The organism is Nostoc sp. DedQUE07 (assembly GCF_034530975.2).
Taxonomy (GTDB): domain Bacteria; phylum Cyanobacteriota; class Cyanobacteriia; order Cyanobacteriales; family Nostocaceae; genus Nostoc.
Genome location: NZ_JAVRCC020000020.1, coordinates 57,672 through 115,342, shown reverse-complemented (window position 1 = coordinate 115,342; position 57,671 = coordinate 57,672). Strand labels below are relative to the sequence as shown.

The following is a 57,671-nucleotide window of genomic DNA, read 5'->3' as shown; positions in this document are numbered from 1 at the left end:
GTTTACCACCAGAACCAGCTAAATGAATACTTTGGGTTGGGTTTTTACTTCTACCCAATCCCGCAATGCAACTTTCCGCAAACTTTTTTTACATCATTAATTTGACTAAAAGTCGTTGTTTTGCGGTCTTGTTTGCGTCTATGGGCAAAACAAAAAGATTTATTTGTCAGAGTCAGTAACGATCGGAGATTGCTTTGCTGGCAATGAGTTTTTATAATTAGGCGATCGCACCAAACAAAGACGAACCCTGCATCTAGTCTGAAAAAATGGTGTTCAAGAGCGATGCCTGGGTTGGGCTACGCCTACGCTTGACTCTGAAATTCATTGCTAAGATGTCTTGATACAATTAGTTTGTGGTAAAAAGCTTCATTAAATTTTGATGTCATCCCCAATATAGTTACTATGACAGCGATCGCCATCAACTTAAACCCCATCATCCAACTCACCGACAATCAATTTTATCAGTTGTGTCGTGAAAACCCTGAAATCAAATTTGAACGCAATGTAAGGGGAGAACTTCTAATCATGCCACCCACAGGCGGAGAGACTGGAAATCGTAATATTGAAATTGCGGCAGATTTTGTGATTTGGAATCGTCAAACTCAACTAGGAATTTGCTTCGATTCTTCCACTTGCTTTAAATTGCCTAATAGTGCAAACCGTTCTCCTGATGTCGCTTGGATTAGAAAAGAACGATGGGATACACTTACACCTGAAGAGCAAGAAAAGTTTCCACCTATTGCACCAGACTTCGTTTTAGAGTTAATGTCACCCAGCGATTCTTTGAAAGAAACCCAAGAGAAAATGCAGGAATATATCGATAACGGGGTTAAATTAGGTTGGTTAATTAATTCAAAATTACGTCAGGTAGAAATCTACCGTCTTGGTCAACCAGTGGAAATATTAGAACATCCAAAAGAATTATTAGGTGAAGATATTTTACCAGGATTTACTTTAAATTTAGCAATAATCTGGAGATAAATATTAATTGATGACAGCATCAAAAAGCGATCGCACTTTTCAGAGATTGCTTTGCTGGCAATGAGTTTTTATAATTAAGCGATCGCACCAAACAAAGACAAACCCTGCATTAGTCTGAAAAAATGGTGTTCAAGAGCGATCGCACTTTTCGAGATTGCTTTGCTGGTAATGAGTTTTTATAATTAGGCGATCGCACCAAACAAAGACGAACCCTGCATCTAGTCTGAAAAAATGGTATCAAAGAGCGATCGCACTTTTCAGAGATTGCTTTGCTGGCAATGAGTTTTTATAATTAAGCGATCGCAGCAAACAAAAACCAACCCTGTAGTCACTCCCATCAACCCTGTAGTCACTCCCGTCAACTCTGTAGTCACTCCCGCCAACCCTGTAGTCACTCCCGCCAACCCTATAGTCACTCCCGCCAACCCTATAGTCACTCCCGCCAACCCTGTAGTCACTCCCGTCAACCCTGTAGTCACTCCCGTCAACTCTGTAGTCACTCCCGCCAACCCTGTAGTCACTCCCGTCAACTCTGTAGTCACTCCCGTCAACTCTAGAGCCACTTCCCAGAACTCTGCATCTAATCTGAAAAAATGGTGTTAAAGAGCGATGCCTGCGGCGAGCTACGCCAACGCTTGACTCTGAAATTTGACAGTCGCTACTAGCGCGGCTGAAAGCACCCAAGAATTAGTAATAACTTGCGAGACCAAATTGAAAATAATGATAATTGCTTAAGTATTGCCAGTGTTTGGGAAATGGTAATCAAACACAGTATTGGCATCAGCTTTAATTTAAATTTTTCTGAGTTTGTCGAACAACTTTGTCGAACAACAAATAATTATGAAATAGCTTATTCTCACTCATGATTCCTAAGTTTTGCGTTGGTTTACCCAGCGTGCCGCCTCAATAGCAGATATGAACCGCATAGACACTCTAAAAACCTGCACTTCTCCCGTATGCGGATTTATTACTTTGAGGAACTGCTTAGGCTGGACATTAATTCCTTCAACGACACGTAACAACTTGTATTCTTCCCAAGAGTCAATTTCAACTGCGTTCATTTTCTCAAATAACTTTACCCAAGCGATATCATCGAGTTTACGCTTGCGTTGTAGGGTTATTTTACCGTGATGTGCATTCAGGCTATACCCATCTGTAAAGGCTACGGCAGGTGTATTTTCACCGTGGAGATGATTGTTGCTATCAATATTAATTGTGGTGCAATGGTTGGAAATAATCGCGATATTTTGAAAGAAGAAAGTCCAGCCGCAATTTTTAAGAAAATCTTCTAAAATGAATAGTTGGTTTTCAAATTGCTGGTAGTTGAAACTCTGAATACAAAAGTCAAAATAACTGCATCCTGCAATTAAAGTTTCCGGTTTGCGACAAGAAGAGAATATATTTTTAATCAACTGGCTATTGCGTTTACCAACATGTTCCTCCAAAACATCTCCCCATTGTATTTCTAACTGTTCTTGGAGTAATTTGGCATATTCTTTTGCTAAATGATTGTCAAACAAAGAATGTAAATTTGTTTGTAAATCAACGGGTAATCGCGTGAGCAAATATGATTGCAACTTACTGTAGATTTTACTCCAGTGGGAACTATCTATAGCATCACCCAAAATTGTCTGAGAATCAACTTTGAGCAAATTCCAGATGTACTCGAACCCAGCGTTAGGGCTATCAACGATAATTATTTCAGGTTCAGTGAGTTCGAGTGCAGTATATATTGCTCGAACTGCATCCGTAGCCTGTTGTTGGTTGATGGGTTCGGTAGATAGTCCAATGTGTTGCCATTTTTCTCGACATCGGGATATGAATGCACGTTGTTCTGGTGTCAGGTAGTCGGCGGACATAGCAGGTATGCGAAATAGTGGCTATCTTGTATTAAAGCAGATTATTTGATTTGGTTAATGAATCGAAAAGTGCTGTATGTATAATTACAATCCCTTAGACTGCCTACCTTCATCGGCGGAATTACGAGATTCTGATGATATCCCTGTGGATAACGAACTACAAATATTAATTCCTAATTTATTGTTAGCCATCTTAGCCTCGATTTGGCAAACCCGTGATGACTGGTTTTTTTGGTATCAACATGGGAATTTACTATACACCATTACAACCTGCTATAGTCCCCGATGGGTTTTTGAGTTTAGGTGTTGAACGTTTTGTTGGAGAAAACTTATTGATCCCCCCTAGCCCCCCTTAAAAAGGGGGGAAAACTTCTTAAAGTCCCCCAATTCATCGGGGGATTTAGGGGGATCTAAAACTTTTTGCTACCAACAACAGGACTTTTTAAACATCCTCTTAGCCCAAGTGTATTTGTAGATAATTAACTGCGATTATCTATCTGAGCGCGTTGCAAACTTCCAGAGAAGTCAACATAGACACTTTTCCATTCTGTGAAAACATCCATTGCAGTAGTTCCCGCTTCGCGGTGTCCGTTACCGGTTTGTTTCACACCACCAAAGGGCAAGTGTACCTCTGCGCCAATAGTCGGGCCGTTAATATAAGTGATACCTGCTTCGATGTCGCGCATAGCAGTAAAAGCCCGATTGATATCGCGGGTGTAAACTGAAGAAGAAAGACCATAATTGCTATCGTTGAGAATTGCGATCGCATCCTCAAAGGAGCTAACCTCAATTAATGCCACTACTGGCCCAAATATCTCCTCACGGGCGACGCGCATATCAGGAGTTACATCATCCAAAATAGTTGGTTGAAAGAAGTAACCGTTTTTCAATGAGCCTTCACGAGCGATTTCCCCACCAATTAAAATCTTTGCTCCTTCTTCACGGGCGATATCCAAATACTTGCTCACCTGTTTGAGTTGCTTTTCATTGATTATCGGCCCAATATCTGTATCAGAGTCATTGCCAGCACCCAAGCGTAACTTACTGGTACGCTCATAGAGCATCGCCGTAAATTTTTCCTTGATATCACGATGCAAAATCAGCCGACTAGTAGCCGTACACCGTTGTCCAGTTGTCCCAAACGCTCCCCACACTGCGCCATCGAGAGCAAGTTCTAAATCGGCATCTTCCATCACTATTTGAGCATTTTTCCCACCCATTTCCAAACAAACACGCTTGTGAGTGCGTCCACAAGTCGCGCCGACAAAAGCACCCGTTTCTGAGGAACCAGTAAACGATACCAAATCTACATTGGGATGCTCAACTAAAGCTTTCCCCGCCTCCTCTCCCACACCATGAACCAAGTTAATTACTCCTGGTGGTAAACCTGCTTGTTGAAAAATTTCAATCAATTTAGTTGCACAGGCGGAAGTATCTTCGGCAGGTTTGAGAATAACTGTATTGCCACAAACCAAGGCTGGCATAGCTTTCCAGCAAGGAATTGCTACCGGAAAATTCCAGGGAGTAATTAAAGCACAAACTCCGATGGGCATCCGTACAGTCATGGCAAATTTATTGGACATTTCCGAGGGTGTGGTTTGCCCAAATAGTCGCCTTCCTTCGCCAGCACTGTAAAAGGCGCAGTCAATACCTTCTTGGACATCTCCCCTAGCTTCTGTTAAGGGTTTACCCATTTCCCGACTGATTAATTGGGCAAGTTCTTCTTTATGCTGGAGTAATATTTCCCCAACGCGAAAAATGTATTCTGCCCTCGCTGGGGCCGGGACTTTGCGCCAACTCTGGTAGGCTTGACGGGCGGCGGCTACTGCTGTATCTACATCTTTAACTTGAGAACGGGGAAATGTGGCCACGACTTCGGTTTTGTCGGCAGGGTTGCGACTTTCTAGGGTTGCTTCTCCTACAGCATTCAACCATTGGCCATCTATATAATTACGGCAAGATAGCGGAGTTGTCATTTTGAAAATCTCCGATGATCCACTGAAAACTTGTGTATTAAGTTTGCTTGCTTTCTAGGTTATCCTCAAGTTTAGGAAATTGGCGTGATAAGCAAATATCGATATAAAAATTAAGGCACTAATGCCAATACTCCCACAGGCGAACCAGAACCACCACGTAATCTTAGAGGTGCGATCGCTAGAGTAGTCCCTTTCGGTGGCAGTTGATCCAAATTTGTGAGATTTTCCAACACAATGCGCGGTTTTTCCAATACCAAGCGGTTAATCGCAAAACTGTTATCTTGTCCGGGGTCTACACCATGAGTATCAATTCCTACCCCAACTATTTGCCGTACATCAAGTAAAAATTGAGTTGCATCGCTGCCAAATCCGGGAAAGTGGGGAATCCCTTGAGCATCATGATTGAGGAATGCACTTTTATCTAACCACTTTTTTTGCCAACCAGTATTCAGTATAACTACGCAGCCAGCAGAAATTTCACCATATTCTGCTTCCCAAGCCAAAACATCAGCAACAGTCAGGGCATAATCAGGATTAACTGCTGTAACTTGGCAAACATTTATAACCACCGCAGGTACAACTAAAGACTGGGCTGGATATTGGTCAATTCCTACAGCAGAACTATGAAAACTATTAGGGGCATTGATATGGGTAGCGCTATGTTCTCCCAAGGAGAAACGCCGCAAGTAATAACCATCATTATTTAGTTCAGCCACAGTCTCAAATTCTACTGTGGGATCTCCAGACCATTGGGGAATGTCTATGTCAATTACATGACTTAGGTGGATAATGCGTGTGTAGGTGATACTATTTTGACTTTGGGGTTGTATCATCCCAGCCTTCTATTTTATTTGTACTCAGATATTTTTTGTTCGGTGCGTAGGTGCAGTTCATTATGTACATTGTCTGGATTGCCTATGCCTACGCAAAGATAGTACTACCATTACAACGTTTTTCAAACCTAATTCCCTATATTAGAAGAAATAATCCCCTCAATTCCTGTAAATTTTAGGTTATTGAGGGGGTTAAAATGTTGCAGCAAAAAGTGAGTTGATCTTAGTTAACAACTATTAGGTTAATTTTTGATTAAGTTTAGATTAAGATTAGACATCTCTAGAATTAAATATGCGTTATCTAGAACCCTTCTAGAGACGTAACAGTGCTACGTCTCTACATTTTTTCACTTTTATCTCTATTGCGTGATATCTAGGTTGAGGGTTCTTGCTTTAGTGGAATCATTACAACAAACTCGGCTCCTTCTCCTGGTGCTGAAATACAATGGATCTTTCCACCGTGTTTTTGGACTACAATTTGGTAGCTAATTGATAATCCCATACCTGTACCTTTACCCACAGGTTTTGTCGTGAAGAAGGGATCAAATAGGCGTTTGCGTACTTCCTCACTCATCCCTGGGCCATTGTCAGCAACTCTAATAATTACATAGTCTTCTTGAATGAGGCTGCGAATGTGAATTTGTAAAGAAGTCATTTGTCCTTGGTCATGTGTCCTTTGTTCAGTGTTGTTTACTAATGACATAAGCGCAACTCTTGGAGACGCTACGCGAACGCCTTTTTGCAGGGTATGACTATTGACATAGGCGCTTCGGCTTCCCGCAGAGTATGACTCTTCTAAAGCATCGATCGCATTCGTCAACACATTCATAAACACCTGATTCATCTGTCCGGCGTGACAGACTACTGGTGGTAGATTGCCGTAGTCTCGAATTACTTGGATTTCGGGATGTCCTGGTTTGGCTTTTAGGCGATTTTGCAATAGCAGCAAAGTGCTATCCATCCCTTCATGAATATCCACTGCTTTTGTACCGTCTTCATCAAGGCGAGAAAAATTACGTAAAGATAGGACAATCTGCCGAATGCGTTCAGATCCCATCTTCATCGACTCCAGAATTTTGGGTAAATCTTGCTTGAGAAATTCCAAATCAATGCTATTGATTTGTCGATCGATCTCTGGTGTTGGTGGATAGTAGCTCTGTTGATAAAGTTCTACTAAGTGCAGCAAATCCTTAGTATATTCACTGGCGTGGCTAATATTACCGTAGATGAAATTGACGGGATTATTGATTTCGTGGGCAATACCTGCAACCAATTGTCCTAAACTGGACATTTTTTCAGTTTGAATCAGTTGCGCTTGGGTTTGTTGAAGTTCTAGCAGTGCTGCTTCTAGTTGCTGGGCTTTGTCTTGGGCAGTTTGGGCGGTGATGCGACTTTGGGTGTAAAGTTTAGCTTGGTCAATGGCGATCGCTAGTTGAACTGTAACTGCTTGTAGTAATTCTACTTCGTTGTTCTGCCAAGGACGAAAGCCACTACAATAACCACAGCTAAATGCACCAATTTCACCAGATTGAGTGTGTACAGGCAGCGCCATAAAAGCAGTAAAACCAAAATCCTGCAAAAATTGCTGTGCTATGGAATCGCCCACAGTCTCAGTATCATCAATGCGGATGATTTCTCCGTTCAAGGTTTTGGCTGCGATTAGTTTGATTTCGGCATGAGTTGCTTCTTGTTGATTAAGTAGACATGGTAAAAAGGAACTTTTCGCCTCATGTACTCTTTCCCAGTAGGGTACATCAGCGTCTTGCCGATACCAAAAGAAGGCGCAGCGATCGATCTGGAATAAGTTGCGAATCTCCTGTACTGCGGTTTCTACAATGTAATTGAGATCCAAAGAAGCTCGAATCTGATTAGAAAGACGATTGAGGAGTGCTTCTCGCTGGGCGCTTTCTCTGAGTGCAATTTCTGCTTCTTTACGATCGGTGGTGTCATAGCAAATACCAACGAAGTACAGAATATTGCCATTAGCGTCTTTAATCGCAGATGAGTTGCTTGTATGCCATCGCCAACTACCATTTTTGTGTTGGACTCGATATTCAATTGCTTTTTGTTTTTCGCTTGTTGTCAAAATTCTTTGAAAATAATCGACACAAATATGCACATCGTCAGGATGTATAAAGGGAACAAAAGATTTGCCTTCAACCTCTGCAATCTCATGCCCAAAAATCTCAGTCCAGTTAGGAGAAACGTAGGAAAATATCCCTTCAAGTGTCAGCGCAAAAATAACGTTGTTGGCATTTTCTACAATGCTGCGGAACTTGGCATCACTTTCTATTAAAGCTGCTTGGTTGTTGTCGCTGGTGTCGCGGACAAGAACTATAATTTGCTGGTCTGGTAATGGTAATAACCTAGCTGCAAAATTATTGTTTTTTCCTGGTTGCGGTAAGGTATATTCAAAACTGACTTCATATTGAGTTTCAAGTACTTGATTTATTGCTTGATGGAAGCGATCGCTTACAGCAATCGGTAAGCATTCTCGCAAACTCTTGCCCTGACAATCTTCTGGTAAAATATACACACTCTCCATCAACCCTTGCTTGTAATCCAGAATACTTCCAGCAGCATCAAGACGAAAGTAGGAATCAGGAAGTACTTGCAAAATCGCGGCAAATTCTGATGTTTTTTGGCGTAACTCTGCTTCAATTGCTTGGCGTTTGCTAATTTCTGCTTGCAGTTGCTCCAATGCTTTTGCTAATTCTGTTGCCCGTTCTCTATCTGTAATTTTACGTAAGCGGCGAGAGGAATTTGTTAATAGCGAGCAGCTTTCTGTTAGGGAAGATTGACCGATCCCGATCGGCACTTCTGTTAGATCGATACAATAACCGATGTAACCGACAAAGCTACCATCTGCCGCAAATCGTGGCGCGGCTGTATCTAAAATCCAGCGATATTCACCATCAGATCGACGTAGGCGATATTGCCTCTGGAAGGAATCATACGTCGCAAATGCTCTCAGGTATATATCTTCACATCGCTGTCTATCTTCTGGATGGACGCTGCCAGTCCAAATATTGCCTATTTCCTCTTCTCGCGCAGATGCAGCTTTTGTTAGATGTATTCCAGTAAATTTCAGCCAATTAGAATTGAAGTAACAGTAAAGTGCATTACATCTAGACATCCAAATCATCAGAGGAGCAATATCCGCCTGCTGGTAGAATACTTTTTCATCCTCTTCAACTATGATTTGTTTAACGTAGCTCTGCACCTTTTTAGAAAACACTTTTGCCTGCCTGCTCTGCCTAAATTATTAAGGTAATATGCTGAAAATACAATTTCTTAATATATGGATATAATCTTGTTTATGCCAACCTGCTAACGATCTTAATACTTTATTTATTTTTATATATGCAGCAATTCCTCTTTTAGTGTAAATAAATTGAAAAAATGCTGAAGTTATCATTAAGATTAACTTCAGCGTTTTGCGTGAAATTTAAACTATATATATCACAGAGCTTGTTTGACTTTGTTTATTTTTAAAATCACTGAGAAATTCATCTTAGCTATGTAATTGCATTGCTGAAAAACCTGATTTAGCTTCACTAAAAATATATGATTCTCTGTGAGGCGTTTACGCTTCCAAATCGAGTTTGATTTTCGAGATGCCAAGCAGTTCTGGGGATTAGAAAACTTTATGAACCTCAGTCAAACTGCGGTGACTAATGCTGCTAAAACACGCATTTTTTATGGTCAGCTTATCCCATCATCAACTCTTAGATTTTCGTCAACACAATCCCGACTCCGGCATTATCGTAAATTCCAGGGTTTAAGACCCCAACCATTACACATAGTATCAGTTGAGTTGGGGTTTAAATCCCCGACTCCAACTGTCTTGAATTTTGAAGTAATGAGTAATAAGTAATAGGTATTACTCATTACTCATTTAAGGTATTGTATCTAATAACAGCATTTTGGCTGAAAGGATCGCCCACACAAAATTTATAAAAACTTTTTTTACCAATTGACACAAACAAAAAGCTATGGGATAGTTCTACTAAACTACGGTAAATCGACCAAGATTTAGTAGTAAAGAATCATAAATCTGATTAAAGACTTTCAAAAACTGAAGGGTTAATTGTCCGAAGTGTAAAAAAGTCTGATAATTCGCTCTTTGCAGAAGCGGGGGTGAGGTTGCACACATTTGAGACTGTGCGACTAATTTGTTCTGTCTAGTAACCTATCTGATTCACTCAGGTAAGTTTTTTGGTGTCTACCAAGGTGAAAATACAAATGACAAATATCTTTGCAAAGACAATAGCGATCGCAACAAGTGCTGCTTCTATATCAGTGGCTTCCCTAATACTAACAGTACCTGCTCATGCTCAGGCAGCACCATTCACCCAATTTTCGTTTAAAACTAATGTCACAGCTACTCCGACTAACGACCCTACATCTAGTTTACTCAACGATCCCACAAGGGATATCCGGTTGGATTCAGTAGAATTTAGTGGAAGAACGATTAGTAGCTTTGAAGTTGTCACCAAAGCAAAGATTCTCCGAAATGATACATACACTCTCCCAGATGGAAATGTATTCGGTGTACTGAATTCAGGAAGAGGCCCTAATACTCCTGATGACGCCCTGCTTCCAGAAGGCCCCTCAAAACCAAACCCAACTGCTCAAGACATTGTTGACAGTTTGGGAAACTTAAATCTAAATAGCATTCTGGTGACGCGAGAAAATGCAGATACAGACAGCATTGAAGTCTCCTTCGCCAATCCCGTGAATACCTTCCTCTTTTGGGAGCGTGGTGGAACAGCAGGTGGTTCAGTTGCAGGCGATAGCGATTTATTGGTGGAAGCTTTGGGTGAAAATAATGAAGTTATAGCGACTTACAAAATTTTGAGGCAAAACTACACCAAAGCCGACTATAACATCAGTACTCAAGTCTTCCCCATCCTTAACAATGGGCCTTTCAATATTGGCTCCATAGGCATTAGTTTAGATGGAATCACTACTCAAACACTGCGATTAACTAGCTCTAACAATAATGGGCTTATTCCTGGTATTCCTAACGACAATGGCCCAGATTTCAAAGTTATAGCAGCAACGGTTAAAGTTGTTCCCGAATCCTCTACTATTATGGGCGCACTGTTAGTGGGTGGTTTAGGGATCATCTTCAAGCGTAAAAGAACAGTTATGGGCTGATATAACAAGCAGTTTTTAAACTGTTAGCCAAAATAACATAACTCCAAAGACCTCTATCACTTAGTACAACTAAGGAGAGGTCTTCTTATTTGGTAGAAATCTATACCTGTTAGTCTCCCAATGAGTGTCTGCTAAACATTAGTTTTGGATCTGAGCAAGAGTCAGAATAACCACTTGATTGAATCCCCAGATGATTTTATTTTTGCCAAATTGGGATGCTTTCAAGTCTTGGCGACTAAAAATCGCGGCTACAGGAAACTTTACCCACCTCCATTGGTTTAAAAATTTTTGCTTAGGCGGATTTGGCTTGTGTAGTAGTGAATTATATTCTAATACCCTTGGGTTAGCACCAAAAACCTTGCATATAAAGGACTTACGTAAAAATTGTCTAAAACTCTTATTCCTTAAATCATGTGTATAAAAGGGTTGAATACCCACATATTTACTAAGCAGTCTTCAATAATTTAGTGGTATAAAAGCTAACTTCTCTCATTCGTAAACCTTGATTTTGAAGAACGTATTCTTTTTTATTTTTCCTAACAAAATCCAATGTTTCAAAATTGTCTTGACTATGCAAAATACTTCATCCCAAAATCACAAATTAAATGAGAGAAATGCTAAATGTGATATCAACTGGTTGTAACAATGCCTGGTAATCGCATTTTATATGTTATAAAGCTCACAGAAATTAATGTTAGGCGGAAACTACTTTATGGAACCAGATAAACTGGGCCGTTTTAAGGAGTACGGCGAATTCATCCTCCGAAAGATAGATTCTGTGCCCCAGTACCCTTCTAAACAAGAAGATTGGGTTCCAGCTAGTCTTGATGACTGTCTTCTGCGTTTGCGATCGGCTGCCCAGAAAACTGTAGACCTGGCAACTTCGCCTGTCAAAATTGGTGTGATGGGAGAATTTAGTAGTGGAAAAACCTTACTTTTAGGCAGTCTAATTGGATATGCAGATGCTTTACCAGTCAGTGAAAACCCCACTACAGGTAATGTTACCGCCATACATATTATTCCGCAAGACGATTTTGCAACGACGCAATTAAGTAACTTTACGGTAGAGTATCTTTCCCATGAGGGAGTACACGAGTGTCTACGCTTCATGCTAGGGGAAGCCAATAAACGAACAACAGCAGCAGGGCTTCCTCCGATACCAGTATCGAAACTCAACTCTGGGACAGATATTATTGGCTGGTGTGAAGAAGCATGGAATAGCAGTAACAATTTAGAACTCCGTTATTTACTCCGGGAGTTGGTATTATTCCTGCGGGCTTATCAAGCTTATGGGGAGGTTATGTGTGGTGGGCACTACCAAATTGATGCGGTGACTGCCCGCGAGGGGCTACAGCTAGTCGAGCAGCCAATGGCAATCCAAACTCTGAAATTTGAGGATCTACCCCCAGCGCACATCAGATTACCGAGTCCACCCCAGAGGCTACCAACAAAGTTATTGCAAAACAGTTTCCCACTGATCCGCCGCGTCGATATTGATGTGAAAATCTCACGGGAAATTTGGGATTTTACAGATGCAGGTAAATTTATTCTCATCGACTTTCCGGGATTGGGGGCTGCTAATTCTGGGGCTAGAGATACCTTTTTGTCATTGCGGGAATTGGCAGAAGTACAGACAATTTTGGTATTGCTAAATGGTAAATCTCCTGGGAGCGATCGCGCCAATAAAATCTTCACGATGATGCAGCAGCAGCGACCGGGACAAGACCTGAAAGATTTAATTCTTGTCGGTGTGGGTCGCTTCGATCAACTCCCTCTAGACAGCGAGGGTGGCGAAAGAGAACTCGATCATCTGATTGAAGATAGTCATTTAGAAGAGGAAACGGTTCTCCAAAAACTCAAAGTTCTGCAAACTACCATTGACGGTGCAGCAGCATTTACAACCCAAAAAGACCGCATCGTTTTACTGTCGCCACTGTTGGGACTGGCTGAATTAGCAAAACGTTCTAGTAAAGTCAAAGCTGGTTCACCAGAATTTTTAGCTAACCTAGACTATCCTGATTACCTAGACAGGTCTAAACGGCTACAAGAGAAATGGGAGCTATTAAGTAAAAATCTGATAGAATCTAACACCCGTAGCTATTTGGGCAGACAGTTGGGTTACTTTAGTCAAGATGGCGGACTTAGTAAGCTGCGGGAATTGATTCAAACTCACGTAGCTACTCATGGTTTGAAGCAACTGTATGAAGATACCAAAAGAGCTGCTGATGTGGTGAGTCAGCAACAAGATCACTTAAAAGACATCATAGATGAAATTCACGAGCAAGGTATCCCCACAGGCGATAGTCCGGCTTTTATCGAATTGCGCTTTGTGGTCGAAAGCTTAGATAAAATCTACAGAAATTTCCAAAAAGATATCGGCAAAGAACCACTTAAAGACCGACGCGGTGTTGTTGTCAGCGATGTAGTGAAAGACGAACTCACCTTTAGAATTCTTAATTGGAACCAGTGGACTTTACTCTTCAACAAAGCCAATAATGGAGCGATCGCTCTGGCAGAATCTAAAGGTGCAGCTGGGAAATTATTCGATCGGGGAAACCGCGTAAATACTTCCCTTCCAACTAAGAGCGATGATTTTTATCCAGTATTTGAGAAAACCGTTAAAGAAGTAGAAGATTTTGCCCGCGATCGCATCCAGCAAGCCGTGGTAGATTTGTTGAACCAATTATCAAATCATATAGCCCCAGAACGCGAACAATTGCAGGCATTTTTCCATCCAGAAATGGAACAAGAAATCGAAGAAAAATTTGGTTTTGAAGATGCCGATCTTTTTTACAAATTATTACTAGGATGCGATCCTAACGAATGGAAAGAAGCAATTATCTCGGAAATTACTAGTAAAGATAAAACTGTTGCACCTGAAATTATTTTTCCTTTAGCACGTCAAGACGATAAACACAACGTCGGTCAAATCTTTGATTGGGCACCAGAGAAAAGCCAAGGCTTACCCAGATCGAGCAATCACCAACTTTTAGTACTGCGACTGCGAGATGAAATTACAGCTAGCGCCAGCCTCCATCTTGTGCAGTATGTTAGCGAAGTTAATCAGCAAATTAATTCCGAACTAGAAGGTATTTTGGATCAGATTATTCCGAGTCTGCAAAACCTTTCCAAAAAAGAAAGTTTGCTAAGATATTTGGCGGCTGGGGAATTGCCATCTGAGATCCAAATTCCTACTTGGTTGCAGATTATTTCCGAAATTGCGGCTGTTTCTCACTCAGATGATTTAGATTTGAGATGACGCGATCGCGTGAAGATATGAGGATATATTTGTGAGACGTGATGCAATTTTTTATACAATTTTCAAACGTGTCCCAGAATTGTTTTTCGAGTTAGTAGAACAACCACCGCCTGAAGCTGCTAGCTATCGCTTTGAATCAGTTGAAGTTAAAGAACCAACATTTCGGATTGATGGGGTATTTTTACCTCCACCAGATGCAGCATCTCAGACGATCTTTTTTGCTGAAGTACAATTCCAAAAGGATGAGTTACTGTACCATCGCTTTTTCTCAGAATCCATGCTGTATATGTATCGCAACCCGTCGCTTTACGATGACTGGTATGGGGTAATTATTTTACAGTCTCGCAGCTTGGAACCAGAAAAAACCACTATTCATAGATCGTTACTGAACAGTTCTCAAGTACAACGAATTTATTTAGATGAGTTAGGTAGTCCTGATGAGTACAAAGTAGGTATCAGTTTGATGCAGTTGACTATTGCCTCAGAGACTCAAATGGTTCGGGAAGCGAAACGTTTAATTGAGCGGGTGCAACAAGAGCAGATAACTGTCTTGGCTAAGAAGGAGATAATAGATGTAATCACAACAATTGCAGTTTATAAATTCGCAAACTTAAGTCGTGAAGAGGTAGAGGCTATGTTAGGAGTTAAGTTAGAAGAAACTAGGGTTTATCAAGAAGCTAAACAAGAGGGACGAGAAAAAGGACGAGAAGAAGGACGAGAAGAACTAAAACTTGAACTTGTACCTCAGTTATTAGCTCGTGGTATGTCGATGGAAGAGGTTGCCCAATTACTTAATTTAACTATCGAACAAGTAAGACTTACAACTGAGCAAGAGTCTTCAACATCAACTTAGTAACTACCGTAATTTTCATAGCAATGCCTAGTTTGAGCTACGCCTACGTACTTTCATTTAAAAGCGTAGGCGTAGATATCGTGCCAAATAAAAAAGCCAGTGCTAAAGACCAAAATTAAAAGTTTTTACCATAAGAATTCTCTAAGGTGATTTACAAGAATAAATATACCGATGCCGTTGGTTTCGACTTCGCTCAACCAACTGATAGATCGAGAGTTGAGCGTTCGCGTAGCGTCTCGCAGAGAAGTCGAAACTCGCGAACACAGGTATTTTCTTTGTCGGAAATCACCTAAATTTGTAATTTTATGATAGAACATTACAGTTTTTAGCCAGCTATAAAATAAACAACAGAAAGTGAATACTATAATGAACGCTTTTCAATTGAATAACTATAGCGATCGCCAACCAAGCGAGAAACAACAAAAAAGATTTCCGGGATGGTTTGCTTTAGATTTTGGTACGTCGAATTCGACAGTCACACTCTTCGATCCAATTGAAGTACCGATCGCAGAAATTTTACCCAAAGAGCAAGAAATGCGGTTGCGCGATCGCTTATCGCAATGGCTCAGTTCTCCCGCCTCCGTAGCTTTACCGGATGTCAGCACTGATGATTGGGCAAAGTTTATCATAGAAATTAGTAAAAATTTGGAGATAGAACCCAGCCGATTGAGCGAAGTATTTGAAAGTGATAATAAAGAGCGATTTTTAGAAGCAATTCGCCAAATTGAACTTTCTTTAGGGAATAGCGAGAGGTTCCGCCGGGCTGTTAGCAAAAAACTTTACCAAATTTATCATGAAGTGTTCCGCGTCCCTACCCTAGAGTCGCAAAATCTGATCCCAGTTGTGCTGGATATCGATCGCCGCGATACGGAAATTCCCAGCGAGGCGGAAATTTCGCATTTAGAAGACTTAAAACTGCGGATGGGAAGGGAAGCTAGAGATAACCGAAAAAAAGCGATCGCTCAAGGTACAAGCGGTTCTTTAAAGGAAATTATCAGCAGGTTTCACCATTCACCCAAACGCTATTTTGGCCAGGAGCGATCGTTTTCAGTTATTTTGGATGGCGAAGAAGAAACAATTACCGCTAACCAGTTAATACAATCTGCTTGGGCGCATTTAATCGAGTTAACTGAAGACTACCGCCAACACGCACGACGCAGATTTTCAGAAGGAGATTTTTTAACAGCAGTTGTCACCTACCCAACAGTCGCCCCACCAGTTGTTCGTAAGGAAGTTAGAGAACTGGTTGAGCAGTTAGGAATCGATGATGTCCAAACTGCTTATGATGAAGCCGTTTCTGTGGCAATATTCTTTTTATGGCGAGAATTTGGCGGTAATCTCAACATTGGGATCGAGTCATTCAAAACCCGTTGTCGCCAAGTAGGAAACAAATGGTCACAAAATGTTCTCGTCTTGGATATTGGCGGGGGAACCACAGACTTAGCTTTAATTGAACTGACTCTAGAAGATAAAACCCCAGCTTTTGCTGATTATGAAGACCGGGGTTTAGGAGGACGTTACTATAAACTTACCCCCAAATTATTAGGTTCATCTGGTCATTTACAGCTAGGCGGTGAGTTAATTACATTGCGAATTTTCAGATTATTAAAAGTTGCGATCACCGATTATTTATTGACAGCAGTCACAATAGGCGATATTGAAAACGAAAAGCTAGAAGATTTAATTAACTCGGAGTTAAACGAGCGCTTTTTAGAACAAGGCAAATTCAAAACTGGCAGTCTTTTAAAATGTCTAGATAAAGAGAATCCAGAAGGCGATATTGCTTACAAAGATGCTCTAGATACAGCCGAGAAAGTATTACCGACTCGTTGGCAACAAGCACCTCAACGTCTGCAATCCTTTTATATTCTCTGGGATTATGCAGAAGCAGCCAAACTTAAACTTGGGCAAAAGCCACCAATAGAGAATTCTCTATTAACCTTTACACTTTCTGAGCAGCAAATTTCCGAATTGCTTACCCAAAGCGCCATTAAATTGCAAGTCAAAGATCCAAATAACATCTGTGTTACCCTAGACAACCAACAATTTGAACGAGCCGCCGCTTCAGGAATTAAAGAAGCGATCGGAATTGCCAAAGGATTAATGGAAAGTCGTTTGCGTCCCGACGATCTCACCAAAGATTCTTGGAATTCCCAAAAAGTTGATTGGTTAATTTTGTCTGGTAAAACTTGTAATTTAGATATAGTGCAGCGCCAAATCTACCAAGAATTTAGTAAATCTCCATATTTTGTCTGGAATCCAGAACGCATTACCTTTGTGTTGGAATTTACTAAGCTAGCCACCTCCGCCGGTGCTTGCTATGCCGAAAAGCTACGAAGATTGAGATTCGATCCAGAAGAGTCTAAAAGCTTGCTGCGTAAGGGAGCAAACCAGCTAGAAATTGATGTCAAAAACCTGTTTTATTATTTGCCTTGCAACTTCAAACGCAAAACCCAAAGCAACGATTTACTAACTATATTCAAAGCCGGACAAGAACTCTATCAACTCGCACCTTGGGAAACTGTTGCTAAAGTTCGTACTCATTGGCAAGGCATACAATTAACTAACATTATCTACCGTCAAGATTACGAAGAGGGAGATTTACGACTATGGGGAAGCTTTGACGGCAAAAACCTGATGAATCAACTGGAAATGCCAGAAGTAGAATTTCTGAAAAAAATCAAAGTCCAGTTTGAGATTGACCAAACCCTCGAATTTAACGTATTGCTTTGTCAAGGAAATCCCCATTATTTGATTGATATTTCTGGTATTGATTTAGAATCGGTAGTTTCAGAAACTTCAGCGCTATTTGCTGATGGTAAATTGAACTGGAATATCGCTGTGGAAGGCTTCAATAAAAATTTAAATGATGGTGATATTGCCGTTAACGTGATTGAGTCAGCAACTGTCGATCAACCAGATGCCTATCATCTTGTATTTGAAGTCGGAAATGATGGTAGTAAAACGTTTCACAAATTTCATTATTTGCGCGATGGGGTGACGCAACCAGGAATTGGGTTAATTAGTAATCCCTTACCTCCATTCCCACAAACTGGACAGCACACCTTCTATGTTTATCAAACAGATGCCGAAACCAACAGCAAAAAATGGATAAGAATTGGCGCACTCAGCAAACCAGATGTAACCACAGATTATCCTTGCCAATATCGTGTAACTCTCGACGATCGAGGTATTCTAAGAATGCACGCCGGTGAAGTCCCTTACTGGACATCACAAAATCAAGAATGCCTCAAAGAAGAAGGATATGTTTACCGTGCTGAATTAGAATTGCAACCTAATGAAGTTGATAAAGAACGCGATCCCTTTTGCGGCATACATTAAACCTCTGCGTTCCTCTGCGTTAACCTTTGGGTTCCTCTGCGTTAAAAAAAATTAAGATTTTTAAACGCAAAGGGGCGCGGAGTAAACGCAAAGGGGCGCAGAGGTTTGCCAAGTTTTATTCGCTTTGGAGGTGAGATTCATGCAGCACTTGCGTCAATTATTAGAGATAGAAAACTCGGAGTTAGCCCAATTACTGCGGTTTAGTTTGTATGGACTAGAGGCTAGTTTAAATCAGGCTCGCGCCGAATTTCCACTAGATCCAGGATCTAAAATATGTGATGAGGTGCTGCAAGAACTTCATAGTCTGTTACAACCTGCACCGCCACAGCAAAATACTGGTTGGGAAGATGCGCCAGATGAGTTAAAACTAAGTCATCTCCGAGAAGCTTTCGATTCTGACTCAGAACTTAGTTATTATTTGGGTAATTCCCAACTGCAAAGCCAAACAGACTCTGATTTGTGGAATGAGATTCAACGCAAACTGCTGCGAGTCCCAGAGGATTTAGCTGCAACTTGGCGACAGCGCACCTTGGATTTAGCTCAAGAAGTTGGTGCGATCGCAGATAATTCTAATCTCTTTCAGCTTCCCTTTATCCGCGACGAAATTATCTACCCCGGCCTTAGTGGTACTGTTGAAACTCAGGGATTATGCTTATACCAACAAGCACTTTCAAATCATCAAAATACCCAAGGTAATGTATCTGATTTACCAGCAGCATTCCTATTTTTATATATGAATTTTATCGAAATAGATCCAGATTTACATCATGCTTTAAAGAGCGTTTTTAGCTTCGATGTCATTTCCTTGCACTCCAAACCAGAACAGCGCGATCAATATATTGATGCTTTAAGCGATCGCTTCCAACGCACTCAAAAAGCAGAGAAAAATACCGATCCCCTATCAATTCTTCGTGCTTGGATTGATATGGACGAAGCGATACATTCCCTAGTATTTGTACCACCGGCTGAACGCTATTCTTGGTGGGGAAAGCTACAACATGAATCACGGCGCATTTTGAAGAAAGTCGCTGATGAAGCTATTAATGCAGGTAATGAAGTGCGAATTCGCCAATTATCGGGACTTTATGCAGATATCTGCGCTTCATCCAAGGATGACTTACAACTAGACTGTGGTGGTATTCCTGGCGAAGTCTTAACTTGTCTTCGAGTATATGCGCGAATCAATCAAGAAGAATCTCCCGGTCGTGTAATATTTCGCTCATCACGCTAGTTGCTGGCGAGTTTTCTAATTCTTGAGATTACGAGGCAAGGTAGACAATTTTACTAATCCCCGCCTTGCCTCATAATCTAATGAAGCTAAAAACGTTTAAATCTAAAGGATGCCCCAGAAGTGTAAAATCCCTTGACCAGAAAACACTTCAAGCGCAACAGCAGATATAAAACCGATCATTGCAAAACGACCGTTCCAATTTTCGCTCTGAGGAGTGAAGCCCCAGCGCAAAGCATTAGGATCTTCTGAAACCGAAGGCGTAGTCTTCTTAACGTCTGCCATAAATAATACTCCGAGCTTTTATGTTGTAACAGTTATAACTGCCTGTAAAGTAATGTAACAGATTTTTAAGAGATTGCAACATGAAATCAAGATAAAATTCAGTAGCGTATATTACGTGTACGTAGTTTTAGGTTAATAGGTTTGCAATGCTTAATCTCATTTTTCACCAATTTTTTGGAAAGGATGTTAAAAATGCCTATAGTTTCATTTTTTTAAACTTTTAAATAGATAAAAATGGCAATACCTGATTATCAAAAGATAATGCTTCCATTGCTGAAATATGCACTTGATGGTCAAGAACACTCTATGAGAGAAGTCATTGGAGCTTTAGCTGACCAGTTTAGTTTAAGTGAAGACGAACGAAAAGAATTATTACCTAGCGGTCAACAACCGTTATTTGATAATCGGGTAGGATGGGCAAGAACATACTTAAAAAAAGCAGGTTTGTTAGCAACCCCAAAAAGAGGATATTTTGAGATTACAGAAGAAGGTATAAACGTAGCTAGGCAATCTCAAAAAGAGATAAATACTCAGTTCCTTAGCCAATTCCCTGATTTTATTAAGTTCAAAAGTTCAAAAAAGCAAGATGAGAAAATTAGTTCAGAACTTGACGAACTCTCAGAAAGAACTCCGCAAGAGTCTATGGAATTAGGATACCAAAAAATCCGTAAGGAATTGGAAATAGATTTGATTAACCGAATTAAAAATATTTCGCCAGATTTTTTTGAAAGACTTGTCATTGATTTACTTATCAAAATGGGTTATGGAGGTTCAAGGCGCGATGCTGGTAAAGCAATTGGTAAGAGTGGTGATGGTGGAATTGATGGTATAATTAAAGAAGATAAATTAGGATTAGATGTTGTTTATGTTCAAGCTAAAAGATGGGATACTAATGTTATAGGCAGACCAGAAATTCAAAAATTTGTTGGCGCATTATATGGACAAAGAGCAAAAAAAGGAGTATTTATTACAACTTCTAATTTCACTCAAGATGCAAAAAATTATGTATTGGGAATAGATATAAAGGTTGTATTGATAGATGGGCAAGAATTAGCACAATTAATGATTGACAATAATGTAGGGGTATCAACATTATCAGTTTATGAAATAAAAAAGATAGATTCAGATTATTTTACAGATAGTTAAATAGTTTTATTTGTGTAAATTCCAAAATAATTAAATTAATATGTTTTAAATTACAAAAAAGAATTTTTTATACCTATGCTTAAAAGCTCTCTTCGATATGCTTTCGCTAAAGTTTAGACAAAAGTGAATTACCATTAAAAGGTCATGTATTGCCAAAAAAAATATAATTTTATTATTTTATAGCGAATTATTTTTTTAAAAAAGTCTATATATATTTGGCTTTTTTTTGCGTATTTTTACGTCTAAAAAACAATGGAAGTAATAATTTATGCTCAAAAGTCCTCTACGATATCCTGGTGGGAAGTCGAAAGCAATAAATCAAATAGTTGAATATTTACCAGAGAGCTTTTCAGAATTTCGAGAACCTTTTGTGGGTGGTGGTTCTGTATTCATTTATTTAAGGCAAAAGTTTCCTGATATCAAGATTTGGATTAACGATTTAAACCGCGAACTATTCTTATTCTGGAAATTTGCCCAATCTGATATAACTCAGTTAGTGAAAGAAATTCGAGATATTAAAGTTAAATATACAGATGGTAAATTACTCTTTATAGAATTAACTAGTGTAGATGTAAATCATTTATCTGATTTAGAAAGAGCCGTTCGGTTTTTCGTCCTCAATAGAATTACTTTTTCTGGAACCGTAGAATCAGGCGGTTTTTCTGAACAAGCTTTCCATAAAAGATTTACTAATACTTCAATAGAACGACTTGAAAAATTAGAAAATATCTTATCAAAAAATGTTCAAATTACTAATTTGGATTACAGTCATTTATTAAAATCAGATGGAAAAGATGTATTTTTATTTTTAGATCCGCCATATTTTAGTGCTACTAAATCAAAATTATATGGTAAAGACGGTGACTTACACACCTCTTTTGAACATCAGAGATTTTCTGAGCTTTTGCAACAATGTCATCATCGCTGGCTAATTACCTACGACAATTCAACGCAAATTATAGAAAATTTTCAATGGGCTAATATTTCAGAGTGGGAATTACAGTATGGGATGAATAACTATAAGCAGAGTGGTGCAGCTAAAGGAAAAGAGTTATTCATTACTAACTACAAAGTTAAACTTGATTTGAAGAAAAAATCACAAGTTCAGAATCTTGCTAATCCAGCTTTGCAATTAAGCCTTGAGATTTAAGCCTAACTTTGATAGCTTCCAATTTTCCGGTAGTATAACTCCCATAGCTCTCAATATAGCTACAACATACAAATCTTAGCTATGGCAACTTCCCCAATCCCTGCTCAAGAATCCTCTGCTAGCTGGTATCTCCTGCTGCAACAATTAATAGATGGACAATCATTGTCTCGCACTCAATCTGCTGAATTGATGAAGGGTTGGCTCAGTGAAGCGGTTCCCCCAGAATTATCGGGAGCAATTTTAACAGCGCTGAACTTTAGAGGCATTTCTGCCGACGAGTTGACCGGCATGGCTGAAGTATTACAATCTCAATCAAAACTGGGGACTGGGGACTGGGGACTGGGGACTGGGCAAGAATCTACCCAATCCCCAATCCCTAATCCCCAATCCCTAATCCCCTTAATTGATACCTGTGGCACTGGTGGAGATGGGTCATCAACCTTTAATATTTCCACAGCAGTTGCTTTTGTTGCTGCTGCATCTGGCGTACCCGTTGCTAAACACGGCAATCGTTCAGCTTCAAGTCTCACAGGAAGTGCAGATGTATTGGAAGCCTTGGGTGTAAACTTAAGTGCCTCTAGTGAAAAAGTACAAGCCGCACTACAAGAAGTCGGGATCACCTTCTTGTTTGCTGCTGGTTGGCATCCAGCACTCAAGGCGGTTGCGTCATTACGGCGGACTTTGAAAGTGCGAACAATTTTTAATTTGCTCGGGCCATTAGTAAATCCCTTGCGTCCAACTGGGCAAGTAGTAGGCTTATTTACTCCCAAACTGTTGGCAACAGTTGCCGAAGCTTTACAAAATTTGGGTAAGCAAAAGGCGATTGTGCTACACGGGCGAGAAAAACTTGATGAGGCTGGGTTAGGAGATGAAACTGACTTAGCGGTGTTATCAAACGGCGAAGTGCAGTTAACTACTATTAATCCCCTAGATTTGGATTTAACACCTGCTCCTATCGGTATGCTTCGGGGTGGCGATGTCCAAGAGAATGCGGAAATTCTCAAGGCTGTACTCCAAGGTAAGGGAACTCAGGCGCAACAAGACGCAGTTGCCTTAAATGCGTCGTTGGCGCTACAAGTAGCGGGTACGATCGCACTTCTCGATCACGCCGAGGGTATTAAAATCGCTAAGGATATCCTACAAAGTGGGGCTGCTTGGACGAAGTTGGAGCAGTTAGTTGAGTTTCTGGCGGATTGATTTGCGATCGCAATTGCGGACGAAACTCTACCACATTACGCTTAATGGTGACATCATAATTACCAAAAAAGTCATGTCCTAAAAGTCCAGTTTCTAGTTCTGCACCTGCGATCGCTACTGCTACTCTATTCACTACTACCCCGCCAACGGCCATCGAATTAACATAGCCCACAGGAAATTCTACAGCTCTGGAACTGGCGGTATTTGCCTTGGCTTTTCCCACTGTGACGATTCCTAAAGCATTAGCCATCTCTTGGGTAATTACAGTGCCACTTGCTCCCGTATCCACAATCATCTCAAATTGTTGCTGACCATTAAAGGTAACTTCCACAATTGGCGTACCACCAATTCGTCTTTTTATCGGCGCTGTAAATACTGCTTCATCGGGAATCACCACTGCTGATGAAGGCAAAGCTGGCTCTGGTGATAACGGTTTTGTTTCTCGTGGAGGTAAAGTGAACTTTGGTGTGGTTTCTCTTTGAGGAACAACAACGACTATTTTATGAGGTTCTCTAACTGCGACAGGGCGAGGATTAGCTTGCTGTTGGGCATATTTAACTTGGCGGCGATATTCCGTAATTTTGGTTTGAGCGATCGCAAATTCTGGGCTTTGTCGCCGCACTTTTCGCATCAGCGCGATCGCATCCTGATACTGACTCGCCACCAATTTCCAATCATCTGGAGATTGAGCCGATTGGCTGATACTCCAAGCGCCAACAGCTTTATCTCGTCCCATCTCAAAAAGACTTGGTTCACTTTCAAACGGATCTAGCGGCTGCGCTTTTGGGGTAGCTGCTGGTCTTACTGGTTCAACGCTAGGCTGGACTGGTGCTAGATCCCCAATTGGCGTAGGTTGCTCGTCGCCACCAGTAGCGGTGTTCAGTTTGTCTTCACTACAGGCAACGCACAAAACCGCTAGAGCGCTTGAGACAAAAATTAGGGTTGCACGGGATAAAAAAGACTGAAGCATAATTAATTTTAACTGCCCAAGCTTTGCCAAATCCACTCCCGCTACTTTAATTCCCTTTTAATTTTAATTAACTATTTTAAAAACTCCCAATTGCTCAACTTATGGGATAATTAACAATCGCAGTATTGGGGAATAAGGAATAGGGAATAAGAAAGAGTATGCCCAATGACGCCACTTGCTCCACTTGGTGAGCGAGTCCGGTCTTGTTGTTTCAACAAAGAGGAACTCGCGAACCCGAAGGGGGAGACCCCAAGACCGCAGTGGCTCCCCAATGCCCAATGCCCAATGCCCACTGCCCAATCTACTATGCCCCTGACTGACTCAATACCAGCTTTACTTGTCCTAGCAGATGGAACCACTTATCGCGGTTGGTCTTTCGGTGCGACGGGAACCGCGATCGGAGAAGTGGTGTTCAACACTGGTATGACAGGCTATCAAGAAGTTCTGACTGACCCTAGTTACCGGGGTCAAATTGTGATTTTTACCTATCCTGAATTGGGGAATACTGGCGTCAATCTCGAAGATGAAGAATCAGATGGGCCCCAAGTGCGGGGTGCGATCGCCCGGAATATTTGTCACCGTCCGAGTAACTGGCGATCGACACAATCTTTACCTGACTACCTCAAACAAAACCAAATACCAGGGATTTACGGCATCGATACCCGCGCCCTCACCCGCAAAATTCGGATGTTCGGAGCGATGAACGGTGGCATTTCTACAACCATTCTCGATGAAGCGGAATTGCTAGAGCAGGTACTAGCAGCCCCCAACATGGCAGGATTGAATCTGGTTGGTGAAGTCACCACCTCAACGGCTTATGAATGGTCCGATCCCACAATTCCAGCTTGGGAATTTAACTCGGAGGCTGGGGAAAATCTTGGGGAAGCCTTTACCGTTGTTGCTCTTGACTTTGGCGTAAAACGCAATATTTTACGTCGCTTAGTCAGTTATGGTTGCCGGGTAATTGTTGTACCTGCTGATACACCACCAGAGGAAATTCTCAAATACAATCCAGATGGTGTATTTCTTTCTAATGGGCCTGGCGACCCTGCTGCCGTCACTGAAGGGATTGCAACTGCTAAAGCACTCCTGTTAAGTGAAAAACCCATCTTCGGTATTTGTATGGGACACCAAATTTTAGGTCATGCACTAGGGGCAGAAACCTATAAACTCAAATTTGGTCATCGTGGTTTGAATCAGCCTGCCGGTTTACAACAACGAGTAGAAATTACCAGCCAAAACCATAGTTTTGCAATTGACCCAGATTCTTTACCTACGACAGTTGTAGAAATTAGCCACCTAAACTTAAACGATCGCACTATTGCCGGAGTACGGCACAAATCTCTACCTGTATTCTCCGTACAGTATCACCCAGAAGCTAGTCCTGGCCCACACGATGCTGATTACTTGTTTGAGCAATTTGTTCAAGCCATGCGAACAGCACGTCAAGCCGTGGCAGAGGTGAGGTAAAAATAGGGAATGGGGACTGGGGACTGGGTACTGGGTACTGGGTACTGGGTTATAGAGGAAAGAAATTTCCTAATCCCTAATCCCCAATCCCCAATCCCCTATTTCAACAGATTGTAGACAACTTGCTCAAAAACCATTTATACTTGAGCGTTCACTTTAACTCATGAGGAGGGAATTATTGCTGAGCCACTGAATCTAACCGTTAGCCTGAGGGGCACTCGTGAAGTCCGGGATAACTGTCAGCTATTCCGCCTCACAGGTTTGTTAGATGCTTTTTCCGAGCCGACATTTCGCAAGACACTTGGCAGCAAGATAGACGAGGGCCCTAAGCACATTATTTTGGATCTCTCACAAATTGACTTTGTTGATAGCTCTGGCTTGGGCGCTCTGGTGCAGCTAGCCAAGCAGGCTCAAACTGCCGATGGCACTTTGCAAATTGTCACAAATGCCCGCGTAACTCAAACGGTCAAGCTTGTTCGCCTAGAGAAGTTTCTCTCCCTGCAAAAATCAGTTGAAGACGCTCTAGAAAACGTCAAGTAGTCTTGATTGCTCGATCTGAGAGGTAAATTTAGCTATCCAAATTCAAAATCGGATAGCTTAATTTTTAAAACTTCTGGCAGAAAACCTCTCTCCTTGTGGGAGAGGCATAAAGCCAGTTGAGCTATTATATTTAAAGTTGAGTAATAATTAAAGATATAGAGACCCAATTTATTGGGTATGTATTGGGTATGTAATCGTTGGCTAGAATATTGGATAAATAATCAAGTCTGAGATATTTGTTGTAAGAAATACAAAGCCAGCAGATTTGTTTATAGATAGATTTGACTTGATGCTGTATAGTTAAAAGTTGTCGTCTACTCAGTAAGTATGGCAATGCTACCAAGTAGAAGGGTGAAGTTGATGTTAAAATTTTACCCTATCTTAGGCGTAGACCACAACAAGTAGGCGAAATTTGGTTTATAGATGTTGACATCAGGGTGATTTTAAATGCCAACTCTCAATCAAAAAGATGAAATTAGGAAGTAATTTTGATAGTATTGATTATGCTAAGTATACTATCACGGCATACTTCAGAAAAATCAGTCTTTGCCAAGAATGCCTGCCAAATGTAGCCCGTCAAGGAATGATTTATTTGTGAAGTCACAGGAGGAAGAGCTATTAGATGGACAAGATGAAACTCCCAAACAGAGCTTGTCTTGGACTGAAGCACTCTTGGCAACCACAGGGCCATTCCAACAGATTTCCCTCTCACAAGTGCAACAAATTTCTCCTAGTGCTTTAGCATATTTAGGGGATGCAATTTATGAGTTGTATGTTAGAATGTTCTATCTGCTGCCATTGCAGCGGTCAGGAATTTACCATCGTCTGGTAGTGGAGCAGGTAAGAGCAGAAACACAAGCGCTACATTTGCGATCGCTAATTCCTCATCTCAGGGATAACGAATTAGAAATTGTCCGACGGGGTAGAAACGCCGCAACTGGACGCCCTAAGCGACTTAATCCCGAAATTTATCAACAGGCAACTAGTCTAGAAACTTTAATAGGCTACTTATATATCACCGATTACCAACGTCTAACCGAACTGTTGCAAATACTTCATCTAGAAAAAGAGTAAAAACTCAATTTCGCAGTAGCCACAGCACTAGATTAGATTCAAAAAATTGAGGTAATCGGAACGATCGACCATACGCTATATTCATAACTCAAATGCAGGATAAACCCAGAAAAGTCAATACTTCAAACGAACCAAATCGTGGACAACCCGTAAAAATTAAAGGTAAACGTGTTGTTACTAATCCGGCTCGCAATCCCAGGAAAATAGATAGCAACCCCATCTCTGGTGCGAATCCGACTCGCAAGCCCAGAAAAGTAGATAGTAACCCTATCTCTGGTGCGAATCCGACTCGCAAGCCCAGAAAAGTAGATAGTAACCCTATCTCTGGTGCGAATCCAACTCACAACCCCAGAAAAGTAGATGGCAACACCATCTCTGTTGTTAATCCGAATCGCAATCCCAAGAAAATAGATAGCAACCCCAGTTATGGGAACTCGCGACAACGAAATAGCAACTTCTCCCAGCCGTCTGTATCTACACCGACAGAAGAAGATAACGATCTCATCTACGGTCGTCATCCAGTATTGAGTGCATTGCAAAATCAGCGCAATCTCAATCGTCTGTGGATTACTACCCGTCTGCGGTACGATCCCAGCTTTCACCATTTCCTTTTGCAAGCAAAGGAAAATGGCACAGTTATCGATGAGGTTGAACCCAAACGTTTAGACTATCTCACCAACGGCGCTAATCACCAAGGTGTGGCAGCACAAATTGCTCCCTACGCTTACATGGAATTGGCCGATCTAATTGAGCAGTGCAAATCTGTAACTGATGCTGTAATTGTCGTGGCTGACGGAATTACCGATCCCCACAACTTAGGAGCAATTATTCGCACAGCTGAAGCAATAGGCGCTCAAGGATTGGTAATTCCCCAAAGAAGGGCATCTGGGATCACTTCCACGGTCATGAAAGTGGCAGCAGGCGCTTTAGAAAATTTTGCTGTAGCTAGAGTTGTCAACCTCAGCCGCTCCTTAGAAGAATTAAAAGAAGCTGGCTTTTGGATTTACGGCACAGCTGCAAGTGGCAGCGAACCTTTGCATACAGTCAATTTCACTGGCCCCATCGTTTTGGTAATCGGCTCAGAAGGTGAAGGTCTGGGTATGTTGACTCAGCGCTCCTGTGATTTTTTAGTATCGATTCCTCTACAGGGTAAGACTCCCAGCCTGAATGCTTCTGTAGCAGCAGGTATGGCGCTTTATGAGATTTATCGTCAGCGATCGCTAAATACGCTGCACTTAGATAAATTGCAAAAAATCTCTTTGAAAAAATAACAGTAACAGAGTATAAAGAAATGTAAAAGATAATAAAGTACCCTATCGTTTAACACCCTGTAGACGTTTATAAATCAGCGAAAACCATGAAAACCATTTGGCATAACCTCAAGGAAGTGTTAATTAACACATTCGACTACCTCGGCTTGGCTTGGTGGGTAGAGATTGTGACGCAGAATCCCCGTTGCACGTATTACTTCGGGCCATTTCTAAATTCTTCTGATGCAACATTAGCAAGTAAAGGATACATAGAAGATTTAGAGCTTGAAGGAGCGCAGGGAATTATTGTGAATGTCAAGCGTTGCAAACCTAGTAACTTAACAATTGCTGACGACTTGGGGGAAAGATTTGACCGCAAAGTACAGCCTGCCTTTGGCGGTCAAATTTAAGTTAGGCCAGAGAATGAAAAGGAGGCTCTGATGCAAAGACGTAAAGATATAAAGACACAGAAAATTCTTTTACGGGGGTTATTACGTCTTTTTCACTCATTGCGTCACCACATCTTCCTTCTCCATTTCTTCGTCAATAGTCAAAATTTTTTCACTATTTTTGACTATTAATAACTCGTAATTCGTAATTACATTACGGGTGAAGATTTAGACCCCACCTGTAACGGCTAAACCTTTTATAGTCAATTCTTGTGACTCTCAGTTTAATTACGAATTACGAATTACGAATTACCTGCGGATGTTCTTCGAGCCAATGGTCAATATCATTCAGCACCAACTGGGGAACTTCCCACGGAAAAAGATGGGCGGTGTTGGGATAGCAGTGCCACTGAGAATTGTTGAGGTGTTGAGCAGTTTGTAAGCTGGAATCAGATGTGATGTGACGGTCTTGTTCGCCAGCAAGTACTAGACTAGGACATTGTATTTGTTCTAAATCTAGAAGCCGATTGTATCCTGATTGAATTGCACTATAGAGGGCGCGAGTAGCAGCTGGAGAGGTTTGCAAATAAGCTGGTACTGCTTCCTTGGCGATGTAATTGTAACTAGTAGATGTATGTTGTTGAATTAGATAACGGAAAAGCGATCGCTTACCAAAAGTTTCAATATTCCATTGCCAACTCGGTTTTATATAGTTTAATAGCGCAGCAATGCCAGTATATAAATTATCTTGCCAAGTAATCGGAGGATGACTGCCACGGGGTTTTGCAGCTGTCGCCACTAAAATCAGCCCAGTAACGCGCTCTGGCAAACGTAATGCCATCTCCATTGCCAAAATGCCACCAAGTGACCATCCCAATACTAGGCACTTTTCAATCTGCAAACGGTCTAACAGTGCTTCTAAATCAGTCAAATGGTCATTCATGTCAAAATTGCCGTTGTAGCGGCTTTTGCCGTATCCGCGTAAATCAGGGGCAAAAGTTTTGTAGCGTTTTGATAAATGATTGGTAAAGACAGAAAGACTACGACTAGTACCAGGATGACCATGTAAGCCCAAAATAGGGAATCCTTGACCTTGGGTGTAAACATTGAGACGTGCAGCAGTTGTGGTGTGGCGATCGCTCATTACTAGTCGTTCTCCTGTCTAGCGAACAAATCTTCTAAAATACGTTGGCATTTATTTATGGGGTTTCCCTTCTGCCCTCTGCCTCCTGCCTCCTGCCTCCTGCCTTCTCAATAACCATTACTGCCAACTGCATCGATCGCAGCTTCTAGGGCGATCGCTACATGAGTCCAATGAGTCCCACCCTGGCAATAAACTACATACGGCGATCGCAAAGGCCCATCTGCTGATAATTCCAAAGTACTCCCTTCAATAAATGTCCCCCCAGCCATAACCACCTGGCTCTCATACCCCGGCATATCATCTGGAACAGGGTCTAAGTAGGAACCGATAGGAGAATGCTGTTGTATGGCTTTACAAAAAGCAATTAGCTTTTCGGCAGAACCAAGTTTAATTGCCTGAATTACATCTCCACGGGGAGCCAGGGGAGCGGGATTCACTGGATAACCGAGTTTATCAAATACATAACCAGTAAGATAAGTCCCTTTCATCGCCTCTCCTACCATTTGCGGCGCGAGAAATAAACCTTGGAACAGCAGACGATTTTGGTCAAAAGTAGCACCGCCATAACTACCAATACCGGGAGCAGTGAGGCGACAGGCGGATGCTTCCACTAAGTCGGCGCGACCAGCGACATAACCGCCAGCGCTGACAATGGTGCCACCAGGATTTTTAATCAATGACCCCGCCATTAAATCAGCACCTACATCTGTGGGTTCCCTGGTTTCAATGAATTCGCCATAGCAGTTATCCACAAAACAAACGGTATTCGGGTTTTGCTGTTTAACTAAATGAACGATTTTTTCAATGTCGGCAATTGATAAACTAGGTCGCCAAGAATAGCCACAAGAACGCTGAATTAACACTAAACGAGTGTTTTCATCCACACTAGTACTTAAAGCTTGCCAATCTATAGTTCCTTCGGAGGTTAGCTCCAATTGGCGGTAATTTATGCCAAACTCGATTAGAGAGCCTTGACCTTGACCCCGTAAACCAATGACTTCTTCAAGCGTATCGTAGGGAGAACCGACCACTGCTAACATTTCATCTCCAGGACGGAGAACACCAAACAAAGCACAGGCGATCGCATGAGTTCCCGAAACAAACTGCACTCGCACAGCCGCAGCTTCAGCACCCATAACTTCGGCAAAAACTTTATCTAAAGTTTCTCGGCCTAAATCATCGTGACCATAGCCACTTACACCAGCGAAGTGGTGTGCCCCTACACGGTGATTACGAAAAGCATCCAGCACTCGTTTTAGATTATGCTTGACCTGAGTGTCAATTCCAGAAAAAATTTCTAATAGTGCCTGTTCTGCTTGCCGCAGCTGTTCTAAGCTGTTCATCAGTTCCTCTTTCAAAAAAAATTAAATTATAGATATGCGGATTTTAAGATCGCGCAGACTAGGCTGGAAAATTCAAATTCAGGTTACTGCATGACAATTGCTACTTCAACCAAACCTCAAGTTAACTGGGTTAATACCCTGTTTTTCATTGGACTCCACATCGGCGCTTTATTTGCCTTTGTTCCTGGTAACTTTAGCTGGACAGCAGTTGGTGTGGGTTTCTTGCTGTACTGGATAACAGGTGGTTTAGGAGTTACTCTCGGATTTCACCGCCTTGTTACTCATCGCAGTTTTCAAACTCCCAAGTGGCTAGAGTATCTTCTAGTTTTCTTTGGGACACTCTCGTGTCAAGGAGGCCCAATTGAGTGGGTCGGGACACATCGCATTCATCATTTAAACTCTGATACTGATGCCGATCCCCATGATTCGAATAAAGGCTTCTGGTGGAGCCACATGGATTGGCTGATTCACTACTGTCCCGCTCACGCTGATGTTCCTCGTTTCACCAAAGACATTGCCGAAGACCCAGTTTATCAGTTTTTAGAAAAATATTTCATTTTGATCCAGGTTGCTCTAGGTGTATTGCTTTTGCTTCTAGGTGGCTGGTCATTCGTTGTCTGGGGAATTTTTGTTCGCATTGTCTGGGTTTACCACTGCACTTGGTTGGTGAACAGCGCGACTCATAAATTTGGCTATCGGAGCTATGATTCTGGCGATAAATCGACTAATTGCTGGTGGGTAGCCGTACTAGTTTTCGGTGAAGGCTGGCATAATAACCATCATGCTTTTCAATACTCAGCTCGTCATGGGCTGGAATGGTGGGAAATCGATTTAACCTGGATGACAGTTCAATTGTTACAAGCAGTTGGTCTGGCTACTAATGTGAAGTTGGCCCCAACAAAAGTTAGTTAAGAGGTAGGAGTTAGGATGTGTAGCCTTTTTAACTCATAATTGATCGCTTCTAACTCCTAACTTTTCAAAAAGCTATTTACTTACGGGTGCGCTTGTGTCGGTTAGGTTGCTATAATCCGAAGCGCTAATGTGAAGAATTTTTACGGCAAGTTACTTTTTGGTGACTTGGTGGAGGAGTTTATTGTTTTTTAGGTGTCCATGACTACATCAATAATTAATAGCCAGAAACTAAGTGATGAGCCTAGTAATTCCGACTTTCGGCTCAAAGATATTGTCAAAACCCTGCCACGCGAATGTTTTCAGCAGAACCGTCGCAAAGCTTGGACACAAGTCCTGCTGAGTGTCTTGGCAGTCGCCTTGGGCTATTACAGCCTGATTATCACTCCTTGGTTTCTTTTGCCCCTAGCTTGGATTTTTACAGGCACTGCTTTAACAGGTTTTTTTGTAATTGGCCATGATTGCGGTCATCGGTCTTTTGCCAAACGTCGTTGGGTAAATGATTTGGTAGGGCATTTTTTCATGATGCCGTTAATTTACCCCTTTCACAGTTGGCGGATTAAGCATAATTATCACCATACTCATACCAACAAGCTGGATGAAGACAACGCTTGGCATCCCATTAGACCAGAAGTGTTTGAAGATTGGGATAAAACCCGACAGTCTGCTTTTGAACTGTTCATGCGTAAACGGTTCTGGTGGGTAGGTTCCATTGGACATTGGGCTGTGGTGCATTTTGATTGGCGGAACTTCAAAACTAAAGACCAATCGAGTATCAAGCTTTCTGTGGCTGTAGTAGTTGTATTTGCTGCGATCGCTTTCCCGCTTCTGATCGCTACAACTGGTATCTGGGGCTTTGTCAAGTTTTGGCTAGTACCCTGGATGATTTACCATTTTTGGATGAGTACTTTTACTATTGTTCACCATACTGCCGCAGATGTTCCTTTTACGACAGCGAACAAGTGGAACGAAGCTCTAGCACAGCTAGCTGGCACTATTCATTGCGATTATCCGCGCTGGGTAGAAATACTGTGCCACGATATCAATGTTCATGTCCCTCATCATATTTCCACTGCGATTCCTTCTTATAATTTGCGGCTAGCTTACAGCAGCATCAAAGAAAATTGGGAGCCTTATCTACATGATGAGTGTCAGTTTTCTTGGCCTTTAATGAAACAGATTACAGACCAGTGTCAACTATACACAACTGACGTTGGCTATAAGACTTTCGACGAACATTATACACAGCGATAAATAGCACTGTGACTACACTCACGCTCTTAAATTTAACGAGAGCGTTTATAATGCTGTGTTTAAATAGAATTTGGCGACTTTTTACTAACTAAAAATTGTTAGGTAAATTGCCAAAGTTTCCCTTCTTTGGTGTTAGCGATCGCTAGTTTCGTGGGCATCCTATAGGTGAGATAATTTTGTCTCAATTAAAGTTCCGATTTATATCCAATCAAAAGAATCCAGTGCCATCAAACATCATCACGTTCAATAATCCTCCTTCTGAAACGTCTGAGGATACGACTAAATTGCCTTTCACACTTGGGGATTTAAAAGCTGCAATTCCTGCGGAATGCTTTCAGCCCAATGTGACAAAATCACTTTTTTACTTTTTTCGTGACATCTTGATTATCGGTCTGCTTTATGCAGTTGCTTCTTACCTGGATTCTTGGCTTTTCTTTCCGATTTTCTGGCTAATGCAAGGAACGATGTTTTGGGCTTTGTTTGTAGTCGGGCATGACTGTGGACACCAATCTTTTTCTAAGCATAAATGGCTCAATGATTTGATTGGACATTTTTCTCACACACCAATACTTGTTCCTTATCATGGTTGGCGGATTAGTCACAGAACTCACCACAAAAATACTGGCAATATCGATAACGATGAAAGCTGGTATCCTGTGACCGAATCACAATACAAAGAGATGCCTTTAGCCCAAAAGATAGGCAGATATTATGTTTTTCTCTTGGCTTATCCTGTATATCTGTTTAAGCGTTCTCCTAATAAGGAAGGCTCCCACTTTTTACCCGGTAGTCCGCTTTTCAAATCATCGGAAAAATGGGATGTTATCACTAGCACTGTCCTTTTGATTGGGATGGTAGGTTTGCTGGGTTTCCTCACCTACCAATGGGGTTGGATGTGGTTGCTGAAATATTACGCTGTGCCCTACCTTGTATTTATAGTTTGGCTAGATTTGGTGACATTCTTGCACCATACTGAGCCAGAGCTTCCCTGGTATCGTGGAGAAGATTGGACTTTCCTCAAAGGCGCAATTTCTAGTATTGACCGTGATTATGGTTTGGTTAATCATATCCATCACGATATTGGTACTCATGTTGCTCACCATATATTCCTTAACATCCCTCACTACAATTTGCTGAAGGCAACTGAGGCAATCAAACCAGTGATGGGTGAGTATTTCCACAAGGCGGAAGAATCAATTTGGAAGTCATTGTGGAATTCATGTATCATCTGCCATTTTGTACCTGATACTGGTAGTAAGGTTTACTACACATCCAACAAGAAGTTAGCTAAAGGCTAAGACTAGTACCACTTTGTGTAATTCGTAATTACCATTGTGTGAGAGTTTTAGACAATTTACGCCATACTGTACTAGCCCTGTCAAGGTTACTTTTTTACCTTGACAGGGCTAGAGTGTTATTTATAGACTTTTGCAAGAAATCTAATGACTACAAGCTGCCTTGCTTTTGATGTTGTTCGCCATGATGGTTACAGCCAGCCTAGTGATTATGGTGTTGATGGCTATGATCTTTACCGTGGGAACAGTTTTGCAAATCTTGCTTCAGAAGCTTGTCGCTGATTTCTTGCAAGGATTCATCTACAGCTTGTAAGCCAATCCAAGCATCAATCTTTTGTACATCAAATCCTACCTCGCGCTGTTCGCCTACTTCTAGCAAAGGGCGGCGAATTAACAGTGGTTCTTTCAGCATCAGCGCCAAAGCGGTTTGTTCATCCACTTTTTCAGGAACCACCTCACCAGATTTTATCTTGGGGGCGGAAAGATTGAACCATTCGGCTACGGGGCGATCGCCAAAAAAGGAACGCAACCGTTCAACTGTCCAAGGTTCTTTTAGCAGATTCTGTGGTATCACCTCATGACCGGCAGCTGTTAGCAAAACTTTTTGCTTAACTCCACCTTTACAGCCTGGTTTGCTATAGAAAATTACCTTTGCCATTCAACTATCTCCTAATTACTCTTTTGCGCTAAAGCGCCAACTACGAACCGATAAAATCAAAAATTCCTCGCTTTATGGCTAACTAAGTCAAACTCAAACCTCTCATTTGGATCGGTTTCGCCATAAATATTGAAAGTCACAGTTGGTTCATCACCCACTGCTTCTACACTGTGAATTGCATCGGGAGTAAAGCTAATAATGTCTCCTGGGAAGAGAGTTAGCTCTCCCGTTGCTTCGATTTTGTCCTGAAATTCTGGGCTATTAGTGCGTCGCCAAAAAGTATTTTTTTCCTGGCCTTTTAACACCGCCACTATTCCCCATGTCCCATGATTATGAATGTTTGAACGGGTTCCCGGTGCAAATGTTACTGTTTGCACAGTTAAGGGAAAACCCAATTCATCATATAGGAGTAAAACAGAGCTTCCCGTTTTGGGTGAAGGTTCTAACTTTTGACTTTGCACCCAGTAGGAATTTACCATTAAGCGCCTTACAAGCATCCGAATTTCTGGCAGACAATTGGTTTCATTGTCGCTGCTATTGAGAACATCTTCCACCTCAGTTAAAAACCGATAAAGGCGGTAATTTTCTCTCAATAAATCCCAGGCTCTTACAGATTTACAAGCTTGATGCTGACCGTCCCCTGTTAGCAGCCAATCCCTACCTTTCATAATTTTTAAATTGATAGTGGCGAAGATTGGATCACAATGATCGGTGAGACATTAGGAATGTTACCTACAGGCAGTTTAGTAGGTATGTTAATAGGAGGAATGATAGAGTTACTATCAGTACTTGCTCCTAATAAGGAATAGGATTTGGTAGATAACCAATTGTTCATGATTTTCACAAAAAGGGCATTGGGCATTGGGCATCGGGCATTGGGCATTGGGCATTGGGCATTGGGTATTGGGCATTGCTATGGTTTTTCCCCTTGTCCCCTTGTCCCCTTGTCCCCCCACTCTTTTACAGAGAAGTGCATTGACTAATTAATCGTCTTCTTCTGCTGGACGTGTCAGAATATCCAGCAGAATACCAGAACCAAAATCATTCTTTTCGTCTATCTGTTTGACTCTGGTGCTGATTTCTTTAGCTTGCTCAATTTCTCCTAACTTTGCTAGCACTAATCCAGAAGCAGCATAAGCATTTAAGTACAATCGAATTTGTGGGTCTTCTTTGCGATTGACTAATATCGGCTGAAGTTGCTCCCAGTCATCAGGAAGTTTTTCTAGTTCTTTAATTTTATCTAATAATTTGACTGTTGTTTGTAATGCAAAAGAATAATTATTTTTATAATAGAAAAATCTATATGCTGCTACCAAGACATCTGTATTTTCACCAGTTTGGTCTAAAGCTTGTTGAATATATTTTTCTGATTCTGATGTATTTTCCCAGCTTTTTGCAGCTAAAATTAATAGGTTTTTGATATTATCTGGAACCTGAAACCATGAGAATTTATTTGTATTAGCTTGCATAATGAACTCTTGGATAGTTAGGAGTGAGGAGTTAGGAGTTAGAAGTTAGAAGTTGTGAATTCTAAGTTAGAAGTTATAACTTATTAACTCCTGACTTCTCACTCCTCACTCCTAACTTTTGTTAAAACAAAGTGAGAACGTACACCAAGGTGAATAAGACAATCCAAATAATGTCTACGAAGTGCCAGTAAATTTCTGTCATTTCGATGAAAGTATGATTGGTTGCAGAATATTCACCAGGAAGACGCGATCGCCACAATGCGCGTAATATCAATAACAGTCCCACAAAAACGTGCAAACCGTGGAACCCAGTCATGATATAAAAGCAGTTGGCGAAGACGTTGGTGGTCAAACCATACCCTAATGTTGAGTACTCATAAACCTGACCACCTAAGAAAACTGCCCCCATGATTGCAGTAATTGCGTACCACAGTTGCATTCCCTTGACGTTATTCTTTTTAATCGCCGTATCACCAAAGTGAATCACGAAACTACTAGACACCAGAATAATGGTGTTAATCGTCGGCACAAGTAGTTCTACTTCGCTTCCTTCTGGAGGCCAAACGGCTGTACTGCTTCGGAAAAACAAATAGGTGGCAAAAAATCCCCCAAACATTAGGGATTCAGAAGCGAGGAACGTCAACAATCCCCAGACTCTTAAATCTGGATGTTCTTCGTGTCCTGCACTGTGTTCTTCGCTTGTGGTTGTAGCTATAGTCATAGATTTTTTGACAATACGATCTACTCTGTCTTGTTGTGGAAGTTTGAATAAAGAATGAAGTCTGAAGTGGCAAAATTTCCATTCTTTATCCAAAATTCTTGTTTAGCCAAACTCTTAACTTGTTCAGGAATTTTGAAAATTCCGAGTTTCGTGTTCTGAATTCGGGCGTCCGTTTGTTGAATTCGGGCGTCCATTTGTTGAATTCGGGCGTCTGTTTATTGAATTCGGGCGTTTGTTTATTGAATTCGGGTGTCCGTTTATTGAATTCGGGCGTCCGTTTATTGAATTCGGGTGTCCGTTTATTGAATTCGGGCGTTCGTTTAGGGACTTCCAGAAAATAAATTATCCAATTTACTCAGATCGTATTTTTCTTTCTCCCCTTGCCCCCTGCCCCCCTGCCTACACTAAGATAGGATATTTATTTTAGTTGGAAGTCCCTTATTGATTCGGGCGTTCGTGTTCCAAGCTTGAAGTTTTGGGTTCCAAGCTTGGAGTTGGGAGTTCTCAAATCTAATGACTAGAGGTTTTAGTGACTTTGAGTGCGATCGCATTACTCACTCTACTACCTAAGCACTAGCTTCCGGCGTCGCTGATGACTGTAATTCAGTTCTATGCTCCTGACCGTAGTCATAAGGGCCATGAGTTACAACCGGCAACACTTCCCAGTTTTCAATTGCAGGTGGTGAGCTAGTTGTCCATTCTAAAGTCAAAGCTTGCCAAGGATTATCACTAGCCAAAGGCCCTTTCAACCAACTGTAAATCATGTTGATGGCGAAAGGAATTACCGATATCGCCAAAACAAATGAACCAAAGGTACAAATTTGGTTGAGGTCGATAAATTGGGGGTCATACATTGCCACTCTTCGCGGCATTCCTTTTAAACCCAACTCGTGCATGGGTAAAAAGGTGAGATTCGTGCCGATGAAGGTAAGGGCAAAGTGAATGCGTGCCAAGTTTTCATTCAACATTCGTCCGGTCATTTTGGGGAACCAGTGATAAATACCGGCGTAAATGCCAAACACGGAACCGCCAAACAGAACGTAATGGAAATGTCCAACAACATAATATGTGTCGTGGACGTGAACATCAAAGGGGGCTGTTCCCATCGTCACACCGCTTAAGCCGCCCATAACAAACATGGACAACAAACCAATGGCGAAAAGCATCGCACCTGTGAAGCGGATTTTACCACCCCAAAGGGTAGCAACCCAGGCAAAAATCTTCACGCCAGTGGGAACTGCAACTATAAGAGTAGAGATGGTAAAAAACATCCGCATCCAACCGGGTGTGCCACTGGTAAACATATGGTGTACCCAGACGAACAAACCGACAACGCAGATGGCTACACTAGAATAAGCGATCGCTTTATAACCAAAGATTGGCTTGCGGGCGTGAACTGGAATTACCTCCGACATGATGCCGAAGATGGGCAGAATCATTAGATATACTGCCGGGTGAGAATAAAACCAGAATAAGTGTTGATAAATTACAACGTTACCGCCTGCATCTGGTTTAAAGAAAGAGGTGCCAAAGTTGAGGTCAAACAACAGCAGAACTAAACCGGCTGCTAATACAGGTGTGGAGAGAAGTGCCAGCAGAGAGGTAGCCAAGATTGCCCAACAAAACAAGGGCACTTGATCCCATTTCATGCTAGGAACCTTCATCATCAAAATGGTGATTACAAAGTTCAGCGAACCCAAAATTGAGGAAGTTCCCACCAAAACGATCGCAAGTATCCACATAGTTTGAGCGATTGGTGCTGTTACCAAGCTCAAAGGTGGGTAAGCTGTCCAACCAGATTGGGAACCGCCGAAAATGAAACTACCTAAAATGAGCGCACCTGCTGGTGGGTTTAACCAAAAAGCGATCGCGTTCAGTTTCGGAAACGCCATATCCCTAGCACCAACCATCAACGGCACTAAATAGTTACCAAATCCCCCAATGGCGCTAGGAACAATCCACAGGAAGATCATGATCGTCCCGTGATTGGTCATGAAAGCGTTATACAAATTGGGGTCGAGTACGTCTGCATCTGGTGTTGCTAATTCGACACGGAGAGCAACAGCCATCAGTCCGCCGATGAGATAGAAGACAAACGCTGTCACCAGGTATTGAATACCAATAACCTTGTGGTCAACATTAAATGTAAAATAGTCTTGCCATTTCCACGCCTTCGGATGGGAAGCGTGGCCAGCCACCATTTCCGGTTTCTTTCCTTCTGGTGGAGTATTTCGTGGAAATTCTACCTGTGTCATATATTTTTGTCCTTTGTCCTTTGTCATTTGTCATTTGTCTTTTGTCTTTTTGTCCTTTGTCATTTGTCTGTTGTCATTTGTCAGTTACCAATAACTAATGACTAATGACCAATGACCAATGACCAATGACTAATGACTCATGACTACTGACTCTAGAGTTGCTGCACTGATTCCCATATCATGGGTGTGGGGCGCGAGAAACTCTGATGTTGATAAGTTGGCTGGATTAACAGCAACAACTTGATTTAAGTTTTGTTGTTGAGCAATCTGGTTTTCTGTCCGCCAGTTATTATATTCTTCTGGAGTGTGGACAATTACCTGTGTCCGCATTGAACCGTGATAACCACCGCACAATTCAGCACAAACTACGGGATATGTACCTGGTTTGGTGGCGACAAATCGCAGTTCGGTAGGGATACCGGGAAGTGCATCTTGCTTCAGGCGGAAGTTTGGCACCCAAAATGAATGAATTACATCTTGTGCTGAAAGGTTGAGTTGGACATCAGCACCGACAGGTATGTGCAATTCCCCAGAGGTAATGCCACTATCAGGGTAATTAAATAACCAAGCGTATTGTATGCCTTTGACATCAACAACTAAATCGGCTGGTTTGTTTAGAGTTTGAGGAGACGCGCCAATACCGATTGTTGGGGCAATTGCTGGGGCAGTTGTTGCTTCAGTATCGCTTAATGTAGCTGCCAAAGCACTCCCCGGTATATGAGCAACATGAGCTGCTGAATGAGGATGACCAGCAGGCTCAAAGCCGCCCATTCGGTTAAAAACATCTACACTGTAAATGCCCAAACCGAGGACAATCACTGTGGGAATTGCTGTCCAAAAGATTTCTAAGGGAACGTTGCCTTCTATTGGCAAACCATCGGTATCATCACCGCGACGGTGACGAAACTTAACCAAAAAAACTACAATTGTTCCTTCTACCACCAAGAAGAGTGCGATCGCAATGGTAAGCATGACGTTGAAAAAACCGTCTACCAAAGGCGCTTGTAGCGATGCCTGCACCGGCATGAGAGTGTGGTTGTGACCGATCAAAATGCTGATTGCTGTAACTACTATCCCAGCAACCAGAGTCCATAATGAAACAGGAACTTGTTGCATACATGCTACCTGTGTAAACAGTCTTTTATTGGTACTGGGTATTGGGTACTGGGGATTAGGTATTAGGTATTAGGTATTAGAAAAACTATTTTTTGTCTTCCTAGTCCCTATTCCCCAGTCCCAATTCCCTTTTCCCTTTTCACTTATTAACTTTCTAACGTGCAGCCATTAAAAATGGGGGAAACTTCCAGATTTTTTCCATATCTTTCTCCCAAAAAAATACAAACTATATTTCAACTCCTATGAAAAAGTTAGCCCCCTGCTTTCAAAAAAGCTCGTTGTTCCAAGAGGGCACTGTTGGCCTAATATTGATTAGGCTATATTAGCAGCAAGTTTAAATTTGTTAATAACTGACATTTTGCAATTTACGGATTTGTTTACTGGGAACTATTTATTAGTTGCAGTAAATACTTAGTATTCCCCTCAAGTTACCTTGCCTAGCGCATTTGCGCTTTTTACAAACAGTGCCTCCTTGAATTAACAACAATTTGGACTAACTCTAAAAATTCTAATTATTTACTGCAACATGGGTGTAGCAATTTTTCGGGCAAATCCGCGAACACGCTTCACAACCAATACAGTTTTCTGGAGAAGTAACTGCCATTACTTTCCGTTCAATTTCGTCATCGTCTTCGTCGTCTACAAATTCACCTTCTTCATTGAGTGCCTTCAAACCTAGCACATTGTACCCGCAGACTTTAACACATCTGCCGCAGCCGATACATTTATCTTTGTCAATTTCTTGAGCGAATTTTGGTGTCCAAGCTTTACCGCCAAACGTCAAACCTGTTAGTTGTGCCATTAATAATCCCTTGGCAATTTTGCCTATCAATCTGTTTGTGCATTAATCATCATATTATCCTAATATTTTTATTTTTTGTATTCAAAACTCACTTTCGCTTGATAATAAATCGATAACTTTGAACACAATGAAAAATTATTTTTTAAATCAAAAATAAATGCAAATTATTGCCAATAATCATTATGAATGCTTAAGTTTACCTCGTTCCTATGCGGAGCATAAGAATGCATTCATTGAGTCTCTGACTCAATATCTGACTGGAGGCAGCAGCCGCTAATCAGCTATTCCCATGCAAAGTATAGAAAAAAGAAACGCATAAATTACAGGTTTAAAACCTACCCTCGTCGCTAAAGCCCGATCTAAACGCAAGGATATCGATAAAAGTGATGATATTATTTTTCAACTACTTTTAGCTTTAGACAAAGAAATGTAGATAAACAGTATGCATATATACAAAAATAAATGTTCATTAATTACATTTTGATATATGCAATATGTATTTTGCAAAGCAACAATTTGCAAGTCGTTCTGATTCAACTATTTATATAAATGATGACAAAATAAATATTGGTTTTACATTTAAATCAATATAATGAATTTATGAAGCAAACATAATCAATTTATAAAGTAACTGTGATTTTTATGGCAGAAACCGAGCGTGTCTTAAATATTAAAATTATTAATAAATCAGATAAAGTCCAATTGTATCAGGCTTAAATATGTTCTCAAAACAATTTATGGTTAAAGCTCAAATGTTCATTCAATACCTAATTAAATGAATATTAAGATATCTTTCTAAGCTCTGTACGAACAAATTCATCATTTTTTTCATGAAATGTATAGTTAATAAATAAGTTTTGTCCAGCTCGGTTTAAAAGCCTTAAATAGCTTCCGATTGGATGCAAAGTCAAAATATGGATGTGGGGAGTGAATGGGCGAGAAAAATTATTCTCGCTAGAAAGATTATGTGCTAGCGAGTCATGAATAGACAGGACTCATCCAGGGGAGACCTGAGACAGACATCTCAACGATTAGAGTGGGAAAAGAGCCAAATGCCTTATACAATTCCTAACAACAGTTGCGTTGGATGTGACAACTGCCGCCCCCAATGTCCTACGGGTGCAATCAGAATAGAGGACAATGAATATTGGGTCGATCCTGGTCTTTGTAATAATTGTGAGGGCTTTTATTCAGAACCACAATGTGTAATAGCTTGTCCAACTAAGTCTCCCATTCCTTGGCAGGCGAAAAAGGGGAGATGCAAAGTTGAACCGAGAGATTCTACCAGTTTAGATTTGTTTTCTAACGGCAAGAATAATCCATTTGCTTCAGCGATCGCAATTTGGGAAGCTTGTAATGTATTAGCGCAGCGCACATCCCTACATTGGGAAACCGATGAAGAAGGGTACATCAGTTATAGCCGACAAGTCAATCAAGGCCGAGGTGCGATCGCTTTTCACATCCAAGATCCATTAAAAGTTAACGACAAGGCTACAGATATAGCAGCAATTGAAGGGCTTGATATCAGAGCCGCTTGCATACATCTAATTTTTGCAGCTTACGCTACAGCTTTAGAGCAACCTTGGGAGCAAGAATTTGCAATCGATGAGCGACAAATCGAGAAATATTTGGGGATGGAGAAGCGCAAAGACTTAAGTAAAGCAGCCAAGCTAGCTTTAATGAAAAATCTTGTCCAGCAAGCTTGCTCCCTGACGATCTCCATTGACTGGCCGCAACAAGGCCGAATTAATGGATTTTCTCTTGTCGGTAGCCGCCTATGGCACTTAGTAGATATTCAGCACCACTTCCAAGAAGACAATCTCGGATGCAAATATCTGATTGGCCTAACTTTTAAAGTCAAAGCAGGTTTATGGGCGCAATATTTCTTAAACAAACAAGCGTGTAAAGAGCGAACTGCATTCTATCAATATGGCAGTCTCCCTAAAACACTACTAACCACAGTCATGAGTATTTGGCAGCAACATGAAGGCGCAGTTCGACTAATGCTGTGGTTGCTGTTTAAAACCAAAATGGGCAAGGAACAACGCATCACCATTCCTACCTTGCTGCGTATTGCTTACGGTGAGGAAAAAGTCGCCCTTGCATCCAGACAACGAGAAGAACGCAAACGTCTGCTGCGAACCTTTGAAAGCGATTTGGAAATTCTCAATCACTATGGAATGAAACCACTTTTCGATCCAGTTACTTACCCACCAGAAATTCAACCTTTGTGGGCAAAATTAATCGATCTTCCCGAAGATCCAGATGAAGCATTAGAATTTTGGACTAATGACGGTGGTGCTGAAACTCGCCTCACAGACACAGGCCCCCGTGGTAAATGGAATCTGCTAATGAATGCGCGGATTTTGGCTTTTGAACTGCCGCCAGAATGGGAACAGCAAATCTCAGAATCGGAAAAAAAGAAAACAAGAACTGCTAAAGCCAAAAAGAAGCCCAAAGCTACAAACGATTTGCTAGGCGAACAGATTTTGCAGGCGCGAAAAAATTTAAATCTTTCCCAAAGAGAATTGGCAAAACTTACAGGTAAAAGCCAAAGCTGGATTCGAGATATCGAAAATGGCCGTTTAAAAGCCAAATTAGAAGACCAAATACTGTTACGAAAAGTCTTAAATATGGCTTCATCTTGATTTGAAATTTAAACGCAGAAAGACGCAAAGATTTTATTACGAATTTGTATAGCGAATTAATTTGTAGCAAACTAAATTTAGTAATACTCTGCGTTCCTCTGCGCTTCTCTTGGCGTTCCTCTGCGTTTAAAAACTCTCTCTTTACTTCTGCGTACTATAACTCATTACCTTACTAGAGGTAATCCAAAAACTACCAACAGCATATTTAGTAACTACTAACTCTCGTGTCGCATTGCATGAACTTTTCAGTTGTTGAGTCTTCGTTTCATCTTTTACAAGTTTAGCCTGATAAGTATAGAGAGAACCACAAGGTTGTTCAAAACTAATTTCAGCTAAGATAGTATTATTGTCTAAACTTTGCTCTAAAATTTTGCCTGCAACTTTGTAATTAAACCAATCCCATCCTTTATAGAGAATTAACTCTCTTTCCAAAACCTGAAGTGCAGCAGGCAAAATTCCCCAGCCTCGATAGACTTGATGTAAGCATTGAATATCACCAGTACGAGTCAAAATCGATCTAAATGAATCTCGATCGAGACGACCGTAGTATCTTCCTTCTGGCAAGTCTATAACTGTTGGTGCAAACCGATGTCCACCAAAGTGCGATGATTTCCAAATTCGCACATTATCTAAGCACAAATCAGCTTTACTCGCTGTTATTTGGAAGTAAAAAGGAGCGCCATATCTCGCACAACACTTATCATGGCTGCCGTGGGTACAAACTAAAATATCTCTAGTTGTACTAGTTTCTACTTCCAAATTAGAATCGATACCCCATATCCATTTTTGGACAACTCCTGCTACTTGCTCAATATTTGCTAGCTGAAACTCCTGTTTATGGTATCCATTACTTAGCCCCTCTTCTTTTTGATAAATCAAAAGCGTAGTGTGATTTACCTTGTGTGATAAATCATTAGCAATTAGAAGAAATCTAATTGGCAGTTTTGCACGCTTTACTTCTTCTACCAAAATCCTCAAATTCTGAGGCACCCACTTGGAGTTAAAGGCTTCTGATGTCCAAGGTAAAGGACACTCAACTAAAATATAAGTTTGATAATTGGTGGCACTACCAATAACATCTTCTCCTACTTGCCGCGAATCATCAGAACAAAAAAAAGTGTTCATCTCGTTGTACTCATTAGCATATTTTTTGGACAAAAGGTATTACAAAATACAATTGTGTTCTTAGATACAATATCCTTGATTCAAGGAGATAAAAAAGAACAATATTCATTTCCGAGTTAAAACTAGGTAGCCACTTTATAACATCATTATCAATTGAGGTCTTCCCAGTTAATAAATTCTCCACAATAAAGATAAACAGTGTCAAGAGATATTTTTCCGTATGACTGGCGTTAATTTTGTATCTAGTTTTATTGTTATTTGGTATTTTATAATTTTTCACTTGCTGAAACTCGGCTTTTCTGAACTTACTTTCTTTGGTAAAATCAAATATATTAAACCTTGTACATAGGCAAAAAGCTACTTGGAGAATTACCAAGGATTAACTTGCTGATAATATCAATGTAGCTAATACTACAATCCAAAATATTGTTAGTAGTAAGATATTTTTCTAAAGTTTTGGTGAAATTATTTTCATAGCTAGTTACAAATCCTGTTTTTACATATAAAAATATAATTCTTTGTGTTTTCTGAGAAATGTATTTCTAAAGATAGATGTGGAATAGCTAGATATAGATTATTAAAGTTATTCCTACTATCTACTTTTAATATATCTATCCATTCCAGAATATTGCAAATAATTCTCAATTAGATTAGAAAAATAAAAACACTGAAACTAGGGGTAAATGCTTTAGTGCCCTATACTTCATGCGTTACAAGTTAATGTTAAAACTTAATGACTAATCACTAGCCGCGTTACTGACATCAACATTAACAAACCTGTTATTTACCCTTTTATCTAATCTAACTTCCTGAAGCGTATGTCAGGGTTTGATTATATGCATCTGCTTTGACTGTAACTGAACTCAATAATAAATGCAAGTATTTGAGAATCTTTATAATTCCACGAGCCTTTGCTGCCTCTAGAAGGTTGACTAAATCAAGGAAAATGGGCATTTTATAGTGGAGATAGCTCACTTGAGGAAGTATTGATTCTTTCAATACAATAGATAAAGTTTTGCAATTGTGACAAATTGTTGCCAGTAGGGTAATCCGAATATCTGTGGCTATGGCGATCGCATATTTCTACTTTCATGCAGAATTGAATCATTTTTTACCACGGCATCACAAACAGGTGAGAATCTCTCATGTGTTTGAGGAAAAAGCCTCTATTAAAGACATGATTGAGTCGTTGGGTGTCCCTCATCCAGAAGTTGATTTTCTAAATGTTAATGGTGAATATGTAAATTTTTCTTACATAGTTTCTGATGGAGACATTATCAATGTTTATCCAATTTCAGCTAGGAATGTTATTATACCAAGTATTTCTGTTTTGCCAGAACCGCTCAGTACTATTTGTTTTGTTGTAGATATTCATTTAGGCAAGCTTGCTACATCTCTACGACTTTTAGGCTTTGATACTTTGTACCGCAATGACTACGAGGATGAGAAATTAGCCCAAATATCCTCCAGTCAAGGGCGGATTCTCTTGACTCGTGATAAAGGACTATTAATGCGTAGTCTGGTAACGCATGGGTATTATGTTAGAAATACTAACCCTCAACAACAAATCATAGAAGTACTGCAACGCTTCGACTTATTTAAATTAATTGCACCATTTAAACGGTGTTTGCGTTGCAATGGATTATTAGAAACTGTAGATAAGCAATCCATTATTGAACAAGTGCCAGAAAAGGTGCGATCGCAGATCGATCGATTCCAGCGTTGCCAAGACTGCGATCGCATTTATTGGAAAGGTTCACATTATGAACGATTACAACAGTTTATTGATGGAGTACTCAACTCACAAAGAAATGAGTAACTATTTATCCAGCTGAAATATTCCCACTGATTATTTGACTACCCCCGATTCTGGGATCTTCATCATCTTCGCGATTCAAATCATCAGGAGTGGGATTTTGCTTACTCTCTCCAGTAACTTCTTCTGGTTCAATGGGATCTGCCTCTTGAGTATTAACATCAAGAGAGCTAGGAGGTTCTTTGGCGTGAGAGAAATCAATAAGTGGATCGGGTTGATCGGAAGTCATAAGTTGCTAAATAATAATGTAGTTTTTCTAGTGTTAAATGTATCTTGAGTGCAAACATCTTTCTTCAGAAAGAAACTACGTTGTGTGATGGTGTAATAAAAGGTGAGTGAATGACATTAATTTTAGCTCTCGATTTTGGCGGAACTAAGCTGGCAGCAGCAACAGTCAATATCGGTTCGAGAAAGTGGTTGCGTTATGAACGTTGTCTCTCGCCAGTAGGTGCAGATGCTAGCACTGACTTGGAAATTATGCGATCGCTCATTTACTCTCTGCTGCAAGACACAAAACCTGCTGCGATCGGTATTAGCTTTGGCGGCCCGGTTGATGCTTCCATAGGGATGGTGCGACTATCTCATCATGTGGCTGGATGGGAAAATATTCCTCTCAAAGCCTTGTTGGAAGAAGAGTTTGGCGTTCCTGTTGGTGTAGATAATGATGCCAATATTGCTGCTTTGGGCGAACACCGCTTTGGCGCTGGTCAAGGATACGATAGCCTATTTTACATTACGGTTAGCACTGGGGTGGGCGGTGGTTGGATACTCAATGGCCAGCCTTGGCGGGGTGCTGGTGGGATGGCTGGCGAAATTGGACATATCGTTGTCGATCCGGCTGGGCCAGTTTGTTTGTGTGGGAAGCGGGGATGTGTCGAACGTTTGGCTTCGGGGCCTTATATGGCGCAAAATGCTAAGGAAATTTTGGAAAAAGAACCGCAGAGGCGCAAAGGACTTAGAGATGGAGAGATTTTGAGGGGTTTGGTGGGGGATAATTTAACGTTGTTGACGGGACAGTTGGTAAGTGAGGCGGCGGCGGCTGGTGATGATTTGGCGAAGGAAGTTTTACACAAGGCTGCTTGGGCGTTGGGTGTGGGTATTGGCAATGTGGCGAATCTGATGAATCCGCAGCGCTTTGTGTTGGGAGGCGGTGTGACAAAAGCGGGGGAGGATTTCTGGTGGGTAGTGCGTCAGGTGGCGCGGGAGACGGCTTTGCCGGAAGTGGATTTTGAAATTGTGCCGGCGGTTCTAGGGGATGATGCGCCTTTATGGGGGGCGGTAAGATTGGCTGAAATCAGGATGGCTGAATAAAGTAGATCATAAAAATCACTGAATCACTACTGTAGAAAACTTTTAGCCTGGATATTTATACTTCCTTGATCCAAACTAAATGCGCTGACAAAATTTATGAATTATCAAAATTATCAGATAGCCATTGCACAAATATCATAGCCTCTTGATATAAGCCATATACTTCTTGGGCAGTCTTATCAATTGTATAGTTTGCAAAGTTCTGATGAACTAGACAATTCCTTATATTGCCTAACTCTAAAAAAGCTTTTATCGCCATATCCAATCTAGGCTCTTTTTTTATTTTTTGTAATAATTGATTTTTAAAGTCATCACCAAATAATCCAAAAAATTTATTTGCATTCTTGGCATCCCATTCAAAATAAGTATGATATTGCCTTTCAATTACTTTCCGTTTAACTAAAGAAGTTATACACTTATCATTACTAGTCTTACGCTCAACAAAAGCCTGAACTATTTTACAAATTTCTTCCTCAAAAAAGCTTGCTGATGACAACAAAAGGGATTTTTTAAAAGTTACGTCGAACTGACTAGCAAAAGATATTTCTTTTTGCTGGTTCAGATATTCGAGTAATTCTAAGTTATCTTTATATATGCGATCAACAATAGTGTCTCCCATTTTACCTCAAGATAGTGTTTGCTCACACAAAATACTCATTGCCCTTTCAAGCCTTTTTTTTACGTTTTCTTTACTTGTTGTCTGAGATTGAATAGCTGTTATAAATTCTGCATCATTTTTTAGAGATTCAAGCTTTTCAGAATTTATCTTTCTTTCTACTAAGCGTTGTTCTTTAAATGCACTGCTGCATTGAGCAAAAAACACAGCCTCAAACATAGATATATTAAATTTCTTCGTTGTCTTTAAATAAAAAGCTTTTTCAGGTAAATTTGAACAGGTTAGTAAGAAAGAGTTGAATAAAATTTCAAGATAATTTATTTGTTCTTTACTCAATTTCTTACATTTCCTGGAAAAATCATTAAGAAACTTAACCATTGAAGATTGATATCCTTCCCATTCCATCAATATTGCAAATCCTCTCAACAAGGTTTCAATATCTTTCATATTCAAGTCTGGTTCATTCACACCAATGATTTTACGCCACTCTGGAAGAGTATTCAGTTTGTAGAGCATTGTGTAAAAGTCTGAATAGTAAAGACTCATTCGTATTTCTTGAGGCTTTAAATTGACACCGCCAGAATTAAGTCTATTAAATATTTCATATATACATGAATCATCATTTTCAGGAAAGTTTTGCTTAATAAAAACATTTCGAATGGTTCTTAAATCAAATGCAAATTTATATTCAGCAAGTGTATAATAATTAAGTTTATTTAATTTATTTGGTTGTGAAGGTGTGTTTACAGGTAACTGTAGATTGAAGCTCGTAAAATATTCATCATCATTAAGAACGTTGTCAGGTATTTTACCATTTTGTTCAAACACTCTCCTCAGAAAATTTCTTTTATCTTTTTTCGGAAATCTTTGCTTTATAAAATAAAAAATGGACATCAGGCGTTGCTGTCCATCTATCACAAGAAAACTATTTCTTGACTCTTCATACAGGAATATTTGTGGAATAGGTAAACCAATAATAATAGATTCAATTAATTTTGAAGCTCGTTTAATATCCCATACATAGTTACGCTGAAAAGCCGGGATCTTAATTGCACCAGATTCCATAAAATCATACATTGTTCGAGTATTAAAATCATTAGGAGATGTTGTTATCTCATACTCATTTATCGTATATGATTCCTCTTCTGGGGAGTCATCATAAGATTCAAACCAATTTAACGTAACTTCAGAATTATCCTGCATCTGCTACTTAAATGAATTGGGTTAATTAAATTAACTTTATATAGCGTTTCCTAAGCAATTGAAGTACACACAAATCTTTTTTAGTAAGGTTAATAGCTTTGAAAACATACCTCACTAGATCAGAAACCGTTATAAGGTTACTAGCTTACACAAGTAGGCTAAGTATATATAGCTTCAAACTTTTAGTCTAAAAGCATATAAAGTCGTTAGCATCAATTATAGTATACACTTGTCTTCAGTGTAAATAACCATGTCTGTTTCAATTTTTGCTTTAATTTACTCGCTTGACTTTACTAGGTCAAAACCAAATTATCCCGATGAATCACGGTTTCTGCACCGGCATAGCCTAAAATTGTGGAAATTTCTCGTGAATGACGCCCACAAATCTTTTGCAGTTCATTGCTGTTGTAATTTACAAGTCCTCTGGCAATTTCGTTACCGTTCGTGTCACACAATTGCACCGCATCTTGCGTGTCAAACTCTCCTTCTACTAACTTAATTCCAGCTGCTAATAACGATTTTCCTGCTAGAGAAATTGCCGCGATCGCACCTTCATCTAAATACAATTTCCCCGCAGGTACAAGTCCGTAAGCTATCCAACGTTTACGCGCCGAAGTTGGTTCCGGTTGCGGTTCAAAATGCGTCCCAATCAATTCGCCTTGGATAATTTTTTCGATATTCCGGGGAAATCGCCCTTGGGTAATTACGGTACGCACTCCCGCTGCGATCGCAATCCTCGCAGCCGAAATTTTTGTCACCATCCCACCAGTACCCCACCGAGAACCTTGGGAACCTGTTTGTATTTGTAATTGAGTTAATTCCTTAATGCTACTCACTAAAGCGATCGGCCGCGCATCGGGCACGGAACGGGGATCGGCTGAGTACAACCGATCGACATCGGTGAGCAAAAATAGCCAATCTGCTTCTACTAAGCTGGCAACCAATGCCGAAAGGGTGTCATTATCACCAAATTTTAGTTCGTCTATTGCTACGGTATCATTTTCATTGACTATCGGGATCGCTCCCAGTCCTAATAGTTCCTGAAAAGTATTGTAGGCGTTGAGATAGCGGCTGCGCTGCACTAGGTCGCTGCGAGTCAGTAATACTTGAGCGATCGGCTGTTGTAAAGTATTAAATAAATCATCGTATACCCGAATTAACCTACCTTGTCCAACTGCTGCTACAGCTTGTTTGAGTGCGATCGCCTTAGGACGTTCAGTTAAACCCAACCGCGCACAACCCACGCCGACAGCGCCAGAAGAAACCAAAATCACCCGATGTCCTTGGCGTTTTAAATCGCAGAGTGTTTCCGCCAATGTAGCGATGGTAGAAAGTGCTAATTGTCCCGTTTCTGGTTGAGTTAGGCTGGAAGTACCGATTTTGACAACAATTGTTAGTGGCATCTAAAAAGTTAGAAGTGAAGAATTATGAGTTAAATTCAATTCATAATTCATTATGGTACTGCAACAAACTTTCCACTTTTTATCTGTACTAAAATTGGCTCAGTTTCCCGTTCTCCTTCAGAATTAAATTTGAGTGGATATCCTGAAGTCTCATTGACCGAAAACTTCGCATTTTCTAATCTTTCGAGAATCGTTGTACGATTAGAATTAGAAGACAAAGCTTGAATAAAAGCTTGCGTAGCATCGTAGCTAGTTGCTGTTCGCCAACTCACTTCTCCTCCCCATAGCTTTTTAGCTTTTTCGGCAAAGTTTATTGCTTGTGGTGCTTCTCTAAACCAAGGAACGACTATAATTAAACCTTCTACTGCATTTCCACCTTGAGTTAAGATGTCATTGCTATAAAGATTATCTCCAGCTAAAAGCTTCAACCCTGCTATAGCTCTATTTCGAGATTTAGAACTATCAACTACATCTTGGTTTGCCCTAGCAATTTTGAGAGCAATACTTATATGTTTCCTATCTGGAATTAATACAGCTGCTTCTACTTTGTCTCTGTAAATACTTATGCGAACTTCTGAGTCCATATCTAAAGAGGTATCAGCTAAATTAATTTCTGGCTTGTGAAGTACCTTACCTCCCAGGCTTTCAAATATCTTTGTAAATTCCTCCCTCATGCTGTCACTGTATAAACTGTCAGGATTAGAAAAAATTACTACTTTTGTTAACTTCTTATCAAAGGCATATTTCGCTAATTGTTTTGCCTCAGCAGCATCAGAAGGCAAACTCCTAAAGAAATTTTTACTCTGTAATTGTGTACTGGTGCTGCTTGGAGAGATAATCGGGATATATGTTTTGTTATACTCTTCTAACGCCGCTTTAGTAGATTCAGAATTGTTGTGACCAATAACTCCTAAAATCGATTTGTCTTTTACCAATTCCGCAGCCACTTGTTTGGCTTGTTCCGGTTTATTCGCATCATTGGCAATTTTAATTTCCAGTAATCTATTATTTAAGCCATTTTTAGTATTAAACTCTTGTTGTGCTTGTGCCACACCGCGTAATATTTCTTGAGCAAAGTTAGTCTTATTATCTGCTGGGACAGCTACTGCCAAAGTGATCGGATTTCTTTTGTCACGAGCAAGGGCATTGTTATAGTAAATTCGTACTTCTGGATCATTGCGATTAGCTTTTATAGCTTCTTCAAATAGCTTACTGGCTTCTTGATATTTTTCTTGTTTAAAGGCTTTAATTCCTTGATCACGATCGGCATTGTTTATAATAGGAAAAAACGTCCGTTCGCCGCTACTAAAATTAATGCTTGGATCGTCTATACAAAAAACACCTAATACTTTATTTTCGCTTACCAAACATGGTGTTGACAAACGACTAATACCTATCCCTGCAATAGCAGCGATTCCCATTGATACTACTATGATACCGAGATGCATCCTTTTGGATAACCTCCATTTTTCTGGAGAATAGTGTTCTCCCTTCAAGATATTCTGCTTCTTTTCTTCCTCTTCTATAACTTCAATTTCTTGCTTATTACTTTGTGCAAAAATCTTCAATGGCTCTATGTCTAATACTTTGTTAAATAAATATTTTGCCTCTTTCCAATGATGTTGCTGTTTCAATTTATCTGCATATAAAAATTGTTTTTTGCGAACAGTATTTGCTCGATCAGCTTGAACTTCAAGTTCTAAAGCTGTCCAAAAAAGTTCCGATTTTAAACTACTAGAGTTTTGTGTCCTAGCTGTATTATAAATAGCTAGATTATTCGTTTTTTTTTCCTCTATAGTTAAATATTTCTTAGCTTCATAATTAGAATAACTTTCTTTTTGATTAAATTTTTCTAATTCTTTAATTTCTTGTCGCAATGGATGACGTTGCAGTAACCAACGACGCACTAATTCAATTTTTATTCTGTCACCTGTGTCATCCAAAAAATTATAAGCCACAAGCTCTTTAACTGCTTGTTCCATAACTCTTGTTTTGACAATCCCAAAGTTTTTAAGTAGAATAAATGGGTTTTCTAGAACTATTTGGGATTTCTCAATAGCTATCTTTTGAGACTCCGCGACAGCAGAAAACACAACTTTTTCTGGAATATTCAGTCCTTCCCAAAACCATGCTAGCCCTGCTTCTGCATTCTCAATTGCTTTATCAACAATATTATCTATATCTTCCTGGTTAATATACCATTCATCTAATTCCCTAGCTCTGACAAAAATAGCAAAGCAGATGACTTGAATAAAATAAGGATGTCCTGCTGATAGTTCAATAATGGCTTGAATTGCTTCTGGCTCATATTCTAAAATTCCCTCAGCAGGCTGGGTGATTAGCTGTGTAGCACTATTTTCATTTAAAAAACCGATTTCATAGATAGAAACATCCTGAAAATAATCGAGTAAGTTCGGCATATTTGCTGATTGTCTGCCTGCAAACATAATCAAAAATAGTTTGTCCTCTACTTCAATTATTGAATACAAATATGTGAAAAATTCATCCAGCAATGAGGCAGAAATAGGAGTAATTAATGCTTCAAACTCATCTAGTACTAAAACTATTTTTTTACCGACTAATTCATCATAAACTTTAGTCAAAAATTCACTGTAAAAAATATATGCTTCTTTTTCTAAATCTGGAATACTAGGGGGTTTAATCTTTTCTGCATCTAATTGCAGATGGTCAATAATTTCTTTAGATAGTTCTGCTAAAATTTTATAGAAATTATCCCCAGAATAATCTTCTAAATTGAAAGAAATAAAAACAAAGTCTTCTAATTGAACAAATTTTGGAATATTACGAATAATAGATGACTTACCGATACGTCTTTGACCATGCAACAGAGTGATTTTTACACCTTGACTCAGATTATCCTTAATAAAATCAAACAAATCTCCTCGTCCAAAAAGTAGTTTTGGATCATCGATTGGACGACCGATTATGTAAGGGTTTCTCCGAAATACCATAGCATTAACCGTAGATTAATAGGTTGGTGATGTGATCTATTTTACCAAAAAAATTATTTTGGCTGGTTTTGTTCTTGTTGCTGTATAATCATTCGCTGTTTTTGTTCTGGTTGCTGTAGCATATGTAGCATAACCCACCTTCCACCTTGGACTTGAACTAAAATTGGCTCTGTCTGTCGCTCTCCTTCGGAATTAAATTGAAGTGGATCTCCAGATGTATTCTCTTGAGAAAGATTAACACTTCTTAAATTTTCGATAACTGTTGTGCGATCGGAATTAGCAGTCAAAGCCTGAATAAAAGCTTGGGTAGCATCGTAACTGGTTGCTGTTCGCCAACTCACTCCTCCTCCCCATTGGTTGAATGCTTTTTGGGCAAAGATTTGTGCTTGTGGTGCTTCGCGAAACCAAGGAACAACTGTAATTAAACCTTCCACTGCATTTCTACCTCTACTTAAGGTTTCATCGCTGTAAAGAATATCGCCACCTAAAAGCTTCATTCCTGCTCTGGCTCCATTTTGAGATGGAGGCCTATCTAATGCTTCCTGGTTTGCTTTGGCAATTTTGAGAGCAATATCTGCATGTCGTGCATCTGGAATTAATACAGCTGCTTCTGCTTTGTATCTATAAATACTTCTGTTAACTTCTGCATTTATATCTAGTGAGGTATTAGCTAAATTAATTTCTGGCTTGCGAAGTACCTTACCTCCACGTTGTTCAAAGTTATGTTGAAATTCTTCTCTCATGCTCTCACTGTATGGACTGTCAGGATTAGAGAAAATCACTACTTTTCTTAAATTCAACTTCTTGAACGCATATTCCGCTAATTTTTTTCCTCCAGCAGCATCAGAAGGTAAACTCCTAAAAAAATTCTGACCCTGTAATTTTGTACTGGTGCTACTTGGAGAGATAATCGCGATATCTGTTTTGTTATATTCTTGTAAAGCTGTTTTAGTAGAGTCAGAACTGTAGTGACCAATAACTCCTAAAATTGAATTATCTTTTATCAACTCGGCAGCTACTTTTTGGGCTTGTTCTGGTTGACCTGCGTCGTTAGCAATTTTAATTTCCAGCAACCGACCATTTAAGCCCTTTTTTCCATTATTAAATCCATTATTAAACTGGTGCTGGGCTTGTGATACACCGCGCAAAATTTCTTGAGCAAAGTTAGTATTATTATCTGCTGGAACAGCTACTGCCAAAGCGATGGGATTTCCCCTGTCATGGGCCAGGGCGTTATTATAGTAGATGAGGAGTTCTGGGTCATTGCGATTAGCTGCTACAGCTTGTTGAAATAATTTAATTGCTTCTTTATAATATTGTTTTTTAAAGGCTTGAATTCCTTGGTCACGAGCAATGTTTTTAACATTAGGAAAAAAAGTGCGATCGCCGTTACTGACTATATTTTTATCTTCTATACAAAAAAGAATAAACTCTTTCTGTTGACCTGGAGAACAGCCTGATGATAAGCTATTAGCAACATAAAATACAATTCCAAAAATTGTTATTCCTGCTAAAATTCCTACTAAAGTTATACCTCTGGGAATTCGCGGTGGTCTCCTAAAAATGCCTCTTGTTGTTTCATAAATTTCTATTTCTAATAGTCTCTCTTTAGCCGATTTTCTGTTAAACTCAATTTTTAAAATTTCGTTATACTGTTTCTTTGCTAATTTGTATTTTCGTTGAATTATTAAATAATGTCCATATGCTGATAGCGCATCTAAATATCTTATTTGAAAATTTTCAGGATCTACCTGGTAAAGTTCTCTGTGACATTCTAAGGATTTTTCAAAATCTCTTACTTTTAAATATTGTTCAGCCAAAGACACTTTAATATTAAAACTATTAGGATCTCTTTCTAGAGCTTGTTCGTAATGCTGTAATGCTAGTTGGTATTGTCCCTGTTCAGACCAGAAATTTGCTACTTCGACTAAGTTATTAACAATATCTTTAACGTTTTCACTTTCTAGTGTTTGTAATTCTTGTATTTTTAAAGCTTGAATTTCATTTTGTAGAGAATGATATTGTAGCAACCAACAACGAATTAATTCCACTGTGATTGTGCGTCCGCTACCAGATAAATAGCGAATTTCTATTAGTCTCTCCCAGGCTTGACTTAGCTGTTCTGTCTGATTTATGCCATTTTTACTAAGTAAATTTAATGGGTCTTCCGGAACTCTTTTTCCTTGCCCAATAGCTATTTTTTCAGCCTCTGCTACAGCTGACATAATAATTCTTTCTTCGACAGTCAGTACATCCCAAAAATTTTGCAATAAAAAATCAGCTTTTTCAATTGCTTTTGTTAAAATTGACTCTACATCAGCACGTTCAATACTCCATTTATTATTTTCTCTTGCTTGTTCAAAAAGAGTAGAGCAAATAACTTGAGTAAAACATGGGTGTCCTGCTGAAAGTTGTAAAATTTTCTGTATTGCTGCTGCTTGATATGTCAAAATTCCTTCAGCAGGATTAGCAATCATTCGTTTAGCACTAGTATCATCTAGAAAACCAATTAGTTCAGATGGCGCACTCTTAAATAAACTCAGCAAATTTGGTAAATCATGAAGATACCTTCCGATTACTGGTATAACAAATAAATTTATTTTATCCTTATTTATAAGGCTTGATAAATATGGGAAAAATTCATCA

Annotated in this window: 44 protein-coding genes and 2 pseudogenes (2 of these 46 cut by a window edge); 23 read left to right on the top strand and 23 right to left on the bottom strand. The window is 40.2% G+C overall.

Annotated features, from left to right (window positions below; translation table 11 throughout):
• Both RMZ95_RS17240 and RMZ95_RS17235 read left to right on the top strand, forming a co-directional pair.
• Positions 1-26: the 3' portion of a pentapeptide repeat-containing protein gene (locus RMZ95_RS17240; RefSeq protein WP_409882878.1), read on the top strand. 2,695 nt of this gene lie to the left of the window's left edge; the window shows 26 of its 2,721 coding nt (coding positions 2,696-2,721); its start codon lies off the left edge, out of view; its stop codon occupies positions 24-26.
• A gap of 376 nt (positions 27-402) precedes the next feature.
• On the top strand, positions 403-981 hold the full coding sequence (locus RMZ95_RS17235; RefSeq protein WP_322682784.1) for a Uma2 family endonuclease: 579 nt from the start codon (positions 403-405) through the stop codon (positions 979-981).
• Between the two features lie 257 nt (positions 982-1,238).
• On the opposite strand, the gene RMZ95_RS17230 is transcribed toward RMZ95_RS17235, so the two are convergent.
• Together RMZ95_RS17230 and RMZ95_RS17225 are read right to left on the bottom strand one after the other, a co-directional pair.
• Positions 1,239-1,544, bottom strand: coding sequence for a hypothetical protein (locus RMZ95_RS17230; RefSeq protein WP_322682785.1), 306 nt, complete (start codon positions 1,542-1,544; stop codon positions 1,239-1,241).
• Positions 1,545-1,850: 306 nt separating this feature from the next.
• Positions 1,851-2,840, bottom strand: coding sequence for a DUF6745 domain-containing protein (locus RMZ95_RS17225; RefSeq protein ID WP_322682786.1), 990 nt, complete (start codon positions 2,838-2,840; stop codon positions 1,851-1,853).
• 76 nt (positions 2,841-2,916) lie between these two features.
• Between RMZ95_RS17225 and RMZ95_RS17220 the strand changes: the two are divergent.
• Positions 2,917-3,169: pseudogene (locus RMZ95_RS17220) on the top strand (Uma2 family endonuclease); the annotation flags it as partial.
• Positions 3,170-3,319: 150 nt separating this feature from the next.
• Here the strand turns inward: RMZ95_RS17220 and RMZ95_RS17215 are convergent.
• The 3 genes from RMZ95_RS17215 to RMZ95_RS17205 form a co-directional block, all read right to left on the bottom strand.
• Complete coding sequence (locus tag RMZ95_RS17215; protein ID WP_322682787.1) at positions 3,320-4,816, bottom strand: aldehyde dehydrogenase family protein; 1,497 nt, start codon at positions 4,814-4,816, stop codon at positions 3,320-3,322.
• Between the two features lie 110 nt (positions 4,817-4,926).
• A complete protein-coding gene (locus RMZ95_RS17210) occupies positions 4,927-5,649 on the bottom strand; it encodes a cyclase family protein (RefSeq protein WP_322682788.1) in 723 nt (240 codons plus the stop codon).
• Between the two features lie 373 nt (positions 5,650-6,022).
• Entirely contained in the window at positions 6,023-8,794 is a 2,772-nt protein-coding gene (locus RMZ95_RS17205) for a PAS domain S-box protein (RefSeq protein ID WP_409882885.1), read from the bottom strand.
• Between the two features lie 438 nt (positions 8,795-9,232).
• Between RMZ95_RS17205 and RMZ95_RS17200 the strand changes: the two are divergent.
• From RMZ95_RS17200 to RMZ95_RS17175, 6 genes and pseudogenes are all read left to right on the top strand, one after another.
• A pseudogene (locus tag RMZ95_RS17200) lies at positions 9,233-9,434 on the top strand (IS4 family transposase); the annotation flags it as partial.
• Positions 9,435-9,894: 460 nt separating this feature from the next.
• On the top strand, positions 9,895-10,812 hold the full coding sequence (locus RMZ95_RS17195) for an exosortase-dependent surface protein XDP2 (protein WP_322682790.1): 918 nt from the start codon (positions 9,895-9,897) through the stop codon (positions 10,810-10,812).
• A gap of 712 nt (positions 10,813-11,524) precedes the next feature.
• On the top strand, positions 11,525-14,071 hold the full coding sequence (locus RMZ95_RS17190; RefSeq protein WP_322682791.1) for a proteasome protein: 2,547 nt from the start codon (positions 11,525-11,527) through the stop codon (positions 14,069-14,071).
• Between the two features lie 31 nt (positions 14,072-14,102).
• Complete coding sequence (locus RMZ95_RS17185; RefSeq protein WP_322682792.1) at positions 14,103-14,924, top strand: Rpn family recombination-promoting nuclease/putative transposase; 822 nt, start codon at positions 14,103-14,105, stop codon at positions 14,922-14,924.
• Between the two features lie 366 nt (positions 14,925-15,290).
• Positions 15,291-18,266: a molecular chaperone gene (locus RMZ95_RS17180; protein WP_322682793.1), complete on the top strand. Its 2,976-nt coding sequence runs from the start codon at positions 15,291-15,293 to the stop codon at positions 18,264-18,266.
• A gap of 139 nt (positions 18,267-18,405) precedes the next feature.
• Positions 18,406-19,497 carry a hypothetical protein gene (locus tag RMZ95_RS17175; RefSeq protein WP_322682794.1) on the top strand — a complete coding sequence of 364 codons (1,092 nt, stop codon included), beginning with the start codon at positions 18,406-18,408 and terminating at the stop codon, positions 19,495-19,497.
• 102 nt (positions 19,498-19,599) lie between these two features.
• On the opposite strand, the gene RMZ95_RS17170 is transcribed toward RMZ95_RS17175, so the two are convergent.
• A complete protein-coding gene (locus RMZ95_RS17170) occupies positions 19,600-19,779 on the bottom strand; it encodes a high light inducible protein (RefSeq protein ID WP_190893926.1) in 180 nt (59 codons plus the stop codon).
• A gap of 234 nt (positions 19,780-20,013) precedes the next feature.
• Here RMZ95_RS17170 and RMZ95_RS17165 point away from each other — a divergent pair, with 234 nt between their 5' ends.
• The 3 genes from RMZ95_RS17165 to trpD all read left to right on the top strand — a co-directional run bounded on the left by RMZ95_RS17165 (position 20,014) and on the right by trpD (position 23,272).
• Entirely contained in the window at positions 20,014-20,925 is a 912-nt protein-coding gene (locus RMZ95_RS17165; protein WP_322682795.1) for a restriction endonuclease, read from the top strand.
• A 268-nt stretch (positions 20,926-21,193) separates the two neighbouring features.
• Positions 21,194-22,075: a DNA adenine methylase gene (locus RMZ95_RS17160; RefSeq protein WP_322682796.1), complete on the top strand. Its 882-nt coding sequence runs from the start codon at positions 21,194-21,196 to the stop codon at positions 22,073-22,075.
• 81 nt (positions 22,076-22,156) lie between these two features.
• Positions 22,157-23,272: an anthranilate phosphoribosyltransferase gene (trpD, locus tag RMZ95_RS17155; protein WP_322682797.1), complete on the top strand. Its 1,116-nt coding sequence runs from the start codon at positions 22,157-22,159 to the stop codon at positions 23,270-23,272.
• Here the strand turns inward: trpD and RMZ95_RS17150 are convergent.
• Positions 23,202-24,242 (bottom strand): retropepsin-like aspartic protease, encoded by a 1,041-nt coding sequence (locus RMZ95_RS17150; protein WP_322682798.1) that lies wholly within the window; start codon positions 24,240-24,242, stop codon positions 23,202-23,204. The two genes, trpD and RMZ95_RS17150, sit on opposite strands and share 71 nt — an antisense overlap.
• Before the next feature lie 306 nt (positions 24,243-24,548).
• Here RMZ95_RS17150 and carA point away from each other — a divergent pair, with 306 nt between their 5' ends.
• The 5 genes from carA to RMZ95_RS17125 all read left to right on the top strand — a co-directional run bounded on the left by carA (position 24,549) and on the right by RMZ95_RS17125 (position 28,986).
• Entirely contained in the window at positions 24,549-25,712 is a 1,164-nt protein-coding gene (carA, locus tag RMZ95_RS17145; RefSeq protein WP_322682849.1) for a glutamine-hydrolyzing carbamoyl-phosphate synthase small subunit, read from the top strand.
• Between the two features lie 174 nt (positions 25,713-25,886).
• Positions 25,887-26,252 (top strand): STAS domain-containing protein, encoded by a 366-nt coding sequence (locus tag RMZ95_RS17140; RefSeq protein ID WP_084227153.1) that lies wholly within the window; start codon positions 25,887-25,889, stop codon positions 26,250-26,252.
• A gap of 594 nt (positions 26,253-26,846) precedes the next feature.
• Complete coding sequence (locus RMZ95_RS17135; RefSeq protein ID WP_289798430.1) at positions 26,847-27,326, top strand: Mini-ribonuclease 3; 480 nt, start codon at positions 26,847-26,849, stop codon at positions 27,324-27,326.
• 92 nt (positions 27,327-27,418) lie between these two features.
• Positions 27,419-28,597: a 23S rRNA (guanosine(2251)-2'-O)-methyltransferase RlmB gene (gene rlmB, locus RMZ95_RS17130; protein WP_322682799.1), complete on the top strand. Its 1,179-nt coding sequence runs from the start codon at positions 27,419-27,421 to the stop codon at positions 28,595-28,597.
• 86 nt (positions 28,598-28,683) lie between these two features.
• Positions 28,684-28,986 (top strand): DUF1816 domain-containing protein, encoded by a 303-nt coding sequence (locus RMZ95_RS17125; RefSeq protein ID WP_322674043.1) that lies wholly within the window; start codon positions 28,684-28,686, stop codon positions 28,984-28,986.
• A gap of 274 nt (positions 28,987-29,260) precedes the next feature.
• Here RMZ95_RS17125 and RMZ95_RS17120 read toward each other — a convergent pair whose 3' ends face one another.
• Positions 29,261-30,109: an alpha/beta hydrolase gene (locus RMZ95_RS17120; RefSeq protein WP_322682800.1), complete on the bottom strand. Its 849-nt coding sequence runs from the start codon at positions 30,107-30,109 to the stop codon at positions 29,261-29,263.
• A 107-nt stretch (positions 30,110-30,216) separates the two neighbouring features.
• Complete coding sequence (locus RMZ95_RS17115) at positions 30,217-31,452, bottom strand: methionine gamma-lyase family protein (RefSeq protein ID WP_322682801.1); 1,236 nt, start codon at positions 31,450-31,452, stop codon at positions 30,217-30,219.
• A gap of 90 nt (positions 31,453-31,542) precedes the next feature.
• Here RMZ95_RS17115 and RMZ95_RS17110 point away from each other — a divergent pair, with 90 nt between their 5' ends.
• The 3 genes from RMZ95_RS17110 to RMZ95_RS17100 all read left to right on the top strand — a co-directional run bounded on the left by RMZ95_RS17110 (position 31,543) and on the right by RMZ95_RS17100 (position 34,913).
• Positions 31,543-32,364, top strand: coding sequence for an acyl-CoA desaturase (locus tag RMZ95_RS17110; RefSeq protein ID WP_322661850.1), 822 nt, complete (start codon positions 31,543-31,545; stop codon positions 32,362-32,364).
• Between the two features lie 198 nt (positions 32,365-32,562).
• On the top strand, positions 32,563-33,615 hold the full coding sequence (locus RMZ95_RS17105) for a fatty acid desaturase (protein WP_322661848.1): 1,053 nt from the start codon (positions 32,563-32,565) through the stop codon (positions 33,613-33,615).
• A gap of 221 nt (positions 33,616-33,836) precedes the next feature.
• Positions 33,837-34,913 carry a fatty acid desaturase gene (locus RMZ95_RS17100; RefSeq protein ID WP_322682802.1) on the top strand — a complete coding sequence of 359 codons (1,077 nt, stop codon included), beginning with the start codon at positions 33,837-33,839 and terminating at the stop codon, positions 34,911-34,913.
• A gap of 199 nt (positions 34,914-35,112) precedes the next feature.
• Here the strand turns inward: RMZ95_RS17100 and RMZ95_RS17095 are convergent, their stop codons facing one another.
• The 7 genes from RMZ95_RS17095 to fdxB form a co-directional block, all read right to left on the bottom strand.
• Positions 35,113-35,568, bottom strand: coding sequence for an ArsC/Spx/MgsR family protein (locus RMZ95_RS17095; RefSeq protein ID WP_322682803.1), 456 nt, complete (start codon positions 35,566-35,568; stop codon positions 35,113-35,115).
• Between the two features lie 56 nt (positions 35,569-35,624).
• Entirely contained in the window at positions 35,625-36,236 is a 612-nt protein-coding gene (locus RMZ95_RS17090) for a cupin (protein WP_322682804.1), read from the bottom strand.
• A 315-nt stretch (positions 36,237-36,551) separates the two neighbouring features.
• Positions 36,552-37,037 carry a hypothetical protein gene (locus RMZ95_RS17085; protein WP_322682805.1) on the bottom strand — a complete coding sequence of 162 codons (486 nt, stop codon included), beginning with the start codon at positions 37,035-37,037 and terminating at the stop codon, positions 36,552-36,554.
• A gap of 121 nt (positions 37,038-37,158) precedes the next feature.
• Positions 37,159-37,758, bottom strand: coding sequence for a heme-copper oxidase subunit III (locus tag RMZ95_RS17080; protein WP_322682806.1), 600 nt, complete (start codon positions 37,756-37,758; stop codon positions 37,159-37,161).
• Positions 37,759-38,324: 566 nt separating this feature from the next.
• On the bottom strand, positions 38,325-40,013 hold the full coding sequence (ctaD, locus tag RMZ95_RS17075; RefSeq protein WP_322682850.1) for a cytochrome c oxidase subunit I: 1,689 nt from the start codon (positions 40,011-40,013) through the stop codon (positions 38,325-38,327).
• Between the two features lie 129 nt (positions 40,014-40,142).
• Entirely contained in the window at positions 40,143-41,129 is a 987-nt protein-coding gene (locus RMZ95_RS17070) for a cytochrome c oxidase subunit II (RefSeq protein ID WP_322674033.1), read from the bottom strand.
• Positions 41,130-41,637: 508 nt separating this feature from the next.
• On the bottom strand, positions 41,638-41,931 hold the full coding sequence (fdxB, locus tag RMZ95_RS17065; RefSeq protein WP_174710795.1) for a ferredoxin III, nif-specific: 294 nt from the start codon (positions 41,929-41,931) through the stop codon (positions 41,638-41,640).
• 1,052 nt (positions 41,932-42,983) lie between these two features.
• On the opposite strand from fdxB, the gene RMZ95_RS17060 reads away from it, so the two are divergent.
• Entirely contained in the window at positions 42,984-44,579 is a 1,596-nt protein-coding gene (locus RMZ95_RS17060; RefSeq protein ID WP_322682807.1) for a helix-turn-helix domain-containing protein, read from the top strand.
• Positions 44,580-44,720: 141 nt separating this feature from the next.
• On the opposite strand, the gene RMZ95_RS17055 is transcribed toward RMZ95_RS17060, so the two are convergent.
• Positions 44,721-45,704 (bottom strand): sucrase ferredoxin, encoded by a 984-nt coding sequence (locus RMZ95_RS17055; RefSeq protein WP_322674031.1) that lies wholly within the window; start codon positions 45,702-45,704, stop codon positions 44,721-44,723.
• Between the two features lie 1,066 nt (positions 45,705-46,770).
• Here RMZ95_RS17055 and RMZ95_RS17050 point away from each other — a divergent pair.
• Complete coding sequence (locus RMZ95_RS17050; protein ID WP_322682808.1) at positions 46,771-47,523, top strand: Mut7-C RNAse domain-containing protein; 753 nt, start codon at positions 46,771-46,773, stop codon at positions 47,521-47,523.
• A 4-nt stretch (positions 47,524-47,527) separates the two neighbouring features.
• On the opposite strand, the gene RMZ95_RS17045 is transcribed toward RMZ95_RS17050, so the two are convergent.
• The gene (locus RMZ95_RS17045; protein ID WP_322682809.1) at positions 47,528-47,749 is read right to left on the bottom strand and encodes a hypothetical protein; all 222 of its coding nucleotides are present in this window, start codon (positions 47,747-47,749) and stop codon (positions 47,528-47,530) included.
• A 110-nt stretch (positions 47,750-47,859) separates the two neighbouring features.
• Here RMZ95_RS17045 and RMZ95_RS17040 point away from each other — a divergent pair, with 110 nt between their 5' ends.
• Positions 47,860-48,831: an ROK family protein gene (locus RMZ95_RS17040; protein WP_322682810.1), complete on the top strand. Its 972-nt coding sequence runs from the start codon at positions 47,860-47,862 to the stop codon at positions 48,829-48,831.
• Between the two features lie 94 nt (positions 48,832-48,925).
• On the opposite strand, the gene RMZ95_RS17035 is transcribed toward RMZ95_RS17040, so the two are convergent.
• From RMZ95_RS17035 to RMZ95_RS17015, 5 genes are all read right to left on the bottom strand, one after another.
• Positions 48,926-49,450 carry a HEPN domain-containing protein gene (locus RMZ95_RS17035; RefSeq protein WP_322682811.1) on the bottom strand — a complete coding sequence of 175 codons (525 nt, stop codon included), beginning with the start codon at positions 49,448-49,450 and terminating at the stop codon, positions 48,926-48,928.
• Between the two features lie 6 nt (positions 49,451-49,456).
• On the bottom strand, positions 49,457-50,650 hold the full coding sequence (locus RMZ95_RS17030) for a DUF262 domain-containing protein (RefSeq protein ID WP_322682812.1): 1,194 nt from the start codon (positions 50,648-50,650) through the stop codon (positions 49,457-49,459).
• 293 nt (positions 50,651-50,943) lie between these two features.
• A complete protein-coding gene (gene proB / locus RMZ95_RS17025; protein ID WP_322682813.1) occupies positions 50,944-52,053 on the bottom strand; it encodes a glutamate 5-kinase in 1,110 nt (369 codons plus the stop codon).
• A 50-nt stretch (positions 52,054-52,103) separates the two neighbouring features.
• Complete coding sequence (locus tag RMZ95_RS17020; RefSeq protein ID WP_322682814.1) at positions 52,104-55,025, bottom strand: ABC transporter substrate-binding protein; 2,922 nt, start codon at positions 55,023-55,025, stop codon at positions 52,104-52,106.
• Positions 55,026-55,078: 53 nt separating this feature from the next.
• Positions 55,079-57,671, bottom strand: partial view of an ABC transporter substrate-binding protein gene (locus RMZ95_RS17015; protein ID WP_322682815.1) — the 3' portion only. Its footprint extends 437 nt past the window's final position; the window shows 2,593 of its 3,030 coding nt (coding positions 438-3,030); its start codon lies beyond the right edge, outside the window — the gene reads right to left on this strand; the stop codon is at positions 55,079-55,081.

What these genes read in the sequence shown, in the direction of transcription:
- RMZ95_RS17120 (WP_322682800.1), bottom strand. Translation starts at nt 30,109, where the DNA reads ATGAGCGATCGCCACACCACAACTGCTGCACGTCTCAATGTTTACACC.
- proB (WP_322682813.1), bottom strand. Translation starts at nt 52,053, where the DNA reads ATGCCACTAACAATTGTTGTCAAAATCGGTACTTCCAGCCTAACTCAA.
- RMZ95_RS17045 (WP_322682809.1), bottom strand. Translation starts at nt 47,749, where the DNA reads ATGACTTCCGATCAACCCGATCCACTTATTGATTTCTCTCACGCCAAA.
- RMZ95_RS17215 (WP_322682787.1), bottom strand. Translation starts at nt 4,816, where the DNA reads ATGACAACTCCGCTATCTTGCCGTAATTATATAGATGGCCAATGGTTG.
- RMZ95_RS17035 (WP_322682811.1), bottom strand. Translation starts at nt 49,450, where the DNA reads ATGGGAGACACTATTGTTGATCGCATATATAAAGATAACTTAGAATTA.
- RMZ95_RS17170 (WP_190893926.1), bottom strand. Translation starts at nt 19,779, where the DNA reads ATGGCAGACGTTAAGAAGACTACGCCTTCGGTTTCAGAAGATCCTAAT.
- RMZ95_RS17190 (WP_322682791.1), top strand. Translation starts at nt 11,525, where the DNA reads ATGGAACCAGATAAACTGGGCCGTTTTAAGGAGTACGGCGAATTCATC.
- RMZ95_RS17050 (WP_322682808.1), top strand. Translation starts at nt 46,771, where the DNA reads ATGGCGATCGCATATTTCTACTTTCATGCAGAATTGAATCATTTTTTA.
- RMZ95_RS17225 (WP_322682786.1), bottom strand. Translation starts at nt 2,840, where the DNA reads ATGTCCGCCGACTACCTGACACCAGAACAACGTGCATTCATATCCCGA.
- trpD (WP_322682797.1), top strand. Translation starts at nt 22,157, where the DNA reads ATGGCAACTTCCCCAATCCCTGCTCAAGAATCCTCTGCTAGCTGGTAT.
- RMZ95_RS17150 (WP_322682798.1), bottom strand. Translation starts at nt 24,242, where the DNA reads ATGCTTCAGTCTTTTTTATCCCGTGCAACCCTAATTTTTGTCTCAAGC.
- RMZ95_RS17195 (WP_322682790.1), top strand. Translation starts at nt 9,895, where the DNA reads ATGACAAATATCTTTGCAAAGACAATAGCGATCGCAACAAGTGCTGCT.
- RMZ95_RS17205 (WP_409882885.1), bottom strand. Translation starts at nt 8,794, where the DNA reads ATGATTTGGATGTCTAGATGTAATGCACTTTACTGTTACTTCAATTCT.
- RMZ95_RS17060 (WP_322682807.1), top strand. Translation starts at nt 42,984, where the DNA reads ATGCCTTATACAATTCCTAACAACAGTTGCGTTGGATGTGACAACTGC.
- ctaD (WP_322682850.1), bottom strand. Translation starts at nt 40,013, where the DNA reads ATGACACAGGTAGAATTTCCACGAAATACTCCACCAGAAGGAAAGAAA.
- RMZ95_RS17020 (WP_322682814.1), bottom strand. Translation starts at nt 55,025, where the DNA reads ATGGTATTTCGGAGAAACCCTTACATAATCGGTCGTCCAATCGATGAT.
- RMZ95_RS17080 (WP_322682806.1), bottom strand. Translation starts at nt 37,758, where the DNA reads ATGACTATAGCTACAACCACAAGCGAAGAACACAGTGCAGGACACGAA.
- RMZ95_RS17070 (WP_322674033.1), bottom strand. Translation starts at nt 41,129, where the DNA reads ATGCAACAAGTTCCTGTTTCATTATGGACTCTGGTTGCTGGGATAGTA.
- RMZ95_RS17030 (WP_322682812.1), bottom strand. Translation starts at nt 50,650, where the DNA reads ATGCAGGATAATTCTGAAGTTACGTTAAATTGGTTTGAATCTTATGAT.
- RMZ95_RS17105 (WP_322661848.1), top strand. Translation starts at nt 32,563, where the DNA reads ATGACTACATCAATAATTAATAGCCAGAAACTAAGTGATGAGCCTAGT.
- RMZ95_RS17125 (WP_322674043.1), top strand. Translation starts at nt 28,684, where the DNA reads ATGAAAACCATTTGGCATAACCTCAAGGAAGTGTTAATTAACACATTC.
- RMZ95_RS17165 (WP_322682795.1), top strand. Translation starts at nt 20,014, where the DNA reads ATGGCAATACCTGATTATCAAAAGATAATGCTTCCATTGCTGAAATAT.
- RMZ95_RS17095 (WP_322682803.1), bottom strand. Translation starts at nt 35,568, where the DNA reads ATGGCAAAGGTAATTTTCTATAGCAAACCAGGCTGTAAAGGTGGAGTT.
- RMZ95_RS17040 (WP_322682810.1), top strand. Translation starts at nt 47,860, where the DNA reads ATGACATTAATTTTAGCTCTCGATTTTGGCGGAACTAAGCTGGCAGCA.
- RMZ95_RS17085 (WP_322682805.1), bottom strand. Translation starts at nt 37,037, where the DNA reads ATGCAAGCTAATACAAATAAATTCTCATGGTTTCAGGTTCCAGATAAT.
- rlmB (WP_322682799.1), top strand. Translation starts at nt 27,419, where the DNA reads ATGCAGGATAAACCCAGAAAAGTCAATACTTCAAACGAACCAAATCGT.
- RMZ95_RS17235 (WP_322682784.1), top strand. Translation starts at nt 403, where the DNA reads ATGACAGCGATCGCCATCAACTTAAACCCCATCATCCAACTCACCGAC.
- carA (WP_322682849.1), top strand. Translation starts at nt 24,549, where the DNA reads ATGCCCCTGACTGACTCAATACCAGCTTTACTTGTCCTAGCAGATGGA.
- RMZ95_RS17160 (WP_322682796.1), top strand. Translation starts at nt 21,194, where the DNA reads ATGCTCAAAAGTCCTCTACGATATCCTGGTGGGAAGTCGAAAGCAATA.
- RMZ95_RS17090 (WP_322682804.1), bottom strand. Translation starts at nt 36,236, where the DNA reads ATGAAAGGTAGGGATTGGCTGCTAACAGGGGACGGTCAGCATCAAGCT.
- RMZ95_RS17180 (WP_322682793.1), top strand. Translation starts at nt 15,291, where the DNA reads ATGAACGCTTTTCAATTGAATAACTATAGCGATCGCCAACCAAGCGAG.
- RMZ95_RS17110 (WP_322661850.1), top strand. Translation starts at nt 31,543, where the DNA reads ATGACAATTGCTACTTCAACCAAACCTCAAGTTAACTGGGTTAATACC.
- RMZ95_RS17175 (WP_322682794.1), top strand. Translation starts at nt 18,406, where the DNA reads ATGCAGCACTTGCGTCAATTATTAGAGATAGAAAACTCGGAGTTAGCC.
- RMZ95_RS17210 (WP_322682788.1), bottom strand. Translation starts at nt 5,649, where the DNA reads ATGATACAACCCCAAAGTCAAAATAGTATCACCTACACACGCATTATC.
- RMZ95_RS17115 (WP_322682801.1), bottom strand. Translation starts at nt 31,452, where the DNA reads ATGAACAGCTTAGAACAGCTGCGGCAAGCAGAACAGGCACTATTAGAA.
- fdxB (WP_174710795.1), bottom strand. Translation starts at nt 41,931, where the DNA reads ATGGCACAACTAACAGGTTTGACGTTTGGCGGTAAAGCTTGGACACCA.
- RMZ95_RS17055 (WP_322674031.1), bottom strand. Translation starts at nt 45,704, where the DNA reads ATGAACACTTTTTTTTGTTCTGATGATTCGCGGCAAGTAGGAGAAGAT.